The 57671-nt window shown below is 54.2% G+C and carries 51 protein-coding genes and 2 pseudogenes; 26 read left to right on the top strand and 27 right to left on the bottom strand.

Annotation, left to right across the window (positions count from 1 at the left end):
• Window positions 1-33 precede the first annotated feature (33 nt).
• On the bottom strand, window positions 34-543 hold the full coding sequence (locus FDK21_RS17560; protein WP_114010309.1) for a DUF2059 domain-containing protein: 510 nt from the start codon (window positions 541-543) through the stop codon (window positions 34-36).
• A 63-nt stretch (window positions 544-606) separates the two neighbouring features.
• The gene (gene rpiA, locus FDK21_RS17555; protein ID WP_138150281.1) at window positions 607-1305 is read right to left on the bottom strand and encodes a ribose-5-phosphate isomerase RpiA; all 699 of its coding nucleotides are present in this window, start codon (window positions 1303-1305) and stop codon (window positions 607-609) included.
• 421 nt (window positions 1306-1726) lie between these two features.
• Between rpiA and FDK21_RS17550 the strand changes: the two genes are divergently transcribed.
• Complete coding sequence (locus FDK21_RS17550) at window positions 1727-2401, top strand: HAD family hydrolase (protein ID WP_114010307.1); 675 nt, start codon at window positions 1727-1729, stop codon at window positions 2399-2401.
• 270 nt (window positions 2402-2671) lie between these two features.
• Window positions 2672-3001 (top strand): hypothetical protein, encoded by a 330-nt coding sequence (locus tag FDK21_RS17545; protein ID WP_138150280.1) that lies wholly within the window; start codon window positions 2672-2674, stop codon window positions 2999-3001.
• Window positions 3002-3014: 13 nt separating this feature from the next.
• On the opposite strand, the gene FDK21_RS17540 is transcribed toward FDK21_RS17545, so the two are convergent.
• From FDK21_RS17540 to tkt, 4 genes are all read right to left on the bottom strand, one after another.
• A complete protein-coding gene (locus FDK21_RS17540) occupies window positions 3015-3674 on the bottom strand; it encodes a GntR family transcriptional regulator (protein WP_138150279.1) in 660 nt (219 codons plus the stop codon).
• Window positions 3675-4102: 428 nt separating this feature from the next.
• On the bottom strand, window positions 4103-4756 hold the full coding sequence (gene fsa / locus FDK21_RS17535; protein ID WP_114010304.1) for a fructose-6-phosphate aldolase: 654 nt from the start codon (window positions 4754-4756) through the stop codon (window positions 4103-4105).
• A gap of 144 nt (window positions 4757-4900) precedes the next feature.
• Window positions 4901-5557, bottom strand: coding sequence for a phosphoglycolate phosphatase (gene gph, locus FDK21_RS17530; protein WP_138150278.1), 657 nt, complete (start codon window positions 5555-5557; stop codon window positions 4901-4903).
• 73 nt (window positions 5558-5630) lie between these two features.
• Window positions 5631-7640, bottom strand: a complete 2010-nt coding sequence (gene tkt / locus FDK21_RS17525) for a transketolase (protein WP_138150277.1) — start codon at window positions 7638-7640, stop codon at window positions 5631-5633.
• A 350-nt stretch (window positions 7641-7990) separates the two neighbouring features.
• On the opposite strand from tkt, the gene FDK21_RS17520 reads away from it, so the two are divergent.
• Window positions 7991-8446, top strand: coding sequence for an RpiB/LacA/LacB family sugar-phosphate isomerase (locus tag FDK21_RS17520; RefSeq protein ID WP_114010301.1), 456 nt, complete (start codon window positions 7991-7993; stop codon window positions 8444-8446).
• 278 nt (window positions 8447-8724) lie between these two features.
• On the opposite strand, the gene FDK21_RS17515 is transcribed toward FDK21_RS17520, so the two are convergent.
• Together FDK21_RS17515 and FDK21_RS17510 are read right to left on the bottom strand one after the other, a co-directional pair.
• The gene (locus tag FDK21_RS17515) at window positions 8725-9492 is read right to left on the bottom strand and encodes a triose-phosphate isomerase (RefSeq protein ID WP_210238837.1); all 768 of its coding nucleotides are present in this window, start codon (window positions 9490-9492) and stop codon (window positions 8725-8727) included.
• A gap of 12 nt (window positions 9493-9504) precedes the next feature.
• Window positions 9505-10269, bottom strand: a complete 765-nt coding sequence (locus tag FDK21_RS17510) for a DeoR/GlpR family DNA-binding transcription regulator (protein WP_114010299.1) — start codon at window positions 10267-10269, stop codon at window positions 9505-9507.
• Window positions 10270-10727: 458 nt separating this feature from the next.
• On the opposite strand from FDK21_RS17510, the pseudogene FDK21_RS20980 reads away from it, so the two are divergent.
• Window positions 10728-11174: pseudogene (locus FDK21_RS20980) on the top strand (sugar-binding domain-containing protein); the annotation flags it as partial.
• Window positions 11175-11330: 156 nt separating this feature from the next.
• On the opposite strand, the gene fumC reads toward FDK21_RS20980, so the two are convergent.
• Together fumC and FDK21_RS17495 are read right to left on the bottom strand one after the other, a co-directional pair.
• Window positions 11331-12719 carry a class II fumarate hydratase gene (gene fumC, locus FDK21_RS17500; protein ID WP_210238832.1) on the bottom strand — a complete coding sequence of 463 codons (1389 nt, stop codon included), beginning with the start codon at window positions 12717-12719 and terminating at the stop codon, window positions 11331-11333.
• A 141-nt stretch (window positions 12720-12860) separates the two neighbouring features.
• Window positions 12861-13073: a hypothetical protein gene (locus FDK21_RS17495; RefSeq protein ID WP_138150274.1), complete on the bottom strand. Its 213-nt coding sequence runs from the start codon at window positions 13071-13073 to the stop codon at window positions 12861-12863.
• 34 nt (window positions 13074-13107) lie between these two features.
• Here FDK21_RS17495 and FDK21_RS17490 point away from each other — a divergent pair, with 34 nt between their 5' ends.
• On the top strand, window positions 13108-14724 hold the full coding sequence (locus FDK21_RS17490) for a fumarate hydratase (protein ID WP_138150273.1): 1617 nt from the start codon (window positions 13108-13110) through the stop codon (window positions 14722-14724).
• A gap of 167 nt (window positions 14725-14891) precedes the next feature.
• Here the strand turns inward: FDK21_RS17490 and FDK21_RS17485 are convergent, their stop codons facing one another.
• Window positions 14892-16202 carry an autotransporter outer membrane beta-barrel domain-containing protein gene (locus FDK21_RS17485; RefSeq protein ID WP_171022140.1) on the bottom strand — a complete coding sequence of 437 codons (1311 nt, stop codon included), beginning with the start codon at window positions 16200-16202 and terminating at the stop codon, window positions 14892-14894.
• Window positions 16203-16839: 637 nt separating this feature from the next.
• Here FDK21_RS17485 and FDK21_RS17480 point away from each other — a divergent pair.
• A complete protein-coding gene (locus tag FDK21_RS17480) occupies window positions 16840-17442 on the top strand; it encodes a L,D-transpeptidase (RefSeq protein ID WP_114010287.1) in 603 nt (200 codons plus the stop codon).
• Window positions 17443-17518: 76 nt separating this feature from the next.
• Here FDK21_RS17480 and FDK21_RS17475 read toward each other — a convergent pair whose 3' ends face one another.
• The gene (locus tag FDK21_RS17475; RefSeq protein WP_138150270.1) at window positions 17519-17875 is read right to left on the bottom strand and encodes a DUF971 domain-containing protein; all 357 of its coding nucleotides are present in this window, start codon (window positions 17873-17875) and stop codon (window positions 17519-17521) included.
• Window positions 17876-18094: 219 nt separating this feature from the next.
• Between FDK21_RS17475 and moaA the strand changes: the two genes are divergently transcribed.
• The 3 genes from moaA to FDK21_RS17460 all read left to right on the top strand — a co-directional run bounded on the left by moaA (window position 18095) and on the right by FDK21_RS17460 (window position 21601).
• Window positions 18095-19120: a GTP 3',8-cyclase MoaA gene (gene moaA / locus FDK21_RS17470; protein WP_138150268.1), complete on the top strand. Its 1026-nt coding sequence runs from the start codon at window positions 18095-18097 to the stop codon at window positions 19118-19120.
• 68 nt (window positions 19121-19188) lie between these two features.
• On the top strand, window positions 19189-20154 hold the full coding sequence (locus FDK21_RS17465; protein ID WP_138150266.1) for a DMT family transporter: 966 nt from the start codon (window positions 19189-19191) through the stop codon (window positions 20152-20154).
• 226 nt (window positions 20155-20380) lie between these two features.
• Window positions 20381-21601 (top strand): multidrug effflux MFS transporter, encoded by a 1221-nt coding sequence (locus tag FDK21_RS17460; protein WP_114010283.1) that lies wholly within the window; start codon window positions 20381-20383, stop codon window positions 21599-21601.
• Between the two features lie 80 nt (window positions 21602-21681).
• On the opposite strand, the gene apbC is transcribed toward FDK21_RS17460, so the two are convergent.
• Window positions 21682-22824, bottom strand: coding sequence for an iron-sulfur cluster carrier protein ApbC (gene apbC / locus FDK21_RS17455; protein WP_246657613.1), 1143 nt, complete (start codon window positions 22822-22824; stop codon window positions 21682-21684).
• Window positions 22825-23127: 303 nt separating this feature from the next.
• On the opposite strand from apbC, the gene mobA reads away from it, so the two are divergent.
• From mobA to FDK21_RS17415, 8 genes are all read left to right on the top strand, one after another.
• A complete protein-coding gene (mobA, locus tag FDK21_RS17450; protein ID WP_138150264.1) occupies window positions 23128-23874 on the top strand; it encodes a molybdenum cofactor guanylyltransferase MobA in 747 nt (248 codons plus the stop codon).
• 5 nt (window positions 23875-23879) lie between these two features.
• Window positions 23880-24467 (top strand): molybdopterin-guanine dinucleotide biosynthesis protein B, encoded by a 588-nt coding sequence (gene mobB, locus FDK21_RS17445; protein ID WP_138150262.1) that lies wholly within the window; start codon window positions 23880-23882, stop codon window positions 24465-24467.
• A 243-nt stretch (window positions 24468-24710) separates the two neighbouring features.
• Entirely contained in the window at window positions 24711-25487 is a 777-nt protein-coding gene (locus FDK21_RS17440; RefSeq protein ID WP_138150260.1) for a transporter substrate-binding domain-containing protein, read from the top strand.
• Window positions 25488-25948: 461 nt separating this feature from the next.
• Window positions 25949-26722 carry an ABC transporter substrate-binding protein gene (locus tag FDK21_RS17435; protein ID WP_114010278.1) on the top strand — a complete coding sequence of 258 codons (774 nt, stop codon included), beginning with the start codon at window positions 25949-25951 and terminating at the stop codon, window positions 26720-26722.
• A 67-nt stretch (window positions 26723-26789) separates the two neighbouring features.
• Window positions 26790-27500 carry an ABC transporter permease gene (locus tag FDK21_RS17430; RefSeq protein ID WP_138150258.1) on the top strand — a complete coding sequence of 237 codons (711 nt, stop codon included), beginning with the start codon at window positions 26790-26792 and terminating at the stop codon, window positions 27498-27500.
• The gene (locus tag FDK21_RS17425; protein ID WP_138150256.1) at window positions 27497-28351 is read left to right on the top strand and encodes an ABC transporter permease; all 855 of its coding nucleotides are present in this window, start codon (window positions 27497-27499) and stop codon (window positions 28349-28351) included. Before FDK21_RS17430 ends, FDK21_RS17425 begins: the two co-directional genes overlap by 4 nt.
• 144 nt (window positions 28352-28495) lie before the next feature.
• Window positions 28496-30568 carry a glycine--tRNA ligase subunit beta gene (gene glyS / locus FDK21_RS17420; protein WP_138150254.1) on the top strand — a complete coding sequence of 691 codons (2073 nt, stop codon included), beginning with the start codon at window positions 28496-28498 and terminating at the stop codon, window positions 30566-30568.
• Between the two features lie 97 nt (window positions 30569-30665).
• Window positions 30666-31538: an NAD(P)-dependent oxidoreductase gene (locus FDK21_RS17415; protein ID WP_138150252.1), complete on the top strand. Its 873-nt coding sequence runs from the start codon at window positions 30666-30668 to the stop codon at window positions 31536-31538.
• 364 nt (window positions 31539-31902) lie between these two features.
• On the opposite strand, the gene FDK21_RS17410 is transcribed toward FDK21_RS17415, so the two are convergent.
• Both FDK21_RS17410 and FDK21_RS17405 read right to left on the bottom strand, forming a co-directional pair.
• On the bottom strand, window positions 31903-32382 hold the full coding sequence (locus FDK21_RS17410; protein ID WP_114010273.1) for an Lrp/AsnC family transcriptional regulator: 480 nt from the start codon (window positions 32380-32382) through the stop codon (window positions 31903-31905).
• A 191-nt stretch (window positions 32383-32573) separates the two neighbouring features.
• Window positions 32574-33200, bottom strand: a complete 627-nt coding sequence (locus tag FDK21_RS17405) for a uracil-DNA glycosylase family protein (protein WP_138150250.1) — start codon at window positions 33198-33200, stop codon at window positions 32574-32576.
• Between the two features lie 214 nt (window positions 33201-33414).
• Between FDK21_RS17405 and FDK21_RS17400 the strand changes: the two genes are divergently transcribed.
• Window positions 33415-34947, top strand: a complete 1533-nt coding sequence (locus tag FDK21_RS17400; RefSeq protein ID WP_138150248.1) for a HAMP domain-containing sensor histidine kinase — start codon at window positions 33415-33417, stop codon at window positions 34945-34947.
• A gap of 95 nt (window positions 34948-35042) precedes the next feature.
• Here the strand turns inward: FDK21_RS17400 and cobT are convergent, their stop codons facing one another.
• A complete protein-coding gene (gene cobT / locus FDK21_RS17395; RefSeq protein ID WP_114010270.1) occupies window positions 35043-36074 on the bottom strand; it encodes a nicotinate-nucleotide--dimethylbenzimidazole phosphoribosyltransferase in 1032 nt (343 codons plus the stop codon).
• Window positions 36075-36316: 242 nt separating this feature from the next.
• Here cobT and cobS point away from each other — a divergent pair, with 242 nt between their 5' ends.
• The 3 genes from cobS to FDK21_RS17380 all read left to right on the top strand — a co-directional run bounded on the left by cobS (window position 36317) and on the right by FDK21_RS17380 (window position 38446).
• Window positions 36317-37183, top strand: coding sequence for an adenosylcobinamide-GDP ribazoletransferase (gene cobS, locus FDK21_RS17390; protein ID WP_138150247.1), 867 nt, complete (start codon window positions 36317-36319; stop codon window positions 37181-37183).
• A gap of 207 nt (window positions 37184-37390) precedes the next feature.
• The gene (locus FDK21_RS17385) at window positions 37391-37588 is read left to right on the top strand and encodes a DUF1289 domain-containing protein (protein WP_114010268.1); all 198 of its coding nucleotides are present in this window, start codon (window positions 37391-37393) and stop codon (window positions 37586-37588) included.
• A 174-nt stretch (window positions 37589-37762) separates the two neighbouring features.
• Window positions 37763-38446 (top strand): TIGR02281 family clan AA aspartic protease, encoded by a 684-nt coding sequence (locus FDK21_RS17380; protein WP_114010267.1) that lies wholly within the window; start codon window positions 37763-37765, stop codon window positions 38444-38446.
• Window positions 38447-38465: 19 nt separating this feature from the next.
• Here the strand turns inward: FDK21_RS17380 and FDK21_RS17375 are convergent, their stop codons facing one another.
• Both FDK21_RS17375 and dusA read right to left on the bottom strand, forming a co-directional pair.
• Complete coding sequence (locus FDK21_RS17375) at window positions 38466-39296, bottom strand: sulfite exporter TauE/SafE family protein (RefSeq protein ID WP_138150245.1); 831 nt, start codon at window positions 39294-39296, stop codon at window positions 38466-38468.
• Between the two features lie 159 nt (window positions 39297-39455).
• Window positions 39456-40433, bottom strand: coding sequence for a tRNA dihydrouridine(20/20a) synthase DusA (gene dusA, locus FDK21_RS17370; RefSeq protein WP_138150243.1), 978 nt, complete (start codon window positions 40431-40433; stop codon window positions 39456-39458).
• Window positions 40434-40561: 128 nt separating this feature from the next.
• Here dusA and FDK21_RS17365 point away from each other — a divergent pair, with 128 nt between their 5' ends.
• Window positions 40562-41620 (top strand): site-specific integrase, encoded by a 1059-nt coding sequence (locus FDK21_RS17365; RefSeq protein ID WP_138150241.1) that lies wholly within the window; start codon window positions 40562-40564, stop codon window positions 41618-41620.
• 127 nt (window positions 41621-41747) lie between these two features.
• On the opposite strand, the gene FDK21_RS17360 is transcribed toward FDK21_RS17365, so the two are convergent.
• The 3 genes from FDK21_RS17360 to FDK21_RS17350 all read right to left on the bottom strand — a co-directional run bounded on the left by FDK21_RS17360 (window position 41748) and on the right by FDK21_RS17350 (window position 44270).
• The gene (locus FDK21_RS17360; protein ID WP_138150239.1) at window positions 41748-42698 is read right to left on the bottom strand and encodes a hypothetical protein; all 951 of its coding nucleotides are present in this window, start codon (window positions 42696-42698) and stop codon (window positions 41748-41750) included.
• Entirely contained in the window at window positions 42698-43750 is a 1053-nt protein-coding gene (locus tag FDK21_RS17355; protein WP_138150237.1) for an HD domain-containing protein, read from the bottom strand. The genes FDK21_RS17360 and FDK21_RS17355 overlap by 1 nt, the downstream gene beginning before the upstream one ends.
• Window positions 43751-44078: 328 nt before the next feature.
• Window positions 44079-44270, bottom strand: coding sequence for a hypothetical protein (locus FDK21_RS17350; RefSeq protein WP_138150235.1), 192 nt, complete (start codon window positions 44268-44270; stop codon window positions 44079-44081).
• Window positions 44271-44412: 142 nt separating this feature from the next.
• Between FDK21_RS17350 and FDK21_RS17345 the strand changes: the two are divergent.
• Window positions 44413-45347, top strand: a pseudogene (locus FDK21_RS17345) (integrase core domain-containing protein).
• A gap of 576 nt (window positions 45348-45923) precedes the next feature.
• Window positions 45924-47747 (top strand): methyl-accepting chemotaxis protein, encoded by a 1824-nt coding sequence (locus FDK21_RS17340; protein WP_171022139.1) that lies wholly within the window; start codon window positions 45924-45926, stop codon window positions 47745-47747.
• Window positions 47748-47819: 72 nt separating this feature from the next.
• Here the strand turns inward: FDK21_RS17340 and FDK21_RS17335 are convergent, their stop codons facing one another.
• Window positions 47820-49412: an MBL fold metallo-hydrolase gene (locus FDK21_RS17335; RefSeq protein ID WP_138150231.1), complete on the bottom strand. Its 1593-nt coding sequence runs from the start codon at window positions 49410-49412 to the stop codon at window positions 47820-47822.
• Between the two features lie 223 nt (window positions 49413-49635).
• On the opposite strand from FDK21_RS17335, the gene FDK21_RS17330 reads away from it, so the two are divergent.
• Window positions 49636-50391, top strand: a complete 756-nt coding sequence (locus FDK21_RS17330) for a TIGR00730 family Rossman fold protein (protein ID WP_114010471.1) — start codon at window positions 49636-49638, stop codon at window positions 50389-50391.
• Window positions 50392-50481: 90 nt separating this feature from the next.
• Here FDK21_RS17330 and FDK21_RS17325 read toward each other — a convergent pair whose 3' ends face one another.
• Together FDK21_RS17325 and FDK21_RS17320 are read right to left on the bottom strand one after the other, a co-directional pair.
• Window positions 50482-50664, bottom strand: a complete 183-nt coding sequence (locus FDK21_RS17325; RefSeq protein ID WP_138150229.1) for a hypothetical protein — start codon at window positions 50662-50664, stop codon at window positions 50482-50484.
• On the bottom strand, window positions 50665-51747 hold the full coding sequence (locus FDK21_RS17320) for a DUF2793 domain-containing protein (RefSeq protein ID WP_138150227.1): 1083 nt from the start codon (window positions 51745-51747) through the stop codon (window positions 50665-50667).
• Window positions 51748-51913: 166 nt separating this feature from the next.
• On the opposite strand from FDK21_RS17320, the gene FDK21_RS17315 reads away from it, so the two are divergent.
• Entirely contained in the window at window positions 51914-52939 is a 1026-nt protein-coding gene (locus FDK21_RS17315) for an adenosine deaminase (protein ID WP_138150225.1), read from the top strand.
• A 46-nt stretch (window positions 52940-52985) separates the two neighbouring features.
• Here the strand turns inward: FDK21_RS17315 and hemH are convergent, their stop codons facing one another.
• The 3 genes from hemH to FDK21_RS17300 all read right to left on the bottom strand — a co-directional run bounded on the left by hemH (window position 52986) and on the right by FDK21_RS17300 (window position 56956).
• Complete coding sequence (gene hemH, locus FDK21_RS17310) at window positions 52986-54020, bottom strand: ferrochelatase (RefSeq protein WP_114010256.1); 1035 nt, start codon at window positions 54018-54020, stop codon at window positions 52986-52988.
• Window positions 54021-54367: 347 nt separating this feature from the next.
• Entirely contained in the window at window positions 54368-55090 is a 723-nt protein-coding gene (locus tag FDK21_RS17305) for an RlmE family RNA methyltransferase (RefSeq protein ID WP_114010255.1), read from the bottom strand.
• 99 nt (window positions 55091-55189) lie between these two features.
• Window positions 55190-56956 (bottom strand): hypothetical protein, encoded by a 1767-nt coding sequence (locus FDK21_RS17300; protein WP_138150343.1) that lies wholly within the window; start codon window positions 56954-56956, stop codon window positions 55190-55192.
• Between the last annotated feature and the right edge of the window lie 715 nt (window positions 56957-57671).

Here is a 57671-nt window from a genome sequence, read left to right as displayed (position 1 = left end):
GAGGCGCTGATTGTAACGCACGATCGGCAACGCTTACTGGAACTTGTGTCCTTTGGCATTCAGTTCCTTGATGGACTGAGCCACGATGCGCTGGGTCGTTTCCTTCGAGTAGGCCTGAATATTGCCAAGCATTTCACCAAGAATACGCGGCTGATAAGTTGCGAATTTCTGACCGGATTCGGTTTTAAAGAAAGCCAGCACGTCTTTCAGTTCGTCTTCTTTCAGATACCGCGCCCACGCGACGGCCGCGCTGGCGACCAGGTTCTTCCGGTCATCCTTGTAGTTTTCAGCAATCTTGTCGACCACTTCATAGATGTCTTTTTCCGCATTTGGATTCTGGCGCACCAGCCAAACCTTGGAGTTTTTGACAATCAGCTCGAGCTGTTTTTCAAACTCGGGCATGTTGCCGGTTTGCTCCACAACGTCGATCGCTGCCTGAAGGTGCGTATCGTTGGCCTTCGCATCCTGCGCAAGGGCTGGCAAGGCAAGACAAACGCTCATCGCGGCGCCCGCACAGATAGACACGATCGTGGTCTTTTTCATGGTTCAATCCTCTTAAAGGTCTCGAATGTCGCTATATCTTCAAGTGATGCCTTTGGAGGGCATCTAAGCCTGTGGCTTGTAAATTTCAATTCCGTCATCGCTTGCAACAACGGCGGTCGATGCGATGCCGATGAAGAGGCCTGTTTCCACCACGCCGGGGACGGCCCGCAATGCCATATCAAGGCCATCTACATCGGAAATGCGGCCAAATGTGGCATCGAGGATGAAATGCTGGCCATCGGTTAAATAATTTTCACCGTCCGCAGTCTTGCGCACAGAGATCTCTCCCTGCATGCCGAAGCGGGCGCAGACATTCTTGACCGCAAGGGTCGTTGCAGCCAAACCGAAGGGCATGACTTCGATTGGCAGCGGAAATGCGCCAAGGGTTTCGACGACCTTCGATTTATGCGCAATGACAACCATGTCCCGAGATGCCTTGGCGACGATCTTTTCGCGCAGCAATGCGCCTCCACCACCCTTGATCAGACGCAGTTGCGGGTCAATTTCATCCGCACCGTCGACTGTCAGGTCCAGTTCTGGCGTCTCATCGAGCGTCGTAAGCGGCACGCCCACTTCACAGCAAAGATTCGCGGTTTCCTCAGAGGTGGGCACACCGATGACCGTCAAGCCATTGGCGACACGCTCACCAAGCAGACGAATAAAATGGACGGCGGTCGAACCAGTGCCAATTCCCAGTTTCATATTGTCTTTTACATAGTTGAGCGCTGCCGCTGCGGCTTGGCGTTTTAGATCTTCACTCATGATGATGCTCTTCCCTACTGACCTTTTGCCCAAAAGCTTTTGCCCGAATGGTCACACAAAGGCGCCCTTATCGGGTGCCCGGCACTCACGGCCTCGCACGATATGGCGGACAAGCCGGGGCGATGGTCTTTCCTTGTTCGCCAAGCTCTTAGCACGGCATCAACCAATGGAAAAGGGCCGACGCGCAGAAAGCCCCCTTGTTCCCTGTGGTCAAAGGTTCCACATTCGGGAATACACACCACCTCGTTCGCCATGGCTGCAGGTGCTGTCTCTTGCGGCAACCTGTTGCGATTGAACCGGATTGGTGCATGAGGTAAAAGAAAGAGCCACAGGGTCTTTATGAACCGTCGCACCAATCACCAGCTGTTCCGGCCTGTCTGGATCATATATACAACACCCTCACCGCGTCGCCGGAGTGCCCATGCAAGACCATCGTTTTTCCTGCATCCTGTTTGATCTGGATGGCACTCTTGTTGACACCGCTCCCGACCTGATCGGGGCACTCAATCATGTTCTGGCTATGCATGATCTGCCCGGTGTGCCCGACGCGCATATCCGCTCTCATGTGGGACATGGCGCGATTGCCACGCTGAAACGGGGGTTTGCCTATCATCAGCGTGTGGTGGATGATGATTTTTTAAAAACCTGCCACGCACCATTCCTTGACCATTACATTGCCAATATCAGCGCCACCAGCCGTCCCTATCCGGGCGCCGACCGTCTGCTCCGCGCCATGGCTGAAGCAAATCTGCGTCTTGGGGTCTGCACCAACAAGAAAGAGTATCTGTCGCAGCGACTGTTGCAGGAGCTGGGTCTGGCAGAGCTGTTCCACGCCATTTGCGGAGCCGACTCGGTTGCCCATCACAAACCCCATCCACAGCACATCCTGCATACTATTGCGACGGCGGGTGGGATTGCAGAACAAAGCGTAATGATTGGCGACACCAAAACCGATGTCGACGCTGCGCAAGCCGCGGGCATTCCGGTCATATTGCTTAGTCATGGCTATACGCCAATCCCGGTCGAAACACTGGGGGCCGATCTGGTGATCGACCATTTCGACGCCCTGCCGGATGCGCTGGCGAAGCTATCCTAACGAGATCCCCGCCTGAGAGACTGCGGCTGGCATGCGCCGTGAATCCGTTTTCACTTTCCTCTCAAATCGATTAAACCTTGTCCCATATTTGAGCAAATGTTTCTTTACCAACGATTTTAAGTTGGTGGTCACCACAAAGTCATTGAGTCGGCATTTCAGAGCCTTATGCAGCTTTGCATAGGCATTTCACGCATTTTTCTTAACCTTTTTGCGGCGACACTCGTCCCGACCCAGTCGGGTAAAGATGCGTCAAAAAATGAGAGAGGTCCCATGCGCGTATTGAAAAATGGTGGTGGCAAATACTGGTTCAAAATGCTGATGCTTTACAGCGCCTTCATCTATGCCCAATCCTATCAGGTGATGGCCTTTACGGCCTTCAAGGCACCAACGGGTGCGTCTGAGGCAATCGAAGCGTCCAAAGCTACCCGTTCAGATGAGGTCAGCACTAAGACAGGCGATCGCGTCCAGTTGGCTGCCATGCAGGTAGAAATTGGGCAGAAGGTGCATTTGTTCGATGGAGCCTATCTCTGTGAGATGGAAGCCCGTCTGCCGCACTTGGCAGCCATAGCGGGTCAGACCGCAGGGACGCCTTCAAACTGAGCGATGGCCAATCCTATTCAAGGCTTTCCTTGGATACAAGGTTCGCCAGCAACTGCTCTTTCACATGATTGATGTGATCGTTGAGCAAAGCGACCGCGACTTTGGCATTCTTGTTGCGCGCGGCATCAACGATGGCCTGATGCTCCCTATGCGCCCGCTCCTGACTGTCTTCTGTCAAGGTAATCTGCAGGCGCACATAACGGTCAATATTATCGTGGACACGGCGCAGGATCTTCATCGTGGCCGGCTTACGGGCAGGTGTGTAGAGGGTTTCGTGAAACTGCCAGTTTAACGCGCCCCATTCTTCGATCATCGCGTCATTGCGCATTGAGGCAATCAGCTTTTCCGCCGCTTCCAAGTGGCTTTCCGTGATATGCTCGATGGCATGTTCGAACATCCAGCTTTCCAACATGATGCGGACTTCGAACAGTTCAGCGATTTCGGATGGTTCCAGCCGGGTAACTTCCGCACCCTTATGCGAGACCAGCGTGATCAGCCCTTCGGCTTCCAGCTGCCGCAAGGCCTCGCGCACCGGAATGCGACTGACACCCAGCTCGGTCGCAATCGCTTCCTGCCTCACCTGCTCCCCTTCGCGCAACTGTCCAGACATAATGCGTTTGCGCAGTTCATCTGCAACAATGTTGGTGGTCGTACGTCGAAGGATTTGAGCCATTGTTTCTTGCTATCCAGATCCGGGTTTTGGCGTCACGTGTGGTCAAGACCCGCACAGCCATCGCAACTCGAAAGAAGCAAAAGATCCGCACCGGCCCGTTATGGTAATGATATCATATACAATATTCGTTTGGTCGCAACCGCGCAGACCGATCGACCATCGAATTGCAAATCCGCTTCGGGAAAACCCTGCATAGGCCCGGAGCGCCACGACCCTACAGCATTTCTAAAATCTGAATGTACACCTGTCTTGACGTTTCACGAAACAGAGCACTTATCAAAATTGGATACAATCTGACGGGTTTCACCAGATCTAAGCTCTGGCATTCCCATTCGGTCGCGTCATACAAAAAAGCAAAGGCGACACGCAGCCGCCTTTGCTTTCATCAAATCACTGAAGCGATGAAGACAATCGTCCGAAAATCAGGTTCAGAGGATTGATTGGCCGGTGGATGCCCAGTCCTTGGCGAACTGGTCAAGCCCCTTGTCGGTCAGCACGTGGCCTGCCAGTCCTTTGATGACCGCAGGCGGAATGGTGGCAACATCGGCACCGGCCAAAGCAGCATCCTTGACATGGTTGGCGGTTCGGACCGAAGCCGCCAGGATTTCGGTCTTGAAGTCATAATTGTCGTAGATTTGACGAATATCGCTGATCAGCTCCATACCCTCAATATTGAGGTCATCAAGACGACCGACAAACGGGCTGATGAAGGTGGCGCCAGCCTTGGCAGCAAGCAAAGCCTGGTTGGCACTGAAGCACAGGGTAACGTTGGTCTTGATGCCTTTCATGGTGAAGTGGCGGCAAGCCTTCAGGCCATCCAAAGTCAAGGGCAGCTTGATCACCACATTGTCGGCAATGCCTGCCAGATGCTCACCTTCGGCGACCATGCCGTCAAAATTAAGGGCAGCAACTTCGGCGGAGACTGGGCCTTCGACCAACGCGCAGATTTCAGCGATCACTTCCTTGAAGTCACGGCCAGATTTGGCGATCAACGAAGGATTGGTGGTCACGCCATCAAGCAGGCCATAATCATTCAGTTCACGGATATCTTCGATGATTGCGGTATCGACAAAGAATTTCATTTCTCATTCCTCCAGTAAGCGTCTCGTGGGGGCGGCATTGCCTGTGCGTATCTGGTTGGATCAGTCGCAGGGGCCGTTACGAGGCGCGGTTGAGTTCGTTTGATTGTGCCGATCTGTCGGCGGGTTGTGGCTGTTGTGGCGTCTCTAGTGAATGGATGCCAGAGTCTGGGTGATGAGCCCGGGCAACTCATCAAAATGGGTAAAGGTTGCGGTGTGCGGCATTTCCTCAATCGCCTGTTTGCGATAGCCCTCGGTGTAGAGCAGAAACGGCACCCCTGCCCGTCGCGCGGTTTCGGCATCAACTTCGCTGTCGCCGACATAGATGCGATCCCCATTGCCCAACGCATCAAAGGTGGCGAATAACGGGGCCGGATCAGGCTTATGAACCGACAAGCTATCGCCGCCCAATATGGAGTCAAAGTGCGGATCGAGCTGCAAATGACGCAGGACAGACAGACATGGGCTCATCGGCTTGTTGGTGCAGATTCCCAGTTGGTGCCCGTCTGAGGCCAATTGATGCAAAGCGTCGCGAACACCGGGATAAGGCTCGGTGAGATGTACCGCCCCGTCATAGAGCGCACGAAAGTTTGCCAACAGGCGTTTATGTTCGCTTTGAGAAATGCCCGATGCTTCACACATTCTTTGGACGAAGGTGGGCGTTCCACATCCGAGAAATGCACTGACTTGTGCCAGTGACACAGGATGCTTGCCTTCGTCCGCCAGCACCTTGTTGGCAACCGCCTGCAAATCCGGAGCGCTGTCGATCAGCGTCCCATCAAGATCAAACACGATCTGGGCCATGCCCCAGTCCTTTCCAAGAAATACTTGCAAGGTGGCGGGCGACCGCTTCGGGTCGAACCGCCACGTGGACTCTTTATTTACCGCAGAGTGTGCGAGCGCGGGCAATGATGGCGTCAGACGTGATGCCAAACTCCTCGTAGAGGCGCTCAGCTGGTGCCGAAGCACCAAAGCCATCCATTCCGATCACATCATCTTCGCTTGCCACATAGCGGGTCCAACCAAACTTGCTGGCCGCCTCAATGGCAATGCGCGGCGCGGTGCCCAGCACATCATCGCGATAGGTTTGTGGCTGGGCGTCGAACAATTCCCAGCAAGGCATGGAGACAACCGCCACGCTGAGACCGTCCGCATGCAGCTTTTCAGCCGCTTCCACCGCCAGCATCACTTCGGTGCCGGTGGCGATCAGGGTCACGTCGCGGCCCTCACCATAGTGCCGCAGAACATAAGCCCCCTTGGCGGTAAGATTTTCATCGCCAGCCTCGGTGCGCAGCTGAGGCACACCCTGACGGGACAGGGCCATCAGGCTTGGCGTGGTGCGCGAGCGGATGGCAATGTCCCAGCATTCCAGCGTTTCCATCGCATCGCACGGGCGGAAGACCTGAAGCCCCGGAATGACCCGCAAGCTTGCCATATGCTCGACCGGTTGGTGGGTCGGGCCATCTTCACCGAGGCCGATGCTGTCATGGGTCATGACGTAGATCGTGCCGATGCCCATCAAAGCCGATAGGCGGATGGCATTGCGGGCATAGTCACTGAAAACCAGAAAGGTGCCGCCGTAAGGAATGAAGCCCCGATGCAGCGCCATGCCATTCATCGCCGCAGACATGGCGAATTCTCGCACACCATAGCCGATGTAACGGCCGGGTTTTTCGCGGGTAAACTGGCTATCGACCGCAGGGACACGGGTGAGGTTCGAGCCGGTCAAATCCGCAGAGCCGCCGACCAGCTCTGGCAGAGACCCTGCCAAGGCTTCAAGCGCCATTTGGGATGCTTTGCGAGTCGCGACCTTGGCTGGATTGGCAAAGAGCGCCGCACGCGCGTCTGACAAAGCGGTTTCGTAGGCTTGCGGCAAATGTGTTGCTTGGCGCCGAATGAAATCATTCGCTTGCGGATGCTCGGAAAGTGCCGTTTCCCAATCCATGCGGGCGGTCTGGCCTTTGGCTCCGATGGCGCGCCAATCTTGGGCCAGATCGGACGGAATTTCGAACGGCTCAGCCGTCCAGCCAAGCGCCTGTTTGGCAGCTTCGCCCTCTTCGGCCCCAAGTGGTGCACCATGCGCGCCAGCCGTACCAGCCCGGTTGGGAGACCCGAAGCCAATGACGGTTTTCATGGCGATCATCGAAGGCTTGTCTGTCACCGCCTTGGCAGCAGAAAGGGCTGCATCGATGGCATTGGCGTCGTGGCCATCGCAGGATTGGACATGCCAGCCGCAAGCTTCGAAGCGACCGGGAATATTTTCAGAAAAGGAAATCGAAGTCGGACCGTCGATGGTGATGTCATTGTCATCATAAAGCACGATCAGTTTGCCCAAGCCCAGATGGCCGGCAAGGCTGATGGCTTCCTGACCAATGCCTTCTTGCAAGCAACCGTCCCCGAGCATGACATAGGTGTTGTGATCAACCAGACCCGGAAATTCCTCGGCCAGAAGGCGCTCGGACATGGCCATACCAACAGCAGTGGCAATGCCCTGCCCCAGCGGGCCGGTGGTGGTTTCAACGCCCTGCGCGTGACCATATTCCGGGTGACCCGCTGTCTTGGATCCCCACTGGCGGAAATTGCGAATTTCCTCAATGGTCATGTCTTCGTAGCCGGTCAGATGCAGCAACGAATAAAGCATCATGGATGCATGGCCATTGGACAGCACAAAGCGGTCCCGATCCGGCCAGTTGGGTTGGGATGCATCGAATTTCAGATGATTGCGAAACAACACGGTCGCCGCATCAGCCATGCCCATCGGTGCGCCTGGATGGCCCGAATTGGCGGCATTGACTGCGTCGATCGAAAGTGCGCGAATGCAGTTGGCGAGAGCAAAATTCTCGGGAGCCAGCTTCTCTTTGCTGGCAATGAATGGGTCACTGATCATCACACTGTCCTCCTATGGCCCCTTACCTACACCAAACATCACATAATCACAACTGAAAATCACAAATCTCAAAGAATTATGTGATTTATTGCGACAATTCCCTCAAAATCACAACTCAATCACACATTTTATGTTGTTTTTGTGATGTTTCGGCGTTAAAAAGAGTCACAAGCTACTCAAACGGATGGGCGAACCGGTGCCGCGCACCAAGCAAAGCGCCCCAGACAACCATCCGCGGAGATCAGCAACAAAGACCCGCCGGTCAGCGACCGGTGTCGTTTTAAGGTTCATCATGTTTGAACCACTTGATTTGGAGCCTCAGGGCCAATGTCTCAGGGAAGGAAGCCATCATGAAAATTGCAATTGCAGGCGACAGCGCCGGAGAAGGCCTCGCCAAGATTCTGGCCGAACATCTCAAGGATTCTTACGACGTGTCAGAGATTTCGCGCACCGAAGACGGGCCAGACGCCTTTTATGCCAACCTGTCCGACCGGGTTGCCTCCAAAGTGATTGATGGCACCTATGACCGCGCCATTCTGGTGTGCGGCACGGGGATCGGCGTGTGCATTGCTGCCAACAAGGTTCCGGGCATTCGTGCCGCTCTCACCCATGACACCTATTCCGCAGAGCGCGCCGCCCTGTCGAACAATGCGCAGATCATCACTATGGGCGCACGGGTCATCGGTGCTGAAGTCGCCAAGACGATTGCCGACACATTCCTCAAAGAGAGCTTTGATCCAGAAGGTCGCTCTGCGAGCAACGTTGCCGCGATCGATGCGGTTGACGCAAAATACAATCAAGCTTGAGGGCTGTTCGGTCTCTGACCTCCGCAGGACCGAACCGGGGCAGATCTCTCCCGTCTGGCAACAGGCCGCCCCGCTCGCCCTCATTCAAGGTCACCGCCATCGTGAGCAGCAATTTGGCGCAAGACCGCAGGTCTGAGATGTGATTTTTATCACTCGATTACAGTTTTCAAGACGGGAACGCCGCACCAACCATATGGGGTTGATGCGGCGTTTTTGTTTGTCTTGCTTACGAATAAGGCGCGGATAGACCGCGCCCAAAATTCGCCTTATCTAGGCTCTTAAGCGTCTAACTTGGCAGAGCATTTGGCCAGGATATCGAGATAGCCCTCGACATGCCATGCGGACCGTCCGATGAACAGACCGTCAATATTCGAGCAGGAAATCAGCTCTTCACAATTGCCCGGATTGACCGAGCCGCCATAGAGGCAAAGCGGGCGATAGCCCAGCATTTCCTCGGCCACATCGAGAATTTCGGCCTGCCGCGCATCGGCATAGTCTGCGCTGGCCGGAATGCCATTCACCCCAATCGCCCAGACAGGCTCATAAGCCAAGAGGATAGTAGCCTTTTTCTGTTCGCCACTCAGTTTGCCCAAAGCACCACGCACTTCTTCGGCCAGCACGTCTGCCGCTTTTCCCGCTTCCTTGTCTGCCAAGGTTTCACCGATGCAGATCAAGGGGGTTAGACCGTGACGGACAGCCGCTTCGGTTTTGAGGCCGACCGTCTCATTGGTTTCACCGAAAAATTCCCGCCGCTCGGAATGCCCAAGCTCGACGATATCAAGATTGCAGTCGGTGAGCATCAGGGGCGAGACTTCCCCCGTCCAAGCACCGGCATCATCCCAATGCATATTCTGCGCACCGACCTTGACCGAACTGTCCGACAACATGGCCTTGACTTCGCGCACAGCGGTGAAAGGCGGAATGACAAAGCGCTGGATACGCGGATCACGGCTGGCGTCCGCTGCCTTCAGACCTTCGGCGAAGGTGACGGCTTCGGCCAGCGTCTTGTTCATCTTCCAGCTTGTGCCGATCCAGAAACGAGGGATGACAGTCATGGGTTAAGTCCTTGCAACAGTGAGGGTTAATCCCGCCCCTTTGAGCTCTTCGGACACGTTAGCATCGGGCTCACCATCGGTGATGATCCAGTCGAAACTCCTGAGATCCGACAAAACGTGAAGCGCTGTGCGATTGAAACGGGAATGGTTTACCAGCAGACATTTGCGGGTGGCGGCCTGCATCATCGCCTGCTTGGCCCGCACAATGTTGTCATCCATATGAAATGCCTGCAGCCCCGAGACTGCCGGTGCAGAAATAAAAGCAATATCGGCCCGCAACCGCTGAAGTGTCTCTTCGGTCACCACACCGCTATAGGCGTTGAACTTGGCTGAATAGATCCCGCCCAGAACCAACAATGTGATACCAACCTCGCCCAGCAGGGCGCTGATGATGGCCTGATTGTTGGTAATGACAGTGAGAGGTCGCTTCTGGCTCAGCATTGAGCCCAAAACAGCTGACATCGAGCCATCATTGATCATCACCGTCATGCCCGGTTCGATCAGCTTGAGAGCCTCTTCAGCCATCCGGTTTTTGGCATCGGCATCCTGCCGAGCGCGAATGCGAAAATCGCTTTCGAACTGGTTGCCGGCATCAGCCGTCGCCCCGCCACGCACTTTCCGCAAGACACCGCTCTGTTCAAGCTCGTCCAGATCCCGGTGAATGGTCATTTTCGACACACTGAATCTCTGGGCAAGGTCATCAATATCGACGGCCCTGTGCTCCACGAGGAGATCCATAATGAATTGTCTACGGTCTTCGCCTCTCACGCGACACCTCCACGTCCGGCATTTCTACGGACCTTTGATTTGTAACACATAACATCTCAAAATCAATAATTTTGTGTTATTTTGTGATTTTTTTTCGTGATATTTTTCAACCAATCATGCTTTGAAGATGCAAGGATCTTGCATATCAACCACTCCTGAGTCTGATCTCACCATAGCCACAGCGCCCCTACATGCAAGGGTCATCCTGCGCGATGAACGCCCCCTGCCCACAGGAGCCAATTATCGATATGAGTGTGCAACAAGGCTTGCGCCATCTGGAATATAAGGTCACCACAACCGACAGCTTCACTGGTGAGACCAAGGCTTACGAGACAAAGGCAATCATCAATGCTGCCGGTCCATGGGTGTCTGACGTCATCAACAATGTCGCCAATTCCAAATCCAAGCGCAATATCCGTCTGGTCAAGGGATCGCATATCATCGTGCCGAATTTCTGGACCGGGGCGCAGGCCTATGTGATGCCCGTGCCCTTCTTTGCCAACACCAGCGATGACCGAGAGATCCTGTTGGCGCAACGGGGCGTCAATGAGGTTTTCGAGCTGGCGGAAAGCGCACCACTGAAGATTGTCGGGATCGGTACGGTGGACACCGATACGCAGCTGGTCGCCTCAGGCATGATAGAACAGTCAGAGATTGCGGAGATTGCAAAATCTGGTGCCATTGGCGAACTGCTGGGCCATTTCTTTGACCAGGATGGTAACATCCTAGAAACACCCCTCACCTCGCGCACTGTGTCCGTATCCCGCAACAGCATGACCAACAGCAAAATCGTCGCCATCGCTGGTGGCGACCAAAAGGTGGATGCCATCCGCGCCATTCTCAACAGCCGCAATCTCTCTGGCCTGATCACGGATGAGCGGACGGCGCGCGCCTTGCTGGCCTGACATTGCATGCCAGTCATTGCATGCCAGTCATTGCAGGCCAGTCATTGCAGGCCAGTCATTGCAGGTCAGACCTGCTCACCTGTCAAATGCGTTGACCCGAACACGAAAAAGCCACCGTCGAAACGGTGGCTTTTGTCATTCAGCTCTCGGTCCCGCTTATTGGGGCGCAATCATCTTTTCAGGACGGACAAGCGTGTCATAATCCTCTTCGCTGACGAAGCCGAGCTTGACCGCTTCTTCTTTCAAAGTGGTGCCATTCTTGTGGGCTGTCTTGGCGATGGTGGTGGCATTGTCATAGCCGATATGCGGTGCCAGCGCCGTAACCAGCATCAGCGAGCGTCCCATCAGGTCAGCAATCTGCTCTTCATTGGCCTTGATGCCGACAACGCATTTGTCTTTGAAGCTGTTGCAGGCGTCACTCAACAGACGGATCGACTGCAAGGTGTTGAAGATGATGACCGGCTTGTAGACATTGAGCTCGAAATGCCCCTGTGAGCCAGCAATCGATACCGTTGTGTTGTTGCCCATCACCTGAGCGCACACCATCGTCATGGCCTCACACTGGGTTGGGTTGACCTTGCCAGGCATGATCGACGAGCCGGGTTCGTTTTCCGGCAGGGAGATTTCCCCCAGCCCCGAGCGCGGGCCGGAGCCGAGCAGGCGAATGTCGTTGGCGATCTTGAACAGGCTGACCGCGACACTATTCAACGCCCCATGGGCTTCGACCATGGCGTCATGGGTGGCCAGCGATTCAAACTTGTTAGGCGCGGAGGCAAATGGCAGATCGGTATAGTCGGCGACTTCTGCGGCAAACTTCTCGGCAAAGCCGATTTTGGCATTGATGCCGGTGCCAACCGCCGTGCCGCCCTGTGCCAGATCATAAAGCGCAGGCAAGGTGGCACGCACTCGGCGGATGCTGTTGCGGACCATGGCGACATAACCGGAAAATTCCTGCCCGAGCGTCAGCGGCGTTGCATCCTGCAAGTGCGTCCGGCCGATCTTAATGATGTCCTTGAAAGCATCGGATTTTGCTTCCAGAGCAATGGCCAGATCATCGAGAGCGGGGATCAGGCTCTTGTTGATCTCTTCAGCGGTCGCGATGTGCATCGCGGTCGGGAAGGTGTCGTTGGAGGATTGGCTGCGATTGCAGTGATCATTGGGATGAACTGGCTCCTTGGAACCCAGAATACCGCCCAGCAATTCGATCGCGCGGTTGGAGATCACCTCATTGGCATTCATGTTGGATTGGGTGCCGGAGCCGGTCTGCCAGACTGACAGAGGGAAGTGATCATCAAGTTTGCCTTGGGCCACTTCTGTCGCTGCGGTGACGATTGCATCGCCAACGGTCGGGTCGATATTATCGAGCGCCAGATTGGCTTTGGCTGCAGACAGTTTAACAATGCCCAGCGCACGGATGAGGGGTGCCGCCATTTTTTCCTCGCCGATCGGGAAGTTGATCAGAGAGCGCGCTGTCTGGGCACCAAAATACTTGTCCTCCGGCACTTCCAATGGGCCGAAGGAATCCGTTTCCGTTCGCATCGTCATGATCGTCTCCAAGCATGTGTTTTTAGCATTTGTTTCGGGCAATTGTTTTTGGCTGTCTCTGTGCAGATTGACACAGCACAAAGGAAAGGAACGACAAGTCCATTAGGATGAAGTTCGCCGTCTCTATGTTGAAGATATAATTCAAGTAATGTGCGTTTTAAAGGCTTGTTTTCCTTCATTTTGTCGCACCACAGGTTGTGGTGGCATGAAGCTCTGGATTTTGACCGCCAAGGGTTGAAAAATCCGGGAAAACAGCGCACTGATGGAGGCGAGCAAAGCTGATCGTGCAGCGAAGTCTGACCTTTTGCTTCCCGCACCTTCGGTGACATGCGCAAGAGTAAAAGCAAGTGGCATCACCGCCGCCTGTTTCGCTGAACGAGGACCAGATATGAGCTTTCAGGTGAACAAGCTCTTCCCACTCGGGAAGGATGAGACCCCCTACCGTAAATTGACGTCGGACTATGTGTCCGTTGAAACCTTCAAGGGCAAGGACGTCCTTATGGTCGAGGAAGAAGGCATTCGGTTGCTGACCGAACAGGCTTTCATGGACATCAACCATTTGTTGCGCCCGGGCCATCTGGAACAGTTGAGCAAGATTCTCGACGACGAGGATGCAACCGACAACGATAAATTCGTTGCTTATGACCTTCTAATGAATGCCAACATTTCCGCATCCGGCATCCTGCCAATGTGTCAGGACACGGGCACCGGCATCGTCATGGGCAAAAAGGGCTCACATGTGCATGTGGTCGGCTCTGACGAAGGCGCAATCAGCAAGGGCGTCTTTGATGCCTACGACAAGAAGAACCTGCGTTACAGCCAGCTGGCTCCTCTGACGATGTTTGAGGAAAAGAACACCGCCAACAATTTGCCAGCCCAGATCGATATCTTTGCCGATGGGGAAGACGAATATAAGTTCCTGTTCATCGCCAAGGGCGGTGGTTCGGCCAACAAGACCTTCCTTTATCAGGGCACGCCCGCTCTGTTGACCGAAGACCGGATGCTGGCCTTCCTGGAAGAGAAAATCAAAACCCTCGGCACCGCTGCTTGTCCTCCATATCATTTGGCGATCACTATCGGCGGTCTGTCTGCTGAGCTGAACATGAAGACCACCAAGCTGGCCTCGGCGCATTATTATGACACGCTGCCGACCAAAGGCTCTGAAACCGCGCATGCCTTCCGCGATCTTGAGATGGAAGAAAAGGTTCATAAGATGACCCAGCAGATGGGCATCGGTGCGCAGTTTGGCGGCAAATATTTCTGTCACGATGTGCGGGTGATCCGCCTGCCGCGTCACGGCGCTTCCCTGCCAATCTCGATCGGCGTGTCCTGCTCGGCCGACCGTCAGTGCGTTGGCAAGATCACCAAGGACGGGATTTACCTTGAAGAGCTGGAAGCCAATCCGGCGAAATATCTGCCGGACGTAGATGGTGAGGAGCTGGGCGGCGATGTTGTCAAGATCGACCTCAACAAGCCAATGGCAGAGCAGCTGGCTCAGCTGACCAAGCATCCGACCAAGACTCGTCTGTCTCTGTCCGGTCCGCTGATCGTGGCCCGCGATCTGGCTCACGCCAAAATCCGTGCCCGTCTTGAGGCCGGCGAGGAAATGCCGGAATATTTCAAGAACCATCCGATCTATTATGCAGGTCCGGCCAAGACACCGGAAGGCTACGCATCCGGGTCCTTTGGTCCCACCACGGCAGGCCGCATGGATAGCTTCGTGGATCAGTTTCAGTCCTTTGGTGGATCAATGATCATGCTGGCCAAGGGCAACCGCTCAAAAGCGGTCACCAATGCCTGTAAAGCCCATGGTGGATTCTATCTCGGATCCATTGGCGGACCGGCTGCCCGTCTCGCTCAGGATTGCATCAAGAAAGTCGAGTGCGTGGAATATCCAGAACTCGGCATGGAAGCCGTCTGGCGGATCGAAGTGGAAGATTTCCCGGCCTTCATCGTGGTTGACGACAAAGGCAATGATTTCTTTGCTGAACTGAATTTGGGTTAATCTTCAACAACCCGGATATCCATCCTCGGATATGAACACGAAAAGAGAAACCCGGCAGTCGCCGGGTTTTTTGTTATATATGAATCACTTGAATGACTTTATTGAAGTCTTGATGGAATATGTTGAAGTGTTGAATGAACGCGTCGGAACAGCCTTGAGCCTTCGGCTCAGAAGCGAATGCGCAATGCGATATTGCCTGCATGGTAGCGCTCGAAGCGATTGAAGGCACCGTGATAGCCCGCCGACAACGCCAGACTCTCGTCAACATTGAGCATGACGGACGCATAGAGATTGAAGATATCAAGCGGCGGTTTCGCTCCGACATATTGATAGCTGACACCCTGATCGGTGGAGATGCGGTTGGCATTTTCGAGTTCACCAAACCGATGCCCCCAATAACCGCCAACGGTTGGCACGATCGAGCTTTTGTCGAGCAGAATGACCGACGACAGGTTCACACCGAGCTTGGACGAACCGGTAAAGACCGTGTTCTTGGCGGTGATGATAGAAGCTGAGCTGTTGCCCTGCTCGACCACTTCGGCCTGCTTTAACCAATTGAGATCCACCCCGGCAAGGGGCTGAATCATCAAGCGCCCGACATTCCATCGAAAGCCTGTTTCAAAAGCGGCATTGATGCGGCGGTTGGTGAATTTGGACCAAAAATTGCGCAGGTCGCCCATACCGTTGATGTCGACAGTTCGGCTGGCGCTGTTCTTCTCCCAGCTATGAGTCGCCAAACCGTCGAGATACCACTTACCAACCTCGAGGGTGCCGGTGCCGCCAATCTTCCAGGCGGTGACATCGAGTTCGTTGTTGTTCTCGTGAATATCGACGGAGATGTCCGACACGGAGCCAAGCACGCCCAAACGCAGATATTCGTTTGAATAGAAATCCGTCCCGGCCATGATGCCGCCGGTCTGAATGCGAATACTTGCCAGTTGGGCAGTGGCATCCTTGTTGCCCAATGTGCCGAGCAACTTGAACCAGACCGCTTTTTCCAAAGGTGCCGCGCCATAGTCGAGCGGCTCCTCCTCACCATTCATGGCGTTGATCTTGTCCAACGCTTCGCTGCTTGAGCCCGTCGGCGCATAGTGCAATATGGCGGACCCAACGCTGACGCGTTGTGTGGGTGTCATCAAGGCGACACTGGCAGCATTGCTGTTACTGGCGGCGGCACTCACAGAGGAGGCATTGCCACTGGCCGATTTGCCATTGGAAGAGACTTCACCGACCTGTCTCTGATAGGACCAAAAAGCAGTCGGAATGCTGTTGCACAGATGGGGGCGATAGGCAGCATCGAAAACATACTGGAAATATTCGCCCAGATTACAGGTACTGCTGCAGAGCGGGTCGTAATTGGGGTCGGTTTTAACAGTGCTACAAGCGCTGACCTGTTGTGCTTTTGCATCTTCAGGAAGAAGGGCAACGGATCCGACAAGGAGCAATGCACCCAAAATCAGTTTTGCCAATCCATTCATGTCAATCAACCTTCGCGTGGCCACTCTCATGCAACCTAGCAGTCACACATCCACCAAACGCCACTCTACGTTAAAGAAGCACCCGTCGAAGCCCTTAGCACTTTTTGCGCCCTGTCGCCTAGATGGCTATGATTAAAACCAGAGAAAATCTGCCAAAATATATCGGAACGTTGCCGATTGGTCGTAGTTTCCCGAATGTTTCACCGCCGACAGGATCCATTCGTTTGTTGGAAAACAAGGTAAGGGAAGGCCTCACTTTTCGGCTATCAGCGCATGAGATTGGGCCGAAATATCGACTTCAACGTGTAGAAGATTGATTCGACACTCCTATTTGCTGCAATCATTCAACTTTTTCCACTCAAGAGTGAGTTGTGCCAATTTTCGGGGCAACTGATCAGTCAAGTGCCCTTAGGAAGAGTCCCAACTGTTGCGAAATCGCCACAACGTACATTTGCTTTGCATCAAAAACGCAAATGTGAACGCTTCCTAGCCAAAAAGCACTTGCAACGATCATCCTTTCTTAGGAAAGATCCTGTCAAAATTATCGCAATTTTTTCCTAGGCAGGGCTTCGTGACGCATGAATCTTGCGGATATAGAAGACTGCCTGAACCTTTCGATAAGTTCGGGGCAAACTTAATGCGCAAACTATTCTCTCTCGCCGCAGGCATGATTCTGGGTCTCACGGTTGCTGTCACAGGCGCCCAGGCATCCAAATATTTCGACATGACCACCAACACCTGGAAAGAAGTCAACGGGTCCGTTCGTGGTGGTCGTTCGCCGATTAAACGCAGCACCGTCAGCTATGATGGCAAATATGCGAATGCAGCAAAAGGCACCATCATCGTCAATACCAAGGAACGTCGTCTGTATTTCCTTCTTGGCGATGGCAAAGCCGTGAAATATGGCATCGGCGTTGGTCGTCCTGGCTTCCAGTGGACTGGCACCCATCGTGTAAGCCGCAAAGCGGAATGGCCGGGCTGGACTCCTCCTCCTGCCATGCGCAAGCGCGTGCCTAATCTTCCAGCCCACATGGAAGGTGGCCCAAACAACCCGCTCGGCGCTCGTGCGATGTATATCGGTTCCACCATCTACCGCATTCATGGCTCCAATGAGCCTTGGTCCATCGGTCAGGCCGTGTCTTCGGGCTGCATCCGTCTGGCCAACGAAGATGTGATCGACCTGTATGAGCGCGTGCGTGTTGGTGCCCGTGTTCACGTGATCCAGGCCAATCAGAAATAAGTCTGGACGTTTTCAGACAAAAGAAAGCCGGTTCCCTGTGAGCCGGCTTTTTTCATTTCACGCGTACCAACTCCATTCAGTCACGGCTGAGGCCGTTTTCCTCGAGCGCCTGAAGATACGCATTCCAGATTGCTTCATGGTCCCGGCCTGATTTCAGGAAATAGTCCCAGCTGAAATAGCCCGTGTCATGCAAGTCGGTGAAGGAAATGCGGACCGCGTAATTGCCAACCGGCTCGATTTTCATGATCTCGACGTCTCGTTTGCCGCCAACAGTCTTTCGTTCCTGTTCGCTGTGTCCCTGCACCTCGGCACTTGGCGATGTCACCCGCAGAAATTCCGCGGTGAAGACATAACTTTCTGCCGTGTCAAACGAGATGGTGAGCGTTTTCCTGTCTTCAGACAGGCGCAATTCGGTTGGCCATGGATTGGTCATGCAAGGCTTTCTTTCCTGTCGGACATCACCGCAGTTACGAAAAAGTCAAGTGTATCCTTCCAGACTTATGCCATGCTCATCTCCGGTTCAATGACAGTTTGCATGAAAATCACTTCACGCTTTGCTGAACCTCAGTAGGATTGACTAGGCCGCCCCGCACACCCTATCTTTCGTGCGAGATCCCAAACGACCCTGTCTTGTAAGAGAAAGAGTGACCCAATGCAGCATGATGAGTTGGCACAGGCAAACGCGCCATTGATCGATCCGTTTGGACGTCATGTCAACTATTTGCGTGTGTCTGTCACGGATCGATGCGATTTCCGCTGTTTCTATTGCATGGCCGAGAATATGAACTTCCTGCCCAAAAGGGAGGTCCTCAGCCTTGAAGAACTGGATCGCCTTTGCTCCTCTTTTGTCGCCCTTGGAGTGAAACGGCTGCGATTGACTGGCGGGGAACCTTTGGTGCGCAAGGACATCATGACGCTGTTCGGGTCCCTGTCGCGCCATCTGGACAGCGGAGCGCTGGAAGAGTTGACCCTGACGACCAACGGCTCGCAACTGAAGCGATATGCCAGTGAACTGGCGGCGCTTGGCGTGAAGCGGATCAACGTTTCTCTGGACAGTCTGCGCGAGGACCGCTTCAAGGAAATTACCCGATGGGGCCGTTTTGATCAGGTTATGGATGGTATCGAGGCCGCCCTTGCCGCCGGGATCAAGCTCAAGCTCAATGCCGTTGCCCTGCGCGGTGTGAATGACGATGAATATGATGAGATGATCCGTTTTTGCCACCAGCGCGGTATGGATGTGACTTTCATCGAAACCATGCCAATGGGCGAGATCGACCATGAGCGCCTTGACATGTATTTGCCCTTGTCGGAGCTCAAACGGGATCTGGCCCAGAGCTGGACTCTGGAGCCTTCAGCGCACAAGACGGGCGGTCCGGCCAGCTATGTGACGGTAAAGGAAACCGGAGGACGCGTCGGTTTCATCACGCCAATGACCCATAATTTCTGTGAAAGCTGCAACCGGGTCCGGGTCACTTGCACCGGCACTCTCTATATGTGCCTGGGTCAGGAGGATGCCGCCGATCTGCGCGCCCCCTTGCGGGCTTCCGAGAGCGATGGCCCGTTGACCGAGGCAATCCTGTCGGCAATTGCCCGCAAACCCAAGGGTCATGATTTTATCATTGACAGAGATAATAATCGCCCCTCTATTGGCAGACATATGTCTGTTACCGGTGGCTAGAAGATCAAGCATTCATCGCTTGTCTTGCTGCGTTTGCCGCCTCCCCGAATAAAGCAAGGTCTGACTTCATGACTACCGCGCCGCAAGGAACGGTCGCAACGCGCGTTGATGCGGCTGCGATCCGTACCGACAAAGGCAATCTGTATGGCATCATGATCATGCAGGTTGCGATCCTTTTCTTTGTGACCAACGATTTGCTGACCAAAATGGGTGGCGAATCCCTCTCGACTGGCCAGGTCGTGGTGGTTCGCGGCATTGTGGCCCTTACGCTGCTGGCCTGCATGTTGGCATGGACAAAGGAATATAAGCGTCTGCGGGCGGCTTTGCATCCGACAATCCTGTTGCGCGCGGCATGCGAAACCATCGCGGCTCTTTTGTTTTTGACCGCGCTTGCGCAATTGCCGTTGGCCAACATCGGGGCCATTATGCTGACGATTCCGCTGGCGTCGACAGCAGCGGCCGCGATGTTCTTTGGCGAACAGGTCGGGATACGCCGCTGGAGTGCCATTGTGGTGGGCTTTGTGGGCGTGATGGCGATCGTTCGCCCCGGACTGGAAGGCTTCACTTTCTATTCGCTCTTTGCGCTGGGCGCTGTGATCGGCGCAACAGCACGTGACGTGATCACACGCCGTATCCCGGTCGGTGCACCTTTGTGGGGCGTGACCTTCATCACCATGCTGATGTCAACCATCGGCGGTGGCCTGTTGAACCTGACGGAAAGCTGGGAACCAGTATCGACCATTAGCATGCTGATGCTGGCGCTGGCTGCAGTGTTCCTGACCCTTGGCCAATATGCCATCGTGATTGCGATGAACAATGGTGAGATCTCGGTGGTTTCCTCCTTCCGCTATATTTCGATGCCGATCTCGCTCTTCTATGGCTATGTCTTCTACAGTGACATTCCTGATCTGCAGACATGGTTCGGCATTGCCCTCATTCTTGCCTCCGGCATCTACACGATTTTCAGGGAGAGGACTGTCTCGCGCATGCGCCGGCAAGCCAAAGCCACAGAGGCTGCGGAATCTGGCGGTTAGTGGCCTTTCCAAGCTTCTGGTCCGTCTGCCAAAGTTGCCGTTCCGATTTTGCAGGTTCGACTCAAAAATGCGTATGCGTCTTGGCAGACCTTCGCTACAATGTTACATCCTAAAGGACGCGAGGCCTTCAAGCCCCCCTTAGTTGCCTTGCGCCCTCAATTCCCCCCTTTCGGTCTGCTGGTCTGTTTTTGTCCGCATTCAGGCCAAGTTTTGAAGTGATTTGTCTATGAGTCTTGCGACGCCAACCATGCGTGCGCCATCTGGTGCCTTATTGCCCTCCATCGTCATTCTGGTAGCGGTCACGGCCGTCAACCCGATGGCCGTGAATATTTATGTCCCTTCCATGCCGAGCGTGCAGGACCATTTCAACGCCCCTGCAACGCTGGTTCAGCTCACCTTGTCCCTTGGTCTGGTCGGAACGGCCTTCACTCAGCCAATCATAGGCCCCCTGTCTGATCAGTTCGGGCGCAGGCCCGTGTTGCTTGGTGGTTTGCTTTTCGCCGCACTGGCCTCGTTCCTCTGTGCGCTGTCTTCGTCGCTGGACATGCTTATCGTTTGGCGTGTCATTCAGGTGGCTGGCGGGGCTGCCGGGCTTGTCTTGGGCCGCGCCATCGTCCGCGACATCAGGAAACCGTCCGAAGCGGCGAGTATGCTCGGCTATGTGACAATGGGCATGGCGATGGCGCCGATGGTTGCGCCGATCATTGGCGGTGTGCTCGATGACCTCGCAGATTGGCGGGCGGGCTTCATCTTCACCGGATTGATGACGCTGATTGCGGTTGCCTGGGCTTGGTATTCTTTGCCCGAGACCAACAAGCATCTGGGTCAGGCCCCTTCGATCCGCGCCATGTTGGCAGATTATCGCACCCTGCTTGGTATGAGCAGCTTCTGGATCTACACCCTGATCAGCGCCTTTGGGGTTGGCACCTTTTTCGTTTTTCTGGGCGGTGCGCCCTATGTCAGCCAGAATATGTTCCATCTGACACCAACCCATTATGGCTTCTATTTCGTTCTGGTGGCAGTTGGCTACAGCATTGGCAACTTTCTGTCCGGTCGCTATGCCTCGCGGCTCGGCCTGTTCAAGATGATCCTGATTGGCTGTCTTTTGACGCTGGCAGCGTCCGCTTCGGTGGTCATACTAAGTCTGCTTGGCCTTGAAGGTCCGGCCTATCTGTTTGGTGCGACCTTCTTTCTTGGCATCGGCAACGGGCTTGTGATGCCCAGCGCCAGCGTCGGGGTGGTCAGTGTCATCCCGCGCCTTGCAGGCAGCGCATCCGGTCTGTCCGGCTCGATTGTCACTCTGGTCAGTGCCGGTTTCAGCTATATTGTTGCCTTCATGCTGACCGACAGCGTTCTGCCGATGGGGCTTTTGATGTGCTTCACCGCAGGCATTGCTCTCGTGTTTGGGTATCTGGTGCAGTTTCTCACCTTTGCCGAAACCGACTAAGGCCAACACACCTGCGGTAAACTGAAAAAGGAGCCGAAAGGCTCCTTTTTTGGTCTGGTCGTTGGATCGCGTAGATCCGTTTATTCAAAGACGATCTTTGGCACGACCCTGCCTGCATTTTGCAGTCCATTGGCGACCGACTGGGCCAGATTGAGATAGATGGCGGTGTGGTCACTATCCGGCTCTGTTGCAACAATCGGTGTGCCGCTGTCCGCCCGCTCGCGGATATCGATATGCAACGGCACTTCGCCCAGAAACGGAACATTGATATCGGCGGCGGTCTGACGCGCGCCGCCATGACCGAATATCTCGTGCCGTTCGCCGCAATTTGGGCACTGGAAGTAGCTCATATTCTCAATCAGACCAAGGATTGGAATTTGCACCTTCTCGAACATCGCGATGCCTTTTCTGGCGTCTAGCAAAGCCAGATCCTGCGGCGTGGAAATGATGACCGAGCCTGACAGAGGCACCTGTTGCGCCATGGTTAGCTGAATGTCGCCGGTGCCCGGAGGCATATCAACGACCAGCACATCAAGCTCGCCATTGATGTTCCAGGCCACATCGCGCAACATCTGCGTCAGGGCCGAGACGACCATTGGGCCGCGCCAGATCATCGGGGTATCTTCCTCAACCAGAAAACCGATCGACATGGCAACAATGCCGTAGGCCTCCATCGGCTTTAAGGTGCGCGTGCCTTCGATCATTTCAGGCTTGTCGGTAATGCCAAGCAGGCGCGGAATGGAGGGGCCGTAAATATCGGCATCAAGAATGCCGACCTTGAGGCCATTGGCTTTCAGGGCCAGAGCCAGATTGACGGCCGATGTCGATTTGCCAACCCCGCCCTTGGCCGATGAGACAGCCACGATGTGACGAACCCCTTCAACGGTGATCCGGGCGCTGCCGCCCTGAGCACGCTGTTTGGGCTGTTGCGGCGGTTTCGGGGCTGGATTGGGCTTGGCTGTCGCGGAGGCCGTACCGGGTTTGCGTTCAGCGGTCAGCGCGACCATCGCCTTTTCCACCCCCGGCACCGCAAGCACTGCACGTTCGGCCTGCTGGCGCACCGGCTCCATGGCCTTGGCCTCATCAGCCTCGACATTGAGCGAGAAGATCACCGATCCGTCCTTGATGAAAATTTCGGAGACCATATTGGCAGAAACCAGATCACTGCGCCCGTCGGGTGTCTTGATCTCTTTCAGCTTTGCCTGAATAGCGTCTTTGGTCACGGATGCATCTTTTCTATTTTTCCAAAACACGTGTGGCGGCCTTTTTGTTCAGTGAATGGGGCTGCAAACCATGAAGCCCGATCATGGATTCTTCGACCCTATCGCCCATAGCTGGCCATTTGCTTGCCGAAGGTCAAGGCCAAACGGGCGTTTTGTCGCTGCCTGTAAAAGGTACGGGTCACATGCGCAGTGCTCAAACCAGCGACAAGCTGGGCCTCAAGACAAGGCTTGATTATAGTCACGTGGTTTGCAAAGACAAACAGTCAGACTAGAAGGCCAAATACCCGGTGGAAGGATACCAACATGACAGGCGAAAAAGAACGGCTCGAAGCCCTTGATCTCAAAGCGATGGATCTGGCAGGTCAACTGGCTGCCTTTGATGGCGATCCCGCTCTGGCCCGCAATCGCTGGGCCCACAGGACCCTTGGGGTCGTGCTCGCAGGGGGGCAATCTTCGCGCATGGGGGGCCAGGACAAGGCATTGATCGAGATAGACGGCGAGACCATGCTCTCTCACTGTGCCGCTCGCCTTCAGCCACAGGTGGGCAAGATCGTGGTCAGCGGTCATGATGGTGACGAGCGCTTCGGAGCGAACTGGGATGTGGTCGCGGACCTTTTGCCTGACCATGCAGGTCCCCTCTCTGGTATTCTGTCTGCGATGCGGTGGGCAGAGGCAAACGCCCCGGAGGTCTTCTGGATCGCTTCGGTTGCAGTGGACACACCCTTCTTTCCCGACACGCTTGTGGACCGGTTCATCATGGCGATGGGTGGGCCGGAGCCCGCAATCGTGCTGGCGCAGTCCGGTGAGCGGGTGCATCCGACCTTTGGCCTCTGGCCGATTGCTCTGGCAGACAGTCTGGAAGCGTTTCTCGCTTCTGGCGAACGCAAGACCCGCCTCTGGGCCGAGAGCCAGACCTGTAGCCACGCCCATTTTTCCGGTCAGATGATCGACGATATCGAAATCGACCCTTTCTTCAACGTCAATGAACCGGATGATGTCCCGGTGGCCGAGGCCATTGCATCCGGCCTCAAGGAACAGACAGAAGGATGAGCGCGATGACAATCAAAGGGAAGGAAAGCGCCCCCCATGACACGCCCTTCATCTGGCACGGCCACAAAGTGTTCGGGGTGACCGGTTGGAAGAATTCGGGCAAGACCACCCTCGTCACCCGCCTGATTGCCGATTTGAGTGGGCGCGGTTACCGGATTTCATCGGTCAAGCATGCCCATCATGCCTGCGACATCGACAAGCCCGGCACTGACAGCTTTCGTCACCGGGAGGCCGGATCGCGCGAGGTGGCCCTCGTCGCAGCAGGAACGCGCTGGGCTTTGATGCACGAATGCCGGGATGCCGGGGATGAGGAACCGTTCCTTGGCGACATCCTGCCGCGTTTCTCGCCCTGCGATCTGGTGGTGGTGGAGGGCTATAAGAATGAAGCCTTCCCCAAGCTCGAAGTGCGCAGGGCTGACGCCAAGGATCAGACGCCCCTCTCGCCGGACGACAATAATATCGTGGCGATTGCCAGCGAGACCATAGGTGCAATGGCCAACCCACACAATTTGCCAGAGTTTCAACTCGATCAGGTGCGTAAAATTGCGGATTTCATTATCAACAGAATGCAGCTGCCGCCGATTGGCAAATAGACGGTTCTGACCGTCAAATTGAGCAAATTGCCAAGATCGGCCTGTAATTTGTCAAATTTACCCGAATGGATGCCCTGCAAATCGCCAGTTTGCTTGTCAAATAGGCAATTTTGGTCGATGAGAGAGCAGCGCGAGACCGTGCGTCACCAGCTTGGTAGGAGCGTCTTAGACCGCTTTTCGCCCGTCCACGCTTTCGCAATCTGCTTGGCCTGATTGGCCGAACCCAAAATCGGGACTCTTACAATGAAATTCGCAAAAACCATCCTTGCTGCTGCTTCCCTTCTCGCCGCTGCCAGCCTGTCCGCACAGGCGGGTGATCCAGTCCGTATCGGTATCGACGGCGCCTACCCTCCCTTCAACCAGCTGACCTCTGACGGTAAACTGATCGGCTTTGACGTTGACATCACCAACGCGCTTTGTGCTGAGATGAAGGTCGAGTGCAAATTCGTCATGCAGGATTGGGACGGCATGATCCCGGCTGTCATGGCCGGCAAGATCGACGCCATTGTCGCGTCCATGTCGATCACCGAGGATCGCCTGAAAAAGGTCGACTTCTCCAAGAAATACTATAATACCCCATCCGCCATCGCCGTGATGAAAGATAGCGAGTTGAAGGGCGAAAGCCTTGAAGAGCTGAAAGGTTTGTCCATCGGCGCACAGGTTTCCACGACCCATGCAGACTTTGCCGAGAAGAAAATCGCAGATATCGACCTGCACCTCTATCCAACCCCGGACGAGTATAAACTCGATCTTGAATCCGGCCGCCTGGATGGTGTCGTCGATGACATCGTGGTCCTGTCCGAGTGGGTGAAATCCGAGGAAGGCGCTTGCTGCAAGATCCTGATGCCGATCAAGCCAGTGCCGGAAATTCATGGCAATGGTGCTGGTATCGCGGTCAAGAAAGGCAACAAAGAGTTGGCCGACAAGTTCAGCGCCGCCATTGCAGCTCTGCGGGCCAGTGGCAAATATCAGGAAATCAACGCCAAATATTTCGACTTTGACGTCTATGGCGGTGAATGATTGAAATCCATCAAAGCCGGGTGTCTCAGGATGCCCGGCTTTTTTGTGTCCCAAGATAGAATCTCTCCTCGGAAAGGCCGAGAAACCGTACAAAGCCTGAGACAAAAGAGCACACCATTCTGCTTAAGGAATGGGCAATCTGACGCCTTTTTGAACAGGTCCGGCAAAATAACGGATCCCCTCTTTCACCAGTTCAGCCTCGATTCCGCACATCATTCTGAAACGCCAGAACCATGCGCATTTTTCTTCCGAATTTTTGGGGAAAATGGATGGTTTTTGGCTGTGAAGCGAATTTTGGCGCATTGCCTGTTGTCAACTTGCCGAAAATAGTGGGAATATGCTGCCCACGCGGGCAACCCGCGCAATGATAGGAACCTGCAACAGGTCCAGAACGTGCCGACCATTACGACAAATTTGTTCGGATGTTGTCGCACGATGCATGAGGCAAGAGGGAGAAACCAATGCGTCTCTTGAAGAAAATCGCAATCACCGCAGCGGCTGTCATGATGGCTGCTGGTGGCGCACAGGCTGCAGACAAAGTCCGTATCGGCACCGAGGGTGCTTATCCTCCATTCAACAGCCTCACCGCTGATGGCAAGCTGGTCGGTTTCGACATCGACATGGCTGATGCCCTGTGTGAGGAAATGAAAGTCGAGTGCGAATTCGTTGTACAGGATTGGGACGGTATGATCCCAGCCCTGATCGCCAACAAATTCGACGCTATTATCGCTTCCATGTCGATCACGCCGGATCGTCTGAAGAAAGTCGACTTCTCCAAGAAATATTACAACACCCCACCAGCCTTGGCTGTGCCTAAGGATTCCAAGCTGAAAGACGCTTCCGCCGAATCCCTTAAAGGCGCGCTGATTGGTGCCCAGTCGTCCACCACGCACTCGGAATTTGCCGAAAAGAAAATGGAAGGCATCGAGCTGAAGCTGTATCCGACCGCGGACGAATATAAGCTCGACCTGCAGGCTGGCCGTCTTGATGGTGTTGTCGATGACATCATCGTGCTGTCTGACTGGCTGAAGACTGATGATGGCGCATGCTGCAAAATCCTGAGCCCGCTGAAATCTGTACCAGAAATCCACGGTGCTGGTGCAGGCATCGCGGTTCGCAAAGGCGAAACCGAGCTGGCGGACAAATTCACCGCAGCAATTGCAGCAATCCGTGCAAATGGCAAATACAAAGAAATCAACGACAAATATTTCCCATTTGACGTTTATGGCGATTGATTGAAGCCATTTTCGATCTTTTTGCCCGGCGGCTTTCCGCCGGGCTTTTAATGTAGGTAAGCAGTAGATGACGGACTATCTTGCGCTTTTGTCCTTCGGCCCGAATGGCTGGGGAGACGAGATTGCATCGGGGATCTGGATTACGGTTTCTCTGGGTTTGGCAACCCTGCCATTTGGGCTGGCATTTGGCTTTCTTCTGGCCATGGGCATAAGTGCCAAGGAACCGACGGTTAGAAACTCAGCCAAGATTTTCACCACGATTTTTCGCGGTCTGCCAGAACTTCTGACGCTGTTCATCGTCTATTATGGCGGTCAAATTCTCATCAATCTGCTGTTCCAGAAGGTTTTGGGCATTCAGGTGGAAGTGAATAGCTTCGTTGCCGGGATGATCGCCCTGTCCTTCGTCTTTGCATCCTATTCAAGCGAAGTCTTTCTGTCTGCCTTCAAGGGTATCAATCAGGGCCAGTATGAAGGGGCCAATGCGCTGGGCTTGTCATGGTACAAAACCATGCGTCTGGTCATCCTGCCGCAACTGATCAAGCTTGCCCTGCCCGGCCTGTCCAATCTGTGGCTGATCCTGCTTAAGGAAACCTCACTGGTCTCGGTCATCGGCCTTGCCGACACAATGCGCCAGACCGGGCTTGCCGCGCGCAACACCAAGGAAGCCTTCCTGTTCTTCTCACTGGCCTGTGTCATCTATCTTGTGCTGACCTTCGTATCCTCGATTGGGCTGGAGAAAATCGAGAAGCGCGTGCGTCGCGGGGAGGTTCGGACATGAAGAGCCAAGCCTATATCGCCCAGGCCATGCTCGAAGCCCGCCCCCGTCCGGCGGATGCGCGCGGTGATTTGATCACCTTGTCGCGCGCCATTGGACTCGTCTTCCTGATTTCATGGATTTTGTTTTTCGTTGGCATAGTCTGGTTCCTCTACACTTCCTACGATGCAGATTATGTTTCGCGCTATGCGCCGAAATATATCAAGGGTTTCTGGACGACGCTGGAACTGGTGATTTCCTCCCTTCTGCTCGGAGGCATCCTGTCGCTGCCGTTGGCTTATGGCCGAATGGCCAAGAACAAGCTGCTCAACAAGATCTCGTTCGGCTATATCTATTTCTTCCGTGGCACGCCCTTGCTGGCGCAGTTGTTCCTGCTCTATTACGGCTTTGGCCAGTTCCGTCATTTTTGGCAGGATATCAATATGTGGTGGCTGTTCCGCGACAGCTGGTCAATTGCGCTTCTGTCCTTCACGCTCAACACCGCTGCCTATCAGGCCGAGATTTTGCGCGGTGCAGTGATGAATGTGCCGCGTGGCCAGATCGAAGGTGCCATGAGCCTTGGTCTGCCAAGGCTCGTCACTTTCTTCAAGATCACCCTGCCACAGGCCCTGATCGTCGCGTTACGCCCCTATGGCAACGAGATCATTCTGATGGTCAAAGGCTCGGCCGTGGTGTCGATCATTTCGGTTTATGATCTGATGGGAGAGACCCGCCGTGCCTTCTCGCAAACCTATGATTTTCAGGCTTATATTTATGCCGCGATTTTCTATTTGCTGTTTGTCGAGATCATGCGGCGGCTTTGGGACATTCTGGAACATCGCCTGACCCGTCATTTGCGACGCGATGGCAGCTAGTCTCCGTTCACAGCGGGTGCAAAATTTGGGGGCTTCAGGCCCCCTCTTTTTGTCAGAATGCCATTTTATCAGTGACTTTTCGCCTGTGGCTTGCTAGAGCAACCACCTGAAACACTTCCATTCCTGATCGAATTCGAGACGACCATGCCAGACCTTCTGCTTGAGCTTTTTTCCGAAGAAATCCCGGCCCGGATGCAACGCCGCGCTGCCGAAGATTTGAAAAAACTGATCACCGGGGGTCTGGTGGATGCCGGTTTGACTTATGAGGGCGCGCGGGCCTATGCGACGCCGCGCCGTCTGGCGTTGAACATCGTTGGCCTGACCGCTGCTTCCCCGGACATTTCCGAAGAGCGCAAAGGCCCACGCGTCGGCGCACCGGAAAAAGCACTGGAAGGCTTTTTGCGCGGAGCAGGCCTTGCTTCCATCGATGAGGCAACCATCCAGTCCGATCCGAAAAAAGGCGACTTTTATGTTGCGGTGATCAACAAGCCGGGCCGCAAGGCCGAGGCCATTATCACCGATCTGGTGCCCGATGTGGTGCGCAAATTCCCTTGGCCAAAGAGCCAGAAATGGGGTCAGGCGGGCGAAGGCGCCCTGCGCTGGGTGCGTCCGCTGCATTCGATCCTTTGCAGCCTGTCGGTGGATGGCGATGTCTCCGAGGTGATCAACTTCTCGATTGAGGGCATCGAAAGCAGCAACACCACCCAAGGTCACCGGTTCCATGGCCGAGAAGATTTTGCTGTCAAACGCTTTGACGATTACGAAGCTGGCCTCAAAGAGCGCAAGGTTATTCTTGATCTGGACGAGCGCAAGGAAATCATCTTCAACGACGCCAAGACCCTCGCCTTTGCGCAAGGGCTGGAGTTGGTTGAAGATGCGGGTCTGCTCGAAGAAGTCGCTGGTTTGGTTGAATGGCCAACGGTTCTGATGGGGGCCTTTGATGAAGTGTTCCTCAACATGCCGCACGAGGTGATCCAGACCTCGATCCGCGAGCATCAGAAATGTTTCGTTCTGAAAGATGCCAAAACCGGCAAGCTGTCGAACAAGTTCATTCTGGTTTCCAACCTGATCGCAAGTGATGGTGGCGACACGATTGTGGCCGGTAACCAGAAAGTGGTTCGAGCCCGTCTGTCTGACGCCAAGTTTTTCTGGGAAACCGACCTGAAAAATGGTCTTGAGGCCCGCCTTGGTCGCCTTGACAATATGGTCTTCCATGAAAAGCTCGGCACCCAGAGCGAGCGCGTTGCCCGTCTTGTGGCTCTGTCCAAGGCTCTGGCCCCATTGGTTGGTGCAGATCCTGAGTTGGCAGCGCGTGCGGCGCAATTGGCCAAGGCCGATCTGGTCACCGACATGGTGTTTGAATTCCCTGAATTGCAGGGCCTGATGGGCCGCTACTATGCGATTGCCCAGAAGGAAGATCCATCCGTCGCCGAAGCGATCGAGCTGCATTACAAGCCGCAGGGTCCATCCGATGACGTGCCGACCAATCCGGTCGCCATCGCCGTGGCTCTGGCCGACAAGCTTGATCTGTTGACCGGCTTCTGGGCGATTGATGAAAAGCCAACCGGCTCGAAAGATCCGTTTGCCCTGCGCCGTGCTGCTCTTGGAGTGATCCGCATTCTGGAAAGCAACCAGATCCGTCTGTCGCTGCAGGACATCTTTGTGACGGCACGCGATGGCTTTGCCCAGTCCGATGACCTTCTGTCCTTCTTTGCTGATCGCCTCAGCGTTCACCTCAAAGACAAAGGCGCACGACACGATCTGCTGGATGCGGTCTTTGCCCTTGGGGATCAGGACGACATTTTGATGATTGCCAAACGGGTTGAAGCTCTTGGCTCCTTCCTGTCGAGTGATGACGGGGCTAACTTGCTGGCCGGCTATCGCCGCGCGGCCAACATTCTGCGCGCCGAAGAGAAGAAATCCGGCGAAAGCTTTGATGGCACCATCGAAGGCGCGCATTTGCACGAGGCCGAAGAGGTTGCTCTGGCCAGCGCCGTTGAAAAGGCCCGCGTAGCAGCGCAAGAAGCGGTTGCTGCGGAAGACTTTGAAGCAGCCATGACTGCGCTTGCCATCCTGCGCGAGCCAGTCGACGCCTTCTTTGAAAAGGTTCTGGTGAATGATGAGCGTGCCGATGTACGCATCAATCGCCTGCGGATGTTGACCCACATTCGCAGCACCACGCTGACGGTTGCCGATTTCTCGAAAATCGCCGGCTGAAAATCACATTGAGAGGGTGGCCCGATGCCACCCTTTTCTTTTTGGCCTCCTTGTCCCGACCTGCGAGGGATTGGCCAACCACGAGGGGAGAAGACAAATGGCAAAAGTTGCATTTCTCGGTCTGGGCGTTATGGGCTATCCGATGGCCGCGCACTTGAAAAACAAAGGCGGCCATGAGGTCACCGTTTACAACCGCACCACCGCCAAGGCGGAAAAATGGGTGGCCGAGCATGGCGGCGCTTTCGCTGCAACCCCGGCAGAAGCCGCCAAAGGCGCAGACTTCGTCTTTTGCTGCGTTGGCAATGACGATGATTTGCGCGAAGTGACCATTGGCGATGACGGTGCCTTTGCCACGATGGCAGAAGGCTCGATCTTCATCGACAACACCACCGCCAGCGCCCAAGTGGCCCGCGAATTGTTCGAAGTTGCCGATGCCCAAGGGGTCGGCTTCATCGATGCCCCGGTATCTGGCGGCCAGGCAGGTGCGGAAAACGGCGTCCTCACCGTGATGTGTGGCGGCGACGAGGCGGTGTTTGCCAAAGCCAAGCCAGTGATCGAGTGCTATGCCCGGATGGTTGGCTTGATGGGGCCGGTTGGCGCAGGTCAGTTGACGAAGATGGTCAACCAAATCTGTATTGCCGGTCTGGTTCAGGGCCTGTCGGAAGGCGTACATTTCGCCAAACAGGCAGGGCTTGATGTCGACGCTGTGGTCGATGTGATCTCCAAGGGCGCGGCTGGCTCATGGCAGATGGAAAACCGCGCCTCAAACATGGCGGCAGGCAAATTTGACTATGGCTTTGCGGTCGACTGGATGCGCAAGGATCTGTCCATCGTGCTCGATGAAGCGCGCGCCAATGGCGCTCATCTTCCTGTTACCTCGATTGTCGATCAATTCTACAGCCAAGTGCAGGCGCAGGGCGGCAATCGCTGGGATACCTCCTCGCTGATCACCCTGCTCGACAAGAAGTAAGGTTTGAAGGCGATAGCGCAGCCGCCCTGCTCTTTAGGGCGATAGGCTTTGCTCGCTGCGCTCACGCCTATCTTGTCGCGGCAATCGCTGGGACACCTCCTCGCTGATCACCCTGCTCGACAAGAAGTAAGCTTTGAAGGCGATAGCGCAGCCGCCCTGCTCTTTAGGGCGATAGGCTTTGCTCGCTGCGCTCACGCCTATCTTGTCGCGGCAATCGCTGGGATACCTCCTCGCTGATCACCCTGCTCGACAAGAAGTAAGCTTTGAAGGCGGCTATGCAAAAGAAAACCCGCGCTCGGATAGCGCGGGTTTTTCTTTTTGCTGAGGATCCTGTCTTGTGTCGCAAGAAGGTCAGAGGATGCGATCAGCGTGTCTCTTTTTCCGGCAGATAATTCAGCGGCAAGGCCGTGGTGTATTTGATCTGTTCCATAGCAAATGTAGTGGAAATATCGCCCACTTCAATGCGTGAGATGAGTTTTTTGTAGAAGGTATCGTAGGAATCGATGTCAGGCACCACCACGCGAAGCAGATAATCGACCTGCCCGGCCATGCGGTAAAACTCCACCACTTCTGGAAAATCGCGAATGACATCGGCAAAACGCTTCAACCAGTCGGCGGAATGTTCGTTGGTAGTAACCGCGACGAAGGCGGTCACTTTTGCATTGACTTTTTCGGGGTCAAGCAGCACGACACGGCCCGTGATAACCCCCTCTTCCTCCATCTTCTGGATGCGGCGCCAGCAAGGAGTCGTCGACAGGCCTACACGCCGCCCAATCTCGGCAACGGGCATGGTGGCGTCTTCCTGCAAAATTTGAAGAATACGGCGATCCAAACGGTCTAGCATGGAGGGATTTCCCTAGTCGAAGCGTGTGATCCAGTCGGTGAGCGCGACGCGATCATGTGCAAAAAATTTCTTTTCATTGTAGCTGAGCAGGAATTTAGAGCAAGTTCATTCTACTTTCAAGCAGTGCTCGCACATGAGATACCTCACCTTTTTGTGAAGACCATCGACCTTAGTAAATCATTTCATACACTTCAGGACAAAAATTTAGCAACCTCCGCCCGCAAAACAGGCAGAATTTCCGCCTCGAACCATGGATTGCGCTTTAACCATCCTGTGTTACGCCAGGAGGGATGGGGCAAGGGCAGATAATTTGGAACCGTGTCTTCCTGCCAATAGGTCAATGCCTTTCGCACGGTTTCGGTCAAATTCGCCTCGCGCCTATCGCCCAAATGATAGCGTTGGGCATATTGACCAATCACCAAAACCAGACTGACCTGTGGCATGGCTCGGAATATCTGGTCATGCCATTGGGTCTGGCATTCCTTGCGCGGTGGCAGATCGCCTCCCTTTGCATCATTGCCGGGAAAGCAAAAGCCCATCGGAACGATGGCAATGCGGCTTTGATCATAAAAAACTTCGCGATCCACACCCATCCAGTCCCGTAACCGGTCACCAGATGGGTCATTGAAGGGTGTGCCAGTCTGATGAACCAAATTGCCGGGGGCTTGCCCGGCAATGCAGATGCGTGCGGTTGCGGACAGACGAACAACCGGACGCGGTTCGTGGGGCAAGGCCCGCCCCGTTGGACTATCGCGACAAAGTCGACAGGCGGCAATCTGCTCGTTCAAAGTGTGAATGGTGCTCTCTGCGTCACGCAACTGTTAACTTTCCTTCCAAGATGTCAGCATTTTACGGCTCTGTCTGGTGCTCGCCCTCCCCTAAAGTGCTGAAACAAGGCAGATATCCAGCCAGAACGAATTTTAGCCTTTTCCGATTTTACCATTCATTAACCACCTTCATCAGCGGCTTTTTAAGACAATATTGCGAGAATACCGAGAAAATTACGTCACGTTCGTTTAGGGGACATCAACCATGGCCGGTGGGAACACCAGCAAACGGTCGAAAAAGGATGCGGATGGCAGCAGCGCGCGGGCGGCGCGTCGGCGTGCTGTTTTGCGCACGGTGCACGATGTCCGCGAACAGCTGAACAGCGAAGGAGGCTATCGCCCCTCCTTCCGCCATGAATTGCTGATGATGTATGCGCAGAACCGCACCTCAGCTCACATGGCGGTACCGATGCTGTTGCTGACAGTCGGTGCGATTTCCACGCTCTGGGCGGACCCGGCTCATTCCCTGCTGTGGATCCTTGCCGCTTTGCTCACCCATGCCATGATGTATGTGATCGCCCGGCGGTTTGAAAAACTCTCGGCTGATGACGTTGATCTGGAGAGCTGGAACAAGCGTTTTCTGCTCTGGGAGGGTGTATCGGGACTGGTCTGGGCCAGCATCTTGGTGCTGCCTACCACCAAAGATGCCGCCTATCTGGCGGAATATCACTTTGCCATCATGCTGGTCGTCGTTGCGATGACGACGATGCTGTCCTTCTCCATTCCGGCGGCAGTCTGGGTCGGAGCCTTGCCGATTTCTGTGTTTATCGTGTTTGAGGCATCGGTCAATGTGGAGGTGGTCGACACGACCCTGTCGCTGATGTCGATCGGGGCAATGGTGTTCTTTCTCAGCCTGTCAAAACGGCTATATAGCTCGACGCTGGCGATGCTGAATTTCCGGATGGAAAAGGATTTCCTGATCACCGAATTGGAACAGGCCAAGGCCGTTTCGGACGAATCCCGCCGTCAGGCAGAAGAGGCCAACACGGCAAAAAGCCGGTTCCTTGCGACCATGAGCCATGAGTTGCGCACGCCTTTGAATGCCATTCTCGGCTTTTCAGAAATCATGCAGAATGAGGTGCTGGGGCCACTACCAAATGAAAAATATAAGGAATATGTCGGTGACATTCATTCCTCTGGCTCACATCTCCTTAACTTGATCAACGAGATCCTCGATCTGTCGCGCATTGAGGCGGGGCGGTACAAGCTCAACGAGGAAGCCGTTACGCTTGCCTATGTCGCGGAAGACTGTGAAAACCTGCTGCGCCTGCGGGCCCGGGCCAAGGACATCACGATCAAACTCGACATCAAGAGCAGCCTGCCGAAAGTCTGGGCCGATGAGCGGGCAATCCGTCAGATCACGCTCAATCTGTTGACCAATGCGGTCAAGTTCACTCCCAAAGGCGGCACCATCGTCCTGTCGGTTCACGCCTCCGAAGAAGGTGGACAATATATTTCGGTTGAAGACAATGGTCCGGGGATTCCGGAAGAGGAAATCTCGACCGTTCTGAGTGCCTTCGGGCAAGGCACGGCAGCGATCCAAAGTGCGGAAGAAGGCTCAGGTCTTGGTCTTTCCATTGTTCAGGCTCTGGTCGAGATGCATGATGGCAGCTTTGATCTCAAGTCTGTCCTGCGCAAAGGCACCAAGGTGACGGCAACCTTCCCGCCTGCCCGCGTGATGGATGTCACGCCACCGGCCACAAAGCGCCCACGCATCCAGCTCAAACGCACTGGATAGACATCACAGAGCCCTATCCTGAAGACCGCACAAAAAAGCCGGGCATGCGCCCGGCTTTTCCAATTTGATCGGCAATCACGATCGCGCCTCATCAATCAGACTGGCTCGGGTGCATCCACGCCGGTCTGATCGAAGGTCGCCATGCCCGTATGCAGATTGCATGCGGTTTTGACAATGTTGGCTGCGATGGCAGCCCCGGTGCCCTCACCCAGACGCAGACCAAGATCCAGCAGAGCAGTCTTGCCCATCATGTTAAGCGCGTTGCGATGCGCACCTTCGGCAGAGGCATGGGAGAAGATACAGTGATCAAGGGCTGTCGGATCAAGCTTGTAGAGCACAGCCACAGCAGCGGTGGTGTTGAACCCATCAACGATGACCGGGATATTTTGATAGCGCGCAGCAATCACCGCACCAACCATGGCAGCGAACTCGCGACCACCCAGACGGCGCAGCACTTCAAGCGGTTTGTCGAGATAATCCTTATGGGTTTCCAGCGCCTTGTTGACGGCATCAATCTTGCGCTGCACACCCTCATCATCAACGCCAGAACCACGACCAACCCAGTCTTCACCCGTACCGCCGAACAGACCCGCAAACAAAGCGGCGGAAATGGTGGTGTTGCCAATGCCCATTTCGCCAAGGCAGATCAGGTCAGGACCGTCAGCAGCCGATTCCATGCCATAAGCAATGGTGGCAGCGCAGTCTCTTTCGCTCAATGCAGGCTCAACGGTGATGTCGCCGGATGGATGATCCAGCGCCAGATCATAGACTTTCAGGCCGATATCATTGGTCAGGCAGATCTGGTTGATGCCAGCACCGCCAGAGGAGAATGCCTGTACCATCAGTTGGTTGAGTTCCACAGGGAAAGCAGAGACATTGTGTTTGTTGACACCATGGTTGCCAGCAAAGACAGCAACAAGCGGACGATTGATGGCTGGCTCTGCATTGCGCTGCCAAACGGCAGTCCATTCCGCCAAGTCTTCAAGACGCCCCAATGCACCAAGCGGCTTGGTCAGAATATCGTTGCGCGCGCGCACCTTTGCACGCACGTCTTCATCGGCCGGAGGCATTTTCTGCACAAGGTCGAGAATGTCGTCAAATGGGAGTCCAGAAGCGGAAGCCGTCATTGGTTCACCTTTTTCGCCAGATAAAGGTCGCCATGCACAGCAACCTTTGGCACTACTTGATTTGTGATGACAAAATTTGGTCTTTTGATTACAGCGGTTGTGATGGACTAGTTTGTTGGGAGCAATTGTCGCATCGAAGCCAAAGCTATGCGCCTTAGTCAAAAGCTACGTCGAAGATATACTGATAACTGCCATCAGGGGCAACTGGACAAAAGCCCCTGCGTCACGAAAAGAGGATTGTAATGTCTGACAATGGAAAGCCCGACGCAGCTGACACACCCACTCAAAAGGGGCCTCTTTCGATTTTGAAGGATTGGCGGCAGGATATCGTTGATTGCATCGCTTTCTTTTCCCGACTGCCAGTGCCGCCGATTCTCGGCAAGGTGTCCGAAGGCATGCCAGACTTGCCGCGCTCTACTCGAGCCATGCCGATTGTCGGCCTTTTTCTCGGTCTCGTGGCAATGGTGCCCGCTACCCTGTTTGATGCGCTGACCTTTACCGCACCTCTGCCAGCGATGTTGCTGGCGGTTATGACCATAGCAACGATGGCCATCATTACCGGAGGTCTGCATGAGGATGGTTTTGCCGATGTGGCAGACGGCTTTTGGGGCGGGCATACCAAGGAACGCAAGCTTGAAATCATGAAGGACAGCCGGCTTGGAGCCTATGGAGCGATTGCATTGTCCTTTTCGCTTCTGCTTCGGATTTCGATTCTGTCCTACTTGTTCGAGAATTACGGCGTGCAGGTCGGAGGCATTGCCTATCTGGCGTCCTGTGTGGTGTCGCGCGTGCCGATTCTCCATGTCTGGTACACGCTGCCTGCTGCTCGTACCAACGGCATCTCAGCCAGCATCGGCCAGCCCAACACCCAATCCTACGCCATCGGAATCGCTCTGGGAGCGATCGCCACCGCCTTTTGTATCGTTCCCCATTTCGGTCTTTTGTCAGCCTTGTCAGCTTTCACGATGGTCGTCTTGTCAGCCTTGCTGGTCGTCCGGACAGCGCGCAAGCATATTGACGGCCAGACCGGGGATGTGCTGGGTTCTTCGCAGCAATTGGGAGAAATTGCCTTTGGTATCGGCTTATTGCTCTTTGCGTCTGCCGCATAGCAGCCCCATCAATTCAGCGTGAGCGGGCAAAACATAATAAAATCAATAATTTACCACAATTCAAGACATCTTGCCGCAGCGAAGATACTAATGCTTATCCAGAACCTCGCCTTGTGACCCAATTGACGTATACGTCTGATCGGGCGTAAGTTCGAGCTGCAGCAAAATCAGTTTAACGTTGCAATATGCTGTTGTTGGAGCATCGACATGGCCACCAAATCACCATGCATCAAAGTATGCACCATAGAGAGGCACAGCGGCCTTTGTTATGGCTGTGCGCGCAGCATGGAAGAAATCCGTGAATGGGGCCGTATGACCGACGAACAGCGCGAACAGGTGCAGTCCGAAATTGAAGAACGACTGTTGGTGCATTTTGGTGTCAGCCGCGTTCGCAAATCCAGCTAACCCAGAGACTCTATCTATCATTCCTGAAGATCCTCATTCGCTGCGCTCTGCCCATTTTTCCCTTTTTCTGTTTGTTATCCCGCGTGCCGATGGTGTTCGCGTCTAGCAGGCCTTTGACTTGTCGCATTTGCGACCCATATCTTCGATAGGCAAAGTTCCAAGGGAGAATGCGCGATGTTTTATGTCCTGCTGGGGATTATAGCGACGGCAGTCGCGCTGTTGATGTTCAACCACGATCAGGGCCAGCTGTTCGGTTATCCTCTTGAGATGGTTGCCAGCATCACGCTGACCGGTTCACTGCTGCTCTATCTGTTGTCTGGTGGACGAACAAGACGCTCGGGCCTGTTTGAGAACCTCAAGCAAGCTGCCATCTGGTTGTTGATCGGTTTCGCACTCGTGCTGGGCTACAGCTTCAAGGACGATGCCAAGATGCTGGTCGAGCGGGTCAAGGGAGAACTGATCCCCGGTGTCGCAATGGTATCCGAGGGGGGCGATGTCACGTTCCGCCGGACCGACAATGGGCATTTCCGGGTTCTGGCCTTGGTGAATGGTGCATCGTTACCGATGATCGTCGATACAGGCGCCAGCGCGGTTGTACTCACCTATGAAGATGCAGAAAAAGCCGGAATCCCGATCAGCGAGTTGCAATTTTCATCACCAGTCAACACCGCCAATGGCCAAACCCATGCTGCTCGCATTTGGCTCAATAATATCAGCATCGGCGGCATCAGCGAAGCCCGTGTGCCCGCCATGGTGGCCCAAAAGGGCGATCTGTTCCAGAGCCTGCTGGGCATGACCTATCTGGACCGTCTGAGCGGCTGGTCCGTTCAGGGCGACCGTTTGACGATGCGCCCCTGATCTTTCTCACTCGGCGGTTCTAGCTGCCATTCAGCGCCAAAAAGAAACGAATGGCAACGATGATCAGAAACAGGCCGAAAATCCGGGACAGGACAGTCTTGGGCAAGGCATGGGCAATCTTCACGCCCAAAGGCGCGATCAGAATGGTGATCGGAATGATCAGCCCGACGGCCAGCAGATTGACGAAACCAAGCGAGAAGTCAGGCAACCCGGCCTTGTCCCAACCGGCCCACATATAACCGATGGCGCCGGGAATGGAAATCAGCACGCCAACGCCGGAGCTTGTGGCTACCGCCTGATGGATCGGACGATTGAACAGGGTCATGAAGGTGTTGTTCATCACCCCGCCGCCAATGCCCATCAGGGACGAAAAGAACCCGATGATCACGCCCGCGATACTACGGCCTTTTGTGCTAGGCAAATCGTCGGCCAGACGCCAACTCTCCTTGCCGAACAGCATCTTGAACGCGACGACGAGCGCGATGACCGCAAACACAGCTTTCAGCCCGTTGGCCGAGATATAAGCGGCAAGAAGCGCACCGAACAGCACCCCAAGAGGCACAAAGATCATGTAGTTGCGCAGCAATTCCTGATCGACCGCCCCCCGCTTCTTGTGTGAGAGATACGACCTCAGAGAGGTCGGCACGATCACAGCAAGAGACGTGCCGACGGAGAGATGCATTCGCACCGCTTCATCGACTTCCAAAATGCCAAGAAACTGATAAAGCACGGGCACCAGAACGGCGCCGCCCCCGATTCCGAAGACGCCTGCCAACAGACCGGCAACGGCTCCCGCCCCCATCAGGGAGATGGCAAGTGTTACGAGTGTCGGATCCAGTGATTGCAGCATTGAACATTTCCCCCAGACTTTCCATATCACGCCGGATCGACGATCCGGGAGAAACGGTCATTCTTGTTTTGTGCCATCTTTTTTGACCATGAAAAGCCATCCGGTCAAGACCGGAATGGTCCGCACCCTGATATGCTTTGGTCCATGATGGCGCATGGCCTAGCTGACTTCGGCCAAAGCGTCGAGCAGCACTTGTGATGTTGCATCGGGCTTGACACTTTCGATGGTCAGGATCTGCCGCCAGCGCCGAGCGCCGGGTCGTCCGGCAAACAGGCCAAGCATGTGACGCACCACCTGATTGACGCGCCCACCATTCGCAACATGGGCATCAATGTAAGGAACCATGGCTTGCACGGCAGAAACCAAGTCGACCGTCTCCTTGGCCCCGAACAGACGCCTGTCCACATCGGCCAGCAAAGCAGGATTGTGATAGGCCGCACGCCCCAGCATCACCCCGTCCAGTTGCTCGAACAAGGGCTGCGCATCATCAAGGGTCTGAAGGCCACCATTGATGGCGATATGAACCTGCGGCAGTCGCTGTTTCAAGCGCAGCACACGATCATAATTGAGCGGGGGGATGTCGCGATTTTCCTTCGGGCTCAGCCCTTGGAGCCAGGCTTTGCGGGCATGAACCGTGAAGCCATCCGCCCCTGCGGCCAAAGTCAGATCCACCAATCGATCAAGAGCTTGTTCTTCATCCTGCTTGTCGACCCCAATTCGGCACTTGACCGTGACGGGGAGATCCGTCGCGCCCTTCATTGCCTCAACGCAACGGGCAACGAGGTCCGGCTCTTCCATCAGGCAGGCACCGAAGCGCCCCGATTGGACTCGGTCGGATGGACAGCCGACATTGAGGTTGATCTCATCATAGCCCCAGTCAGCACAAATCCGGGTTGCCTCAGCCAGTTCCTGCGGGTCGGAGCCCCCCAATTGCACCGCAACCGGATGTTCCTGATCATCAAAGCCAAGCAGCCGCTGGCGATCTCCATGGATGACCGCAGGCGTTGTCACCATCTCGGTATATAGCAAGGCAGACTTGGACAATTGCCGATGAAAATAGCGGCAGCGCCTATCCGTCCACTCCATCATGGGCGCGACAGAGAAGACCTTGGTCATTGTTTCATATTGTTTTTTCATATTTTCCAATGACTTACAAAGCCTTTTCTGTCGAAAATTCAGAGGCGATTTGATGCGATTTCAGCCTATTCAAGGCGATTTTCGCTCATGTTGTACCGTTTTGACGGCACTGAAATGGATGTTGTACCATGGGCACCATATCGGAACGAAAACGCAAAAACGGAACCACCGCTTTTCTCGCGCAGATCGTCATAAAGCGAGATGGTAAAATTGTCCACCGGGAGAACAAAACATTTGATCGCAGGGCCATTGCAGAAAAATGGTTGGTCCGTCGTGAAGCGGATCTGGCAAAGCCGAATGCTCTGCATGAGCAACCCGGCAAGACCTTAGCCGATTCGATCGACAAATATGTTCGCACCAGTCAGAAGGCGATCGGGCGCACCAAGACCCAAGTCTTGAACACCATCAAAAATGAATATGACATCGCCTCGATGCGTTGCGACGAGATCGACAGTCAGGCGCTTGTGGCTTTCGCAGAAGAGCTCAGCAAGCGCGTTTCGCCTCAGACCGCTCAAAACTATATGTCGCACTTAGGGGCCATCTTCTCGATCGCCCGTCCTGCCTGGGGCATGCCACTTGACAAGCAAGCCCATGCGGACGCCATGGCGGTCACTAAGCGGCTCGGCTTGACTGGCAGAGCTGCCAATCGGGAGCGCAGACCAACGCTCCAAGAGCTGGACGCCCTGATCGACCACTTCATCCAGAAAGCCAAATACCGCAAACAGAGCATCCCCATGGAAGTGATCATTCCCTTTGCGCTCTTCTCGACAAGGCGGCAGGAAGAAATCTGCACCATCCTGTGGGATGATCTGGACAAGGAAGGTAAGCGCATTTTGGTGCGCGACATGAAAAATCCGGGTGAGAAGATCGGCAACAATGTCTGGTGCGACCTGCCAGACCCGTGCCTTGCCATCATCGAAACCCAGACCAAAACCGCTCCGCAAATCTTTCCCTATAATCATCGATCCATCAGCGCCGCCTACACGCGGGCCTGCAAGTTTCTAGAGATCAAGGATCTGCGGTTTCACGACCTACGCCACGAAGGCACCAGCCGCCTGTTCGAAATGGGCTACAGCATCCCCCACGCTGCAGCCGTTACAGGGCATCGTTCTTGGTCCAGCTTGAAGCGGTATACGCATATTCGGCAGGTGGGTGATAAGTATGAGGGATGGAAGGGATGTCTTTGATTGGAGTGGCCGAGGCGCGCTACTCAACTACAATACCAATATGAAAACTGCAAAAGAGGTGCATCCTAAGCGCTTAAATTCACACGATTTGTTACACAACTTGTTTTACAAATGGCGCAACTTAAACCTAAAGAAGTAAAGACTTAACGATAGCACTATCCGGGCCATAGTGTTTAAGCAGTATTCCAACTAATTCTGCTTTGAATTCTCTTGCCAACTCCACCATGAACTTGAACTCGGTTGTGTTTATTCCTTCATCGCCAGGCCGTTCGAGTTTTGAACGAAAATCTTGATCGTCAAGCTTAGATAGAAATGTTCCATAGCATTCTTTTGCTTTTTGAAATTCACCCCCCAGTGTACAATCAAGACGATCAATGCCCTGCATTGCAAAAAGCTTAACAAGATGCGCCCTCTTTTGAGGAGCATTCATATTGATTGCTTCAGCAACCGCAACAAACCCTGCAAAACAAAGTAGCATTCTTGATATGCGCAGTTTTGCTAGTCGAATTGCACGAGGCTTATTTCCGCCAGCAGTCTTGCACTCAAAGTCAATGCAGATCGTTCGCCAGTAACGAATGATATCATTGAGCAAATATAGTGCGAGCTTATCTTCTTCAAGATCGTTCGAAACATATTTCTGGATCAGGAGTTCGCGCAGTTCTTCAAATGAAGTTTGATTAAAAATCCATTCTCCTTCAAGGAGAAACAACATTCTTCTTGTCAACGTTTGGTTTGTATCATCATCCCCACCAATATGAGTTAATAGCATTTCTCTTTGTAGAGCGCCCTCAAAGACCCCCCCGGCTGACGGCATTTTCAATCCACGGCCTTCTAACGCCTTGCGGAAACTGTCTTCGCACACAGAAATTTCAACTTCATCTTTGCTTACAGAAAGAAAAAAATGATCTACATCTGAACCGCTGGTGTACTCACGCCGCGCAACGCTGCCATTCACACCGATTATAATGTCATTTCTAGTTCCAAAAACTTCAATTGCAGTTTCCCGCATTATTTCAATAGTATTTTCCGCATCACTTAAACATCTATCAAAAATATTACTTGTTACAAAGTTATCCATTACATCTCTCGATAAATCTGTTTTTCCAGTATCTCAGCAAAAGAGACTGTCCAACTATGCTTCTTGTGTTTGTATCGTTGATCTATATCTGAAACAGAAACTAGATCAACAGTTTCATCAACGTAGTATTCTCGCCGACGAGCCTGCACACTAACACGTAGCCACTTTGACGATAGTTCTCCTCTCAACTTACTCTGATCGTAAGCTGCAGATTCAATTAAACGAAATAGCTCCGGGTACTTCCTACGCATTTGCCACTCGTTCAGATAAAAATCTAACGGTTCTATCTTCGAAAGGTTCGTTCGGATCCAAGCTTGCGCAACAGTGTCCATTGTCAGTCCTAATGTTGAGTTGATTAGGAGTGCATAGACAGTGTGTTTCAATCCCCAGAACTCATCAAAATCGGTTTCTGGAAGCTTGGATGTTCCAGACTGAGCCCATCTTTCTACGATCGAAAGAGCGGTTCCAAATGCAGGGCGAGGACCAACGATTGCCCGACAGCGCGTTATGCCTTCCAGAGTATCAAGATTGATTTTTCCAGAGAAGAGATAGGCATAGCGACCGTTATGATTTCCATCAATTAACGCGATTATTTCGTCAATATCGAGCTTATAAGAACTGACTAATTCTGCAATTTCTCGCCCGAAAATGCTGTCGCCTTTGATAATCCTTCGGGTTGCCCTATGGTGATCAATTTCAAAGGCGTCTTCAAAGACGGGTTCAAGAGTATGTGAAAGCGGTCCATGTCCGATATCATGTAGCAGGCTAGCGGCAATAAGAGTTAACCGATCATGTTGGGGAATCTCGGCTGTTAAAGCGAATTTCTGCGCCAACAGAGCAACACCCACAGAGTGTTCTAGGCGGTTATGTCTTCGCCGATCAGCTTCTTTGCCACTCCATTTTTTGCAATAGTCTATTGCCCCAAGAAAACCAATTTTCTTAAGTCTTCTCACCGCTTCTGTCTCAAGCAGCTCTCTGGCTAGAGGATCGAATAAGTCACTACGGTCATCTGATCTCAGCACGTAATCCGAAAGCTCAGCATCCACAAGCATAGCCTGCGCTTCCTCTGCGGCCAGCGGCGAGCTGTCTGGCAACTCTTGTTTTGGATTTGGAAACAAAAAAATTAGCCTCAATGAGTCGGAGTAGATCAGATAGCCGAGTCAACCCGGCTCTTCAAGATAGTATATAGACCCAGAATTTAACCTTAACTGAAATTGGATAAATCCAATATCCGCATAGCTCAACTGTGATACAATGGAGACCTCAGTGCATGAAGAAACTGTCGGTAGATGTCGGTCATGCTTCACACAAAACCAACTTTCGACTAATTGGCCGCCGATAGTATTTGATCATGCAAAATTCAAACTGTCTATCTCCGATTCACTTATCCGCCTTCTCGTCCAGCTTTTCCTCAATCCGTTTGAGGCTGTCAAAGACGCGTTCGATGGCTTTGGAATAGCCCCGTACACGCTCCTCCAGAACCATCACCCGCGCCCGCAACATGAAATGAGATCCGGCCACGGAAACAACCATGCCCGCGATATAGAAAACGTCTTTCAATTCGTTCGTCATTTCAGCCCCTGCCCTTCAATCCTTTGCACTGCTGGCGGATCAAATCGTTATTGATTTTGAGGTCTTTCAAAAACTGCCCTGCCCCTGATCCTCCCCCACTGAATTGGTCCACCGTTATAGTTAGAGAAACGGAGGATTCGATATGGCGAACAAACGACCCAAACCAGAGGAAATTGTCACGAAGTTACGGCAGGTTGAGATCTTGACGGGGCAAGGGATGCCTCGTCTTGATGCCATCCAGCAGATCGGTGTGTCTGAGCAAACCTATTACCGCCCCCTCTCAGCGATTGTTCCAATCGCCTGCCGGTCAACGGGAAGAAGAAGTGTGGTGGAATGGGCACAGATCAGCTCAAGGAACTCAAACGGCTCCAGAAGGAGAATGAGCGCTTGAGAAAGGCGGCTTCTGACCTAACGCTGGACAAGCTGATCCTGTCTGAAGCTGCAAAGGGAATACCACTGACCGCCAGGCTTTGCGAAGCAACGCCGAGAGGGATCTAAGCCCTTCTCGCCGCCGTGCCTGCATCAATCATGTCCGCAGCCAAGTAAACGTTTCTGAGCGACGTGTCTGTCGTGTTCTGGGGCAACATCGTTCAACGCAAAGACGGTTGCCACAAGGACGCGCCGATGAAGAGCGTTTGGTGGCGGACATGATCGAGTTGGCTCGGCAGTATGGACGCTATGGCTATCGGCGGATCGCTGATTTGTTGCGAGATGCCGGTTGGCAGATCAATGACAAGCGCCCCTCTCGACGGCGCTTCGCTTGTCTGCCGGGCAATGGACAATGGCCCAGAGTTCATTGCCCAGAACGTGCGTGATTGGATCAAGGCTATTGGAGCAAAGACTGTTTACATCGAGCCGGGATCACCCTGGGAGAACGGTTACTGCGAAAGCTTCAATGCAAGGTTCCGAGACTAGTTCTTAAATGGAGAGATATTCTACAGCTTGAGGGAAGCGCAGATCCTGATCGAGAAATGGAGGCACCACTACAACACCAAACGGCCACACAGTGCATTTGGCTACAGCCCGCCGGCGCCCGAAACTATCGTGCCGATGGAAACAAGGCCTGCAATGCACTAACATTCAAACCGGACCACTCAAGTGGGGCTGATCAATGGGGCATAACAATCGCTCCGAAGTCAGCCAGAGAGACAGGTTCGCGAGATTGGCCCGCGAACGGATACAGGCGGTTGGCCATAGCTTTGTTGACCGGTCCGGCCGGGGTGGGGAATCCGCGTTGCAGCAAGCCCCCAGTTGGGTGAAAGAGGAATATTGGCCCCTTCAGATGTGCAGGCAAAGGCGCGTCACTTTAATCTACCACGCCAACACAAAGCATTCGCAGGCCGTAAATCAAACTCAAAATCTCGTTCAGGTAGTAACGCATCACACTATGTAACGTATAGTTATATGTCTGCAATTATCGACATATATATTTGTTATAATTTCATTACCTAACCCCATAATTAGTCATTCCTTAATAACAAACACTCAGTGTTGACCCTAGTTTTTCTTATTTGAATAAAGCAAAAGAGCAAGCAAATGAAACTAACACACAAAATTTGGAGCCTTCTGGGAATTGGGTTCATTGGTTTGGCTGTTTTGTCAGGCGCATTTTTCTGGGGCAGCAGTAAAAAAGATGCGGCAACAAGTCATGCTTTGAGTGCCGAAAAGGCCTCCGTCTATCTCAATGAAACAGAAGCCGTGATCCGCGACGTTTCCACCAAGCTGGAGCTCTTTTTGCTAACCAACGACGTAACCCTTGTTGCGCAGGGCCAATCCGTCGTTACCCATCATATTGAAAAGACCCAGGATGAGCCCCACGCCAACGCTGATCTGGAAAACAAGTTGAAGATTGCCTTGGCCAACGTAGAAACAGTGTCCAAGTTGCGCACGATTTCTGGTTTGTCGGAAAAAGAGGGTCTCAAAGGATCACTGCGCTCTTCGGTGAAGACCGTGGAAGCCAAATTGAATGAATTTGGCAAAGAAAATCCCGATATCTCGATCGACAAGACCATGGTCAAGATGCTGATGCTTCGGCGGCACGAGAAAGACTATATGCTGCGCCGCGATCCGAAATATGTCGACACGTTCAATGCTCGGGTAAAAGAATTCCACGCGACGGTTGCGGCGTCTGATATTCCGCAGTCAGTGCAGAAAGACATCAAGCCACTGATCGAAGATTATCAGAAGAAATTCCTTGAATGGACCCAAGCAGACCAAATGGTTCTGGCAAAGGTTGCCAGCGCGCGGATTTCCAATCTGGCAACAATCGAAAATGTCAAGAAGATGGAAGAGGCAACCACTGCCGAAATGCAAGAAGCCATGGCGCAAAAGGCAGATATGGATGCCTTTGTCAGCTTGCTGACCTTGTCGATCATATTGGCAACATCGCTGTTCCTGATTGGTGGCGGCATGCTGGTCATTCGGTCGATCACCCGTCCCATTCGCAATGTCACCGGTGCCATGGAGCAGATTTCCATGGGCAATCTCAACACGCAGGTGCCGGAAAGCAAGATCAATGATGAAATCGGCTCGCTATGCCGAATTGCTGCGGTACTGCATGAAAGCGTCCGGGCGCAAAAAGCCTTCGAAGCGGAAGAAGCCGAGAAAGCTGCACGGCAAGAACGCGAGAAACGTGCCCTCATGGTTCAGCTAGCTGACGAGTTTGACCGGCAGGTGACCGGCATTGTGGAAAGCGTTGCAAGCTCTTCGAGCGATCTCAACATGACCGCGACCACGATGTCGCAAGTTGCTGAACGAACTTCGACCGAAGCCACATCGGCAATCAGCGCCTCGACGCAAACCATGCATAATGTGCAGACCGTGGCGACCGCTGCGGAAGAAATGACCAGCACCATCTCCGAGATCAGCAAGCAAATCGTTGAAGCGTCATTGGCTGCCAAGGAAGCCGTCGGCAAAGTCAATGACACCAGCAGTCAGGTTCGGATTCTCACCGACATTGCCGCGCGCGTTGGAGAGGTGGTTGAAATGATTTCGTCGATTGCCGAACAGACCAACCTGCTGGCCCTCAATGCGACAATTGAATCAGCGCGGGCCGGAGAAGCAGGCAAGGGCTTCGCTGTCGTGGCAGGTGAAGTGAAGGAACTCGCAGGCCAAACCGCCAAGGCGACCGACCAGATTGCCATTCAGATCAACGAGATCCAGACCGCAACCGGTCATGCATCACAAGCGATGAATGATGTCAGTCAGGTCATTCTGCGGGTAGAGGAAATCTCTTCGACCATTGCTGCTGCCATGGAAGAGCAGAATGCAACCACTCATGAAATTGCCGGCAACATCCATCAGGCAGCACAGGGAACCGAACTGGTCAACGACAATATCAATTCTGTCTCTGACGCATCCAAGGAAGCGGGTGCATCGTCCGAACAGGTGATGGTTGCAGCCCAGCGTCTGGGAGAACAATCGAACCTGCTGCGCGAGCAGGTCGGGAGCTTCATCCAGCGCATCCGCGCTGCCTGAGCCATTCCAACCAATGCAAGAACAAAGCCGCCAGACACCATCTGGCGGCTTTTTTCTTATCACCACTTTGCTCTATTTCTCTTCCAGCACCCGTTTAATCTTGCGTGCCAGTGCACGGCGGGATTTCTCGTCGGCCAGTTGTTCGAACGCCTCTTTCAAGTCGATCTGCAACTCTGCGAACTCGTTGTGGGCATCCCACCCGACCATGTCGGCTTTCTTGAGACGATGTTTGACATTGGCAAAGAAGTCGGGCCGCCCTGCCCGCGACAACCGCACCTCGTCATCGATGGTCGGAATTGAAATCAAGGCCTCGTGCATGCCGTCTGCAACCAAGGCCGCTTTCAGCGCTTCGGAGGCTTCCTGTTCCCCATGGCAGAGATAGAGGCCATGGCGGATGGGCTTGCGATCTCGGATCCAGTCGATCAGTTCATTTTCGTCCGCGTGGCCGGAATAGGTCTCAATTTGTTTGACCTTGCCGCGGATCTGGATCTCTTCGCCCTGAATCCGTACCTTGCGCGCACCATTGAGCAGAAGGCGACCGAGAGACCCTTCAGCCTGATAGCCAACCAACAACAGCGTCGTGTTGCTGTTCCACATATGGTTCTTGATATGGTGGCGGATACGGCCCGCATCACACATGCCGCTGCCGGCCATGATGATGGCGCCGGACTTGATCCGATTGATGGCCTTGCTTTCCTCGACGCTTTCGGTGAAGCGGATATGCTCGGTGTTGATGTCATCGAGATGATCGGCAATATCTTCCAATGACGCGGCATGTTTCTTGAAGACTTCCGTAGCCTTGATCGCCAAGGGACTGTCAAGGAAGATTGGCACATTGCGCAGTTCCCCCCTTTTCTGGAGGATAAGGATATCGGCGAGCAATTCCTGAGTTCGCTCCACGGCAAAGGCTGGAATGAGCAGTAGCCCCTCGCCCTTCAACGCGGTCTGAATTTCTTCCAGCAGAATTTGGCGCTTCTCATCGGATGTGACGACCGGCCGCGTGCGGCCCCCATAGGTGCTCTCGCTGATCACATAGTCATAATCACTGGCAGCACCCGGATCCGGGTGGAACAGCTTGTGATTGGGGCCCAGATCCCCGGACCAGAGCAAACGCAGGCTTTGTTCGTCAGGCTTGTCACTGGGGACTTCGATTTCGATTGAGGCAGAGCCAAGAATGTGGCCCGCATTCCAGTATTTGACCCGTATGCCGCCAATATCGAGCCATTGTTCATAGTCGACAGGCTCAAAATGCTGCTGGCAGGCTTCTGCATCCTTTTGGGTGTAAATCGGCTCGATCTGCGGTTTGCCGCGACGGGCGTTGCGGCGGTTGAGATTCATCACATCCATTTCCTGAATGTGTCCGCTGTCAGGCAGCATGGCGCTCAACAGATCCTGAGTTGCCGCCGTCATATAGGTCTTGCCGCGGAAACCGTGTTTGTAGAGCTTGGGAAGCAAACCGGCATGATCGATATGGGCGTGGGTAAGGAGTGCGAAATCGATGGATGCCGGATCAAAGGGAAAGTCACCATAGTTCAGCGCCTTGATTGTCTTGGTGCCCTGAAAGAGCCCACAATCAACGAGGAAACGGTGCCCTGCCGTCTGAACCAGATAACAGGATCCGGTCACCGTTCCCGATGCGCCACAGAATTTGAGTGTTGCGTCCATACTCTCCCCCTAACTACACCTTTGCTACTCCTTTGATTTTTCCACAATTTCGCAGAATTTCAACAAACTTATGAGACATTTACCGAAATGCAGCGATGTGGCCTCAAACTGATCCCTAAGTTGGATGCCCCTGACATGCATGGCGCATCCTGACGATCTTCCAGCCACCTTGTTTGCAGGCACTCCTTTTGGCAAAGGATCTCTGCGGAATCGGACAATAGCCATGATCAGCGCGCGCCCACGACCTTCCAAAACCATGAACAATGACAAACTCGCCTACGAGGATATCGACTTCTTGCGACGCGATGAGCTGCGCGGTGCGCGGTTGGAGCTGGAGTTCACCAAGGCTGATCTGGGCATGCGCGATCACGGCATTATGTCGACCGTGGTTGTGTTTGGCAGTGCGCGGACGCCCGAGGATCACATCGAGTATCAGCAGGCACGAGAATTTGGCCGGATCGTTTCCGAACGTGGCGGGGCGTTGAACCCCTATAATGGCACCCACCGCAATGTCATTTGCACCGGTGGCGGGCCGGGCATTATGGAAGCGGCCAATCGTGGAGCCCATGATGCAGGTGCCCTGAATATCGGCCTCAATATCGATCTGCCGTTCGAGCAGCATATCAATCCGTTCGTCACTCCGACACTGAGCTTCGAGTTCCAGTATTTTGCCTTGCGCAAGATGCACTTTGCCATGCGGGCCAATGCGCTGGTGGCATTCCCGGGTGGCTTTGGCACGCTGGATGAACTGTTTGACATTCTTACTCTCAAGCAGACGGGTAAGATTTCCGGCATGCCGATCATCCTGCATGGGCGGGATTTCTGGGAAAATGTCATGAACTTTGACACATTGATCAAATATGGGACCATCAACCCCAAAGATGTCGATCATTTCATCATTGTCGATACGCCGGAAGAAGGCTGGCAGGTGATGGTGGATCATGGCTTGATCACCAAAGCCACGGAAAGCCATGTCTAGGTTCGCCTGAATTGGCCAGCAGTGCATGAAGGCTCCCCGAATGAGACAAACTGCCGGAGAGCCTTTTCTTTGTTCCAGATCAGCCAGACTTTAGAGCAGAGGCGCAATCTCTGCCCAACTTGGCGGCGCGTCATCATCGCGCCAGATGATGGCAGTGAGATAGTCAGCTTCGGTCGTTGGCTCACCCTTCAATGTAAAATGCGCATTAGGCCGCAGGGCCAGAATAGTTTGGTACACTTTCAATTCTGCAAGCTGTGTGTCTTCCGTGATCATTTACGCATCTCCCAAATAAGCGATTTCAAGATAGCTCCCCGCTGACCAGATCACCGCGCCGCTGTCACGGCTGTCCACCTGCATCGAGATCACGTCCCCCGCTGCACAAAAGGCCAGCACCGTTTCGCATGGGGTGAAGGTGCCGTAACCGGCTGTCGTTGCATCATTGCCCAAGAACATCCGCCGCAACAAAGCGGTATTCTTCAGCAACTCGGTGCGAAAAGGAATCGAGCCGCCGCCGGTCTGCACAGCGATATTGATCAGATAGAGGCCATCATAAGGGCAAATATAGCCGCCCTGATTGACCCCGGTGGTTTGCGGCCCATATCCAACAGGATTGCCTGCATTCCATGCAACGGCATCGAAATCAAACCGGGATGCGGCGCTGATGGCATATTGGACGGCGGTTGAGAAGATCAGCCGGGCGGTTGGGTTGGAGTTGGAAATCACCACCCGGCCATTGTCCTTGTCGAGCTTCAAAGGCTCGGCCCATGTGACGCCATCGGCGCTGACCTTCATCGACCAATTGTCTGATCCATTCAGCCCCATTTCAGCCCGGCCGGACCAATTGGTCTGGAACAGCAAAGACGCTGTATCGCCCGCAGCATTCTTGTTCACCTTGATCTGGTGACCGGCCCCCTCGTGGGTGAAAAGACTGGCGGCAGAGGCTACGGACAATCGGTTGGTGTCATCGGCAGAAGCATTGACACCGACATGGTTGGCATTCTGGATTTCCTCCGGATTGCCGCCGACGGGTGTCCAGTCGGAGCCGGTCCAGCCAAGCAGTCGGCCTTCGTCGCAATTCCAGACGCGCCAGCCTTCCTGCGGGTCGTAATAAGCCCATGCGCCATTCTGAAAGGCTGCAATCTGGCCGCTTCTCCCGGACCAGACGCCGGTTGCCGACGGGGCGACAATATAGCGATCGCCTTCCGTTGGGTCGGTGGGTGGTGTCGTCAGGCTAGCATTCGAGACGGTCAGCTGGGTCAGAACATCGAGCTTCTGCAAAGCTTCATTGTGCGTGATGTGCTTTTGATCCTGCGAACCGGCAATGTAAGGCAAAGAAAGGATAGGTGATTGTTCCATGGCTCCAATTTCCGTTGGTTGACATTGCCTCCCAGTATCGGAGCTGCCCCGAACAGGAGGATAAGGTTCCTGGCTGGTGCCCTTGCCTTTTTGTGCCGCACCCTATTGCCAAAAGCCGGCATGTGCCTATCATCGACCTTTCCATAATCAACCGCGAGCGCCAAACATGACCGATTTTGCCAATGCCCTGATTGATCGCCTGCCAAAGGCAGAGTTGCACCTTCATATCGAGGGCACTTTGGAACCAGACTTGATGCTGGCGCTGGCCAAGCGCAACAAGGTCACCCTGCCTTATGAGAGCGTCGAAGATGTCGCCAAGGCCTATGAGTTTGACTGTTTGCAGGATTTTCTCGATCTCTATTATCTGGGCATGAGCGTGTTGCAGACCGAGCAGGATTTTCATGATCTGACCTGGGCCTATTTGCTCAAGGTCCATGCGGATGGTCTGACTCATGTGGAAATGTTCTTTGATCCTCAGGCTCATACGGATCGCGGGATTGCATTCGAGACGGTCTTGGGCGGAATTGTCTCGGCGCTCGAGCGGGCAGAAAAAGAGCTGAAGATCACCTCCAAGCTGATCATGTGTTTCTTGCGCCATTTGCCCGAAGAACAAGCCTTTGATGCGCTTGAGTGCGCCTGCAAACACAAGGAGCATATTTTCGCGGTCGGCCTCGACAGCTCGGAAAAAGGCTTCCCGCCCCCTTTGTTTGAGCGCGTGTTTGCGGCCGCCCGCAAGGAAGGTTTCACGCCGGTCGCGCATGTGGGCGAGGAAGGCACAGCCGAGAATGTACGCGAGGGGCTGGATCTGCTGAAGATCGAACGGGTTGATCATGGCAACCGGGCACTGGATGATCCGGCGCTGATAAAACGACTTGCAAAACAACAAACGCCTCTGACCATGTGCCCCTTATCCAACCTGCGCCTCAAAGGCATTCCGACGATTGGCGACAGTCCGGTGAAGAAAGCGATGGATGCGGGCCTGCTGGTGACGGTCAATTCCGATGATCCGAGCTATTTTGGCGGCTATCTCAATGACAATTACCGCGCCGTCCATCAAGCACTCGACCTCAACGAACAGGACATCATCACGCTGGCAAAGAACAGCTTCAAGGCAAGCTTCATTTCTGACAGTGCCAAGCAGGCGCATCTGGATGCGATTGATGCGGTGGTCGAAGATGTGAAGAAGGGCTGAGCCATCGCTGGCCAGCCTTTTCCTTTCACAATGCGAGATACGCCGCTTAGACCCAGCCTTGCAGCTCGGCCAATGTCAGGCTTTCAAGCATGTCCATGCCTTCGTCGCTATCATTGAGGCATGGAATATGGGCAAATTGCTCGCCGCCATGCTCCATGAAGATCTCCCGGTTTTCGCCATCAATTTCTTCAAGCGTCTCAAGGCAATCGGCCGAGAAGCCCGGATTGACGATGGCCAACCGCTTGACGCCACTTTCCGCCAATTTGGTGACGGTTTCGTCGGTATAGGGACGGATCCATTCTTCTGGGCCAAACAGCGACTGGAAGGTGGTTTGCAGATAATCCTTATCCCAGCCCAACTTCTCGCGCACCAAGCGGGTCGTCTTCATGCAGTGGCAATGGTATGGGTCGCCATTGTCGAAATAGCGTTTGGGAATGCCGTGATAGGAGGCAAGGATCAGCTCTGGCTCGAAATCGAGCCCCTCAATGGTCTTCTTCATTGAGGTGGCCAGCGCATCAATATAGGCGGGCGTGTCATAATAAGGCGGCAAGGTGCGCAAGGCAGGCTGCCAGCGCATGTCTTTCAAGACATCAAAGACCGCATCATTGACGGTGGCCGTCGTCGCTGCCGCATATTGCGGATAGAGCGGCAGGACCAGAAGGCGCTCGCACCCCTTTTCCTGCAGCGCATGGATGCGCGACTTGATCGATGGATTGCCATAGCGCATGGCAAAATCCACCTCGACATCACGGGCAAAACTGTGTCTGGACAGACGTTCGCGCAGTTTGTCGCTCTGACCCCGGGTGATGGTCAACAACGGGCCTTCATTGGCCTCGTGGTTCCAGATTTCCTCATAGGCCTTGCCAGACTTTTGCGGTCTGGTTTGCAAGATGATGCCATTGAGGATCGGCCACCATTTCCATTTTGGTTCTTCAATTACCCGCTGGTCGGACAGAAATTCCTTCAGATAGCGCCGCATGGACCAATAGTCTGTTCCGTCAGGGGTGCCCAGATTGACAAGCAGAATGCCGATTTTGCCATAGGCAACAGGTGGATGATTATCAGGCCAATGGGTCATCATTGCGCGGTCCTCGTCCAAATTGGTCTTAATTGCGGTTTGCGTTGGTGGTCCTTGCGCATGGCCGCAACTATCTTGCTCGTCCAGTCTTAGCAGCCTTGAAGGCCTGATGCATCAAAGACTTCCGTCGACATACATGAAATTGCGGCAATGGTTCAAAGCCCATGTCAGCCATCGACAAGGCAACGACAACCAAAAGAAACCGCTCTTTGATACGTCCGCCAAACGAAAGTAAGGCGTGGCGATCAAAGAGCGGTCAAATACAGTTTGTTGTGTCTTGATCAACTGACATAGCATTTACGCATGGCGTCAGGAGCTGGATCATTGCGAGAGCGATTTTCTTGAAAAAATCACGCCTCGTCCGTTCGACCCCGAAACCCTTTGGCAAACACATACATTTCCGGGCTTTCCTTGCGGCTTGCCGGGGGCTTGATATGGGTGATTGATTGATAGTCACGCTTCAATTCAGCCAGCATGTCATTCTCGGTCCCGCCCTTGAAGACCTTGGAGAGGAAGACGCCGCCGGGACGCAAATTCTCCTTGGCGAACTGGGCTGCCACTTCAAACAGATGCACGGTACGCAAATGGTCGGTCTGTTTATGGCCGGTGGTCGGCGCTGCCATATCTGACAGGACAATATCAGGCGGTTGACCACCCAACGCTTCCATCAGCATGTCCGGGGCGTCATCATCGAGAAAATCCTTGAGCAAAACCGTCACGCCGGGCAGAGGATCCATACCGAGATAGTCAATGCCAACCACAAGCGGGTTGTCGCTGGTGGAGTTTACACGGCGCGCAGCGATGTCACACCAGCCACCGGGAGCGCAGCCCAGATCAACCACCCGCATGCCCGGTTTCAAAAACTGGAAGCGATCATCCATCTCGATCAGCTTGAAGGTTGAACGGGACCGAAAACCTTCCTGTTTGGCGCGTTGCACATAGGGGTCGTTCAGCTGACGCTGCAACCAACGGGTAGATGAGCTTCTGCGGCCCCGAGCGGTTTTCACCCGGACCTTTTCGACGCGAAGGCCGCGGCTGCCCCGTCCTTCTCCGCCTCCGGTTTTCTTCGCCATTCCGTTTGCTCCGACTGTTTTTCTGTTTGGTTCGTTCTATCTGGCCCGGTGATCCGGGCCAATGCTGTCTGATCTATATGCTCTCTGACACGGAGCCATTCAAGCATTCTGGTCCGGTTTGCCGGCCGCACCTGTTGCCTGGCCGGCGCCTTGAGCGCCGCGTTGCCCACGTCCACCCCGGCGACGGGAGCGACGTTTCTTGCTGCCCGGCTTTTTGGACGGCTCCCCCGGCTTGGTCGGCTGGCGTGGATTCCAGACGCCATCATCGATCATCATTTCCATCAGTATGCCTTCCCGCAAGCCCCTATCGGCCACACGAAGCTGCGTACAAGGCCACTCACGATGGAAGGCTTCAAGGATTGCGCAGCCTGCCAGCACCAGATCGGCGCGGTCCTGACCAATGCATGGATTGTTGGTGCGCTCTTCGAAATCCATATCCAGAATACGCGCAATCATCGCCCTGAGTTCGGTCGCATTCAGCCAGGCGCCATCCACCAGACGTCGATCATAGCGCTCGAGGCCCAAATGGACACCAGCCAACGTCGTCACTGTACCCGATGTGCCGAGCATATGGATATGCTTGGTCTTGATGGCTTCAGTCAGGGCTTCGCGCTCTTCGAAGTCATGCAGCATGTCGCGTACTTCGCTGACCATCGCCTCGAACTGCTCGCGATCCACCACGTGGCCCCCATGCTTTTCAGACAGGGTGACCACGCCAACTTGCAGGGAGGTCCAGCAGCGAATGCGTTCGGACATGTGGCGCAAGGCGCGGCGTGTCTGACGATTGCGCTTTTCCCCCGGCAGGGGCAGGCCTTCATCAGTAACGGGATCGAGATCCAGCCAGACAATTTCGGACGACCCACCACCAATATCGAACAGCACAACCCCATCGGCCTCAGGATGCACCAGCGAAGCACAGCCTGACACAGCCAATCGTGCCTCGGTTTCGCGATTGACGATTTCAAGCTTCAGGCCCGTTTCACGATAGACCCGATGGAGGAATGCGCCACCGTTTGTGGCACGGCGGCAGGCTTCCGTGGCGATCAGGCGAAACCGTTTGACTGCCCGGTAATTGAGCTTTGACTGGCAAACCTTAAGGGCCGAAATGGCGCGATCCTGCGCGTCTTCACTCAGGCGCCCCGTTTGTGACAAACCTTCGCCCAGACGAACGATGCGCGAGAAGGCGTCGACGACGCGAAAGCTCTGACCGTGTGGCTCGGCCACCAGCAGACGGCAATTGTTGGTGCCAAGATCAAGGGCGGCATAGGCCTGACGGGACGTATCACGGGCCTGCGACGGGTGGCCGTGCGGGCGTCCGTGTCGGGGCTGATCGTTGCGATGACGGTGTGCATTGGCCGGCGCACCATTGCTCGACTGTCCCTTGCCACGGCCGCTCTGGTCTGCACCCTTGCGGGCCTCTCCCTGCTTTGTCTCGCTTCGTTTTGCATCACGCTGCTGGTTGTCTCGCTGACCGCTGTCTCTTGATTGCGACGCGGGCTCCTGCGCGGTTTGATTGGGCCGATTGCCATCGCGGTTGCGCGACTTGCGGCGGGAGCGCTTTTTCTGGCTCCCCTGATCCGCCGAGCGTCCAGCCTCTTGCCCGATGCCCCGTGCGTCTGATGGTGTTTTTCCATCAGTAGACGCTCGCACAGCGTCATTTGGCTTGCGATCAGCAGACTTTGAGTCTGGGTTGGTATCAGGCCCTGAGCCTGGATTGGACGCATGTGTCCCATTGCCCGCCTGAGGAGGTTGTCCCCCCTTCTTCCGTCTGGGACGGGAGCGACGTCTTTTTCGCCCGGACTGCTGGCCCTTTGTGTCTTCCGCCCCGGATGTCACACCGGATGTGGCAGAATGCTCCTGTGACATGACAGTGGACGCATTTCTGGCGTCATTTCCAGCGGCAGACTTCTCGCCACTCTTGTCATGTAAAGGCACATCGCGATCTGACTTTCCCGCTCGACCATTGCCCGCATAAGCGGCATTGGAGGCGTTGGAAAGCCCGCGATCAGGTCCAACAGCTGAGCGGCCACCCTTTTGGGTGCCCTCAGCGTCTTGTGCCAATGTGTGTCTCCCGCTGCGCTGCAATCATGAGGACAAGGCATGGCGCGCAGCATTCGATTCAATCAGTTTGTCACAGACCACTCTATCAGCCCTCACCCAAAGGGCAAGAAGCGATTGCCTCTCGGATACTGGAAAGCGCATTTTTCCTGCATGTTTAACCATCCATGCACGCACGATCATTGCGTCCGCAAGGCGGACAAAAAGCGCCGATCCAGGGACATCTGCCATTGAAAGATAAGGACTTCACCGCAGCCAAGATGTCAGCCGGATGTCATCGGAAGAGTGGCGCAGTCTTTATCCCCACCCAAACAATTTTGTTCGGACTTGAAGCTTGACTGTCAAAAGCAAAGTCATTATTCCAACCGTCACTACCGAGCGAGCAACTGCTTCGCATCCCTGCTGGGGATTAGTTTAATGGTAGAGCATCGCGGATCCGCACAGATCTGCGATTTTTTTTGTAAAAAAAACGCTGTTTTTGATCAAAATTTCCGCAGATTGTAAAATTATCCTGTAGCACTAA

Origin of the sequence: Cohaesibacter sp. CAU 1516, from assembly GCF_005771485.1 — a bacterium.
GTDB classification, from domain to species: Bacteria; Pseudomonadota; Alphaproteobacteria; order Rhizobiales; family Cohaesibacteraceae; genus Cohaesibacter; species Cohaesibacter intestini.
Note: the sequence above shows the minus strand (reverse complement) of the source record. Positions and strands in the feature narration are given on the sequence as shown.

Coding starts and splice junctions, on each gene's coding strand:
- FDK21_RS17560 (WP_114010309.1), bottom strand. CDS start 543: ATGAAAAAGACCACGATCGTGTCTATCTGTGCGGGCGCCGCGATGAGC.
- rpiA (WP_138150281.1), bottom strand. CDS start 1,305: ATGAGTGAAGATCTAAAACGCCAAGCCGCAGCGGCAGCGCTCAACTAT.
- FDK21_RS17550 (WP_114010307.1), top strand. CDS start 1,727: ATGCAAGACCATCGTTTTTCCTGCATCCTGTTTGATCTGGATGGCACT.
- FDK21_RS17545 (WP_138150280.1), top strand. CDS start 2,672: ATGCGCGTATTGAAAAATGGTGGTGGCAAATACTGGTTCAAAATGCTG.
- FDK21_RS17540 (WP_138150279.1), bottom strand. CDS start 3,674: ATGGCTCAAATCCTTCGACGTACGACCACCAACATTGTTGCAGATGAA.
- fsa (WP_114010304.1), bottom strand. CDS start 4,756: ATGAAATTCTTTGTCGATACCGCAATCATCGAAGATATCCGTGAACTG.
- gph (WP_138150278.1), bottom strand. CDS start 5,557: ATGGCCCAGATCGTGTTTGATCTTGATGGGACGCTGATCGACAGCGCT.
- tkt (WP_138150277.1), bottom strand. CDS start 7,640: ATGATCAGTGACCCATTCATTGCCAGCAAAGAGAAGCTGGCTCCCGAG.
- FDK21_RS17520 (WP_114010301.1), top strand. CDS start 7,991: ATGAAAATTGCAATTGCAGGCGACAGCGCCGGAGAAGGCCTCGCCAAG.
- fumC (WP_210238832.1), bottom strand. CDS start 12,719: ATGACGATGCGAACGGAAACGGATTCCTTCGGCCCATTGGAAGTGCCG.
- FDK21_RS17495 (WP_138150274.1), bottom strand. CDS start 13,073: ATGCCACTTGCTTTTACTCTTGCGCATGTCACCGAAGGTGCGGGAAGC.
- FDK21_RS17490 (WP_138150273.1), top strand. CDS start 13,108: ATGAGCTTTCAGGTGAACAAGCTCTTCCCACTCGGGAAGGATGAGACC.
- FDK21_RS17485 (WP_171022140.1), bottom strand. CDS start 16,202: ATGAATGGATTGGCAAAACTGATTTTGGGTGCATTGCTCCTTGTCGGA.
- FDK21_RS17480 (WP_114010287.1), top strand. CDS start 16,840: ATGCGCAAACTATTCTCTCTCGCCGCAGGCATGATTCTGGGTCTCACG.
- FDK21_RS17475 (WP_138150270.1), bottom strand. CDS start 17,875: ATGACCAATCCATGGCCAACCGAATTGCGCCTGTCTGAAGACAGGAAA.
- moaA (WP_138150268.1), top strand. CDS start 18,095: ATGCAGCATGATGAGTTGGCACAGGCAAACGCGCCATTGATCGATCCG.
- FDK21_RS17465 (WP_138150266.1), top strand. CDS start 19,189: ATGACTACCGCGCCGCAAGGAACGGTCGCAACGCGCGTTGATGCGGCT.
- FDK21_RS17460 (WP_114010283.1), top strand. CDS start 20,381: ATGAGTCTTGCGACGCCAACCATGCGTGCGCCATCTGGTGCCTTATTG.
- mobA (WP_138150264.1), top strand. CDS start 23,128: ATGACAGGCGAAAAAGAACGGCTCGAAGCCCTTGATCTCAAAGCGATG.
- mobB (WP_138150262.1), top strand. CDS start 23,880: ATGACAATCAAAGGGAAGGAAAGCGCCCCCCATGACACGCCCTTCATC.
- FDK21_RS17440 (WP_138150260.1), top strand. CDS start 24,711: ATGAAATTCGCAAAAACCATCCTTGCTGCTGCTTCCCTTCTCGCCGCT.
- FDK21_RS17435 (WP_114010278.1), top strand. CDS start 25,949: ATGCGTCTCTTGAAGAAAATCGCAATCACCGCAGCGGCTGTCATGATG.
- FDK21_RS17430 (WP_138150258.1), top strand. CDS start 26,790: ATGACGGACTATCTTGCGCTTTTGTCCTTCGGCCCGAATGGCTGGGGA.
- FDK21_RS17425 (WP_138150256.1), top strand. CDS start 27,497: ATGAAGAGCCAAGCCTATATCGCCCAGGCCATGCTCGAAGCCCGCCCC.
- glyS (WP_138150254.1), top strand. CDS start 28,496: ATGCCAGACCTTCTGCTTGAGCTTTTTTCCGAAGAAATCCCGGCCCGG.
- FDK21_RS17415 (WP_138150252.1), top strand. CDS start 30,666: ATGGCAAAAGTTGCATTTCTCGGTCTGGGCGTTATGGGCTATCCGATG.
- FDK21_RS17410 (WP_114010273.1), bottom strand. CDS start 32,382: ATGCTAGACCGTTTGGATCGCCGTATTCTTCAAATTTTGCAGGAAGAC.
- FDK21_RS17400 (WP_138150248.1), top strand. CDS start 33,415: ATGGCCGGTGGGAACACCAGCAAACGGTCGAAAAAGGATGCGGATGGC.
- cobT (WP_114010270.1), bottom strand. CDS start 36,074: ATGACGGCTTCCGCTTCTGGACTCCCATTTGACGACATTCTCGACCTT.
- cobS (WP_138150247.1), top strand. CDS start 36,317: ATGTCTGACAATGGAAAGCCCGACGCAGCTGACACACCCACTCAAAAG.
- FDK21_RS17385 (WP_114010268.1), top strand. CDS start 37,391: ATGGCCACCAAATCACCATGCATCAAAGTATGCACCATAGAGAGGCAC.
- FDK21_RS17380 (WP_114010267.1), top strand. CDS start 37,763: ATGTTTTATGTCCTGCTGGGGATTATAGCGACGGCAGTCGCGCTGTTG.
- FDK21_RS17375 (WP_138150245.1), bottom strand. CDS start 39,296: ATGCTGCAATCACTGGATCCGACACTCGTAACACTTGCCATCTCCCTG.
- dusA (WP_138150243.1), bottom strand. CDS start 40,433: ATGAAAAAACAATATGAAACAATGACCAAGGTCTTCTCTGTCGCGCCC.
- FDK21_RS17365 (WP_138150241.1), top strand. CDS start 40,562: ATGGGCACCATATCGGAACGAAAACGCAAAAACGGAACCACCGCTTTT.
- FDK21_RS17360 (WP_138150239.1), bottom strand. CDS start 42,698: ATGGATAACTTTGTAACAAGTAATATTTTTGATAGATGTTTAAGTGAT.
- FDK21_RS17355 (WP_138150237.1), bottom strand. CDS start 43,750: ATGCTTGTGGATGCTGAGCTTTCGGATTACGTGCTGAGATCAGATGAC.
- FDK21_RS17350 (WP_138150235.1), bottom strand. CDS start 44,270: ATGACGAACGAATTGAAAGACGTTTTCTATATCGCGGGCATGGTTGTT.
- FDK21_RS17335 (WP_138150231.1), bottom strand. CDS start 49,412: ATGGACGCAACACTCAAATTCTGTGGCGCATCGGGAACGGTGACCGGA.
- FDK21_RS17330 (WP_114010471.1), top strand. CDS start 49,636: ATGATCAGCGCGCGCCCACGACCTTCCAAAACCATGAACAATGACAAA.
- FDK21_RS17325 (WP_138150229.1), bottom strand. CDS start 50,664: ATGATCACGGAAGACACACAGCTTGCAGAATTGAAAGTGTACCAAACT.
- FDK21_RS17320 (WP_138150227.1), bottom strand. CDS start 51,747: ATGGAACAATCACCTATCCTTTCTTTGCCTTACATTGCCGGTTCGCAG.
- FDK21_RS17315 (WP_138150225.1), top strand. CDS start 51,914: ATGACCGATTTTGCCAATGCCCTGATTGATCGCCTGCCAAAGGCAGAG.
- hemH (WP_114010256.1), bottom strand. CDS start 54,020: ATGATGACCCATTGGCCTGATAATCATCCACCTGTTGCCTATGGCAAA.
- FDK21_RS17305 (WP_114010255.1), bottom strand. CDS start 55,090: ATGGCGAAGAAAACCGGAGGCGGAGAAGGACGGGGCAGCCGCGGCCTT.
- FDK21_RS17300 (WP_138150343.1), bottom strand. CDS start 56,956: ATGTCACAGGAGCATTCTGCCACATCCGGTGTGACATCCGGGGCGGAA.